The sequence below is a fragment of the Pseudomonas sp. NS1(2017) genome, assembly GCF_002269425.1.
Taxonomy (GTDB): domain Bacteria; phylum Pseudomonadota; class Gammaproteobacteria; order Pseudomonadales; family Pseudomonadaceae; genus Aquipseudomonas; species Aquipseudomonas reactans.
Window position 1 is genome coordinate 1,386,549 of sequence record NZ_CP022960.1, and the last position, 48,454, is coordinate 1,435,002.

Annotated in this window: 46 protein-coding genes and 1 pseudogene (1 of these 47 running past the window's edge); 32 read left to right on the forward strand and 15 right to left on the reverse strand. The window is 60.3% G+C overall.

The features are described from left to right. The 3 genes from prlC to CI807_RS06700 form a co-directional block, all read left to right on the forward strand. Positions 1-519 carry the 3' end of an oligopeptidase A gene (gene prlC / locus CI807_RS06690; protein WP_177409564.1) on the forward strand. It extends 1,581 nt beyond the left edge of the window, so only the last 519 of its 2,100 coding nucleotides appear in the window; the start codon falls outside the window, past its left edge; the stop codon is at positions 517-519. After that, positions 516-788, forward strand: coding sequence for a YheV family putative zinc ribbon protein (locus tag CI807_RS06695; RefSeq protein WP_095014119.1), 273 nt, complete (start codon positions 516-518; stop codon positions 786-788). The genes prlC and CI807_RS06695 overlap by 4 nt, the downstream gene beginning before the upstream one ends. Before the next feature lie 125 nt (positions 789-913). Further along, a complete protein-coding gene (locus tag CI807_RS06700) occupies positions 914-2,917 on the forward strand; it encodes a M3 family metallopeptidase (RefSeq protein WP_157741997.1) in 2,004 nt (667 codons plus the stop codon). Here the strand turns inward: CI807_RS06700 and CI807_RS06705 are convergent. Then, positions 2,851-3,567, reverse strand: coding sequence for a tyrosine-protein phosphatase (locus CI807_RS06705; protein ID WP_095017513.1), 717 nt, complete (start codon positions 3,565-3,567; stop codon positions 2,851-2,853). The two genes, CI807_RS06700 and CI807_RS06705, sit on opposite strands and share 67 nt — an antisense overlap. A gap of 233 nt (positions 3,568-3,800) precedes the next feature. Between CI807_RS06705 and CI807_RS06710 the strand changes: the two genes are divergently transcribed. The 6 genes from CI807_RS06710 to CI807_RS06735 all read left to right on the forward strand — a co-directional run bounded on the left by CI807_RS06710 (position 3,801) and on the right by CI807_RS06735 (position 11,378). After that, positions 3,801-4,553 carry a gluconate 2-dehydrogenase subunit 3 family protein gene (locus tag CI807_RS06710; protein ID WP_095014121.1) on the forward strand — a complete coding sequence of 251 codons (753 nt, stop codon included), beginning with the start codon at positions 3,801-3,803 and terminating at the stop codon, positions 4,551-4,553. A gap of 2 nt (positions 4,554-4,555) precedes the next feature. Then, a complete protein-coding gene (locus CI807_RS06715) occupies positions 4,556-6,340 on the forward strand; it encodes a GMC family oxidoreductase (protein ID WP_095014122.1) in 1,785 nt (594 codons plus the stop codon). A 12-nt stretch (positions 6,341-6,352) separates the two neighbouring features. Beyond that, positions 6,353-7,651, forward strand: coding sequence for a cytochrome c (locus CI807_RS06720; RefSeq protein WP_095014123.1), 1,299 nt, complete (start codon positions 6,353-6,355; stop codon positions 7,649-7,651). Positions 7,652-7,732: 81 nt separating this feature from the next. Next, positions 7,733-8,791 (forward strand): PA0069 family radical SAM protein, encoded by a 1,059-nt coding sequence (locus CI807_RS06725; protein ID WP_095014124.1) that lies wholly within the window; start codon positions 7,733-7,735, stop codon positions 8,789-8,791. Between the two features lie 228 nt (positions 8,792-9,019). Next, positions 9,020-9,751: a carbonic anhydrase gene (locus CI807_RS06730; protein ID WP_095014125.1), complete on the forward strand. Its 732-nt coding sequence runs from the start codon at positions 9,020-9,022 to the stop codon at positions 9,749-9,751. Positions 9,752-9,836: 85 nt separating this feature from the next. Then, positions 9,837-11,378: a SulP family inorganic anion transporter gene (locus tag CI807_RS06735; RefSeq protein ID WP_095014126.1), complete on the forward strand. Its 1,542-nt coding sequence runs from the start codon at positions 9,837-9,839 to the stop codon at positions 11,376-11,378. A gap of 68 nt (positions 11,379-11,446) precedes the next feature. Here CI807_RS06735 and CI807_RS06740 read toward each other — a convergent pair whose 3' ends face one another. After that, positions 11,447-12,094 (reverse strand): hypothetical protein, encoded by a 648-nt coding sequence (locus tag CI807_RS06740; protein WP_095014127.1) that lies wholly within the window; start codon positions 12,092-12,094, stop codon positions 11,447-11,449. A 367-nt stretch (positions 12,095-12,461) separates the two neighbouring features. Between CI807_RS06740 and coxB the strand changes: the two genes are divergently transcribed. From coxB to CI807_RS06760, 4 genes are read left to right on the forward strand one after another with little or no spacing between them, the layout of a single operon-like run. After that, positions 12,462-13,589: a cytochrome c oxidase subunit II gene (gene coxB, locus CI807_RS06745; protein ID WP_028618633.1), complete on the forward strand. Its 1,128-nt coding sequence runs from the start codon at positions 12,462-12,464 to the stop codon at positions 13,587-13,589. Positions 13,590-13,647: 58 nt separating this feature from the next. Continuing rightward, a complete protein-coding gene (ctaD, locus tag CI807_RS06750) occupies positions 13,648-15,234 on the forward strand; it encodes a cytochrome c oxidase subunit I (protein ID WP_095014128.1) in 1,587 nt (528 codons plus the stop codon). 21 nt (positions 15,235-15,255) lie between these two features. Then, on the forward strand, positions 15,256-15,807 hold the full coding sequence (locus CI807_RS06755) for a cytochrome c oxidase assembly protein (protein WP_033899210.1): 552 nt from the start codon (positions 15,256-15,258) through the stop codon (positions 15,805-15,807). A 35-nt stretch (positions 15,808-15,842) separates the two neighbouring features. Next, positions 15,843-16,730 carry a cytochrome c oxidase subunit 3 gene (locus tag CI807_RS06760; RefSeq protein WP_095014129.1) on the forward strand — a complete coding sequence of 296 codons (888 nt, stop codon included), beginning with the start codon at positions 15,843-15,845 and terminating at the stop codon, positions 16,728-16,730. Positions 16,731-16,736: 6 nt separating this feature from the next. Here the strand turns inward: CI807_RS06760 and CI807_RS06765 are convergent, their stop codons facing one another. Further along, the gene (locus tag CI807_RS06765) at positions 16,737-16,940 is read right to left on the reverse strand and encodes a twin transmembrane helix small protein (RefSeq protein WP_016978774.1); all 204 of its coding nucleotides are present in this window, start codon (positions 16,938-16,940) and stop codon (positions 16,737-16,739) included. 28 nt (positions 16,941-16,968) lie between these two features. On the opposite strand from CI807_RS06765, the gene CI807_RS06770 reads away from it, so the two are divergent. Genes CI807_RS06770 through CI807_RS06790 form a run of 5 tightly spaced genes read left to right on the forward strand, consistent with a single transcriptional unit; the run spans position 16,969 to position 20,892 of the window. Further along, positions 16,969-17,733: an SURF1 family protein gene (locus tag CI807_RS06770; RefSeq protein WP_095014130.1), complete on the forward strand. Its 765-nt coding sequence runs from the start codon at positions 16,969-16,971 to the stop codon at positions 17,731-17,733. After that, positions 17,699-18,283, forward strand: coding sequence for a hypothetical protein (locus CI807_RS06775; RefSeq protein WP_095014131.1), 585 nt, complete (start codon positions 17,699-17,701; stop codon positions 18,281-18,283). Before CI807_RS06770 ends, CI807_RS06775 begins: the two co-directional genes overlap by 35 nt. Before the next feature lie 10 nt (positions 18,284-18,293). Continuing rightward, a complete protein-coding gene (locus CI807_RS06780) occupies positions 18,294-19,373 on the forward strand; it encodes a heme A synthase (RefSeq protein WP_095014132.1) in 1,080 nt (359 codons plus the stop codon). Next, positions 19,361-20,260: a heme o synthase gene (cyoE, locus tag CI807_RS06785; protein WP_095014133.1), complete on the forward strand. Its 900-nt coding sequence runs from the start codon at positions 19,361-19,363 to the stop codon at positions 20,258-20,260. The genes CI807_RS06780 and cyoE overlap by 13 nt, the downstream gene beginning before the upstream one ends. Beyond that, entirely contained in the window at positions 20,257-20,892 is a 636-nt protein-coding gene (locus CI807_RS06790) for an SCO family protein (RefSeq protein WP_095014134.1), read from the forward strand. The genes cyoE and CI807_RS06790 overlap by 4 nt, the downstream gene beginning before the upstream one ends. A 76-nt stretch (positions 20,893-20,968) precedes the next feature. Here CI807_RS06790 and CI807_RS06795 read toward each other — a convergent pair whose 3' ends face one another. From CI807_RS06795 to CI807_RS06805, 3 genes are read right to left on the reverse strand one after another with little or no spacing between them, the layout of a single operon-like run. Next, a complete protein-coding gene (locus CI807_RS06795) occupies positions 20,969-21,739 on the reverse strand; it encodes a MetQ/NlpA family ABC transporter substrate-binding protein (protein ID WP_028618642.1) in 771 nt (256 codons plus the stop codon). Positions 21,740-21,790: 51 nt separating this feature from the next. Next, the gene (locus tag CI807_RS06800; RefSeq protein WP_095014135.1) at positions 21,791-22,465 is read right to left on the reverse strand and encodes a methionine ABC transporter permease; all 675 of its coding nucleotides are present in this window, start codon (positions 22,463-22,465) and stop codon (positions 21,791-21,793) included. After that, positions 22,465-23,472, reverse strand: coding sequence for a methionine ABC transporter ATP-binding protein (locus CI807_RS06805; protein ID WP_095014136.1), 1,008 nt, complete (start codon positions 23,470-23,472; stop codon positions 22,465-22,467). The genes CI807_RS06800 and CI807_RS06805 overlap by 1 nt, the downstream gene beginning before the upstream one ends. A gap of 228 nt (positions 23,473-23,700) precedes the next feature. Between CI807_RS06805 and katE the strand changes: the two genes are divergently transcribed. Next, positions 23,701-25,830: a catalase HPII gene (gene katE / locus CI807_RS06810; RefSeq protein WP_095014137.1), complete on the forward strand. Its 2,130-nt coding sequence runs from the start codon at positions 23,701-23,703 to the stop codon at positions 25,828-25,830. A 45-nt stretch (positions 25,831-25,875) separates the two neighbouring features. Here the strand turns inward: katE and CI807_RS06815 are convergent, their stop codons facing one another. Genes CI807_RS06815 through CI807_RS06830 form a run of 4 tightly spaced genes read right to left on the reverse strand, consistent with a single transcriptional unit; the run spans position 25,876 to position 28,681 of the window. Next, positions 25,876-26,595: a PA5502 family lipoprotein gene (locus tag CI807_RS06815; RefSeq protein ID WP_095014138.1), complete on the reverse strand. Its 720-nt coding sequence runs from the start codon at positions 26,593-26,595 to the stop codon at positions 25,876-25,878. Positions 26,596-26,632: 37 nt separating this feature from the next. Continuing rightward, positions 26,633-27,421: a zinc ABC transporter permease subunit ZnuB gene (gene znuB, locus CI807_RS06820; protein WP_016969536.1), complete on the reverse strand. Its 789-nt coding sequence runs from the start codon at positions 27,419-27,421 to the stop codon at positions 26,633-26,635. After that, complete coding sequence (gene znuC / locus CI807_RS06825; protein WP_095014139.1) at positions 27,414-28,199, reverse strand: zinc ABC transporter ATP-binding protein ZnuC; 786 nt, start codon at positions 28,197-28,199, stop codon at positions 27,414-27,416. The genes znuB and znuC overlap by 8 nt, the downstream gene beginning before the upstream one ends. Beyond that, the gene (locus tag CI807_RS06830; RefSeq protein WP_016978785.1) at positions 28,199-28,681 is read right to left on the reverse strand and encodes a Fur family transcriptional regulator; all 483 of its coding nucleotides are present in this window, start codon (positions 28,679-28,681) and stop codon (positions 28,199-28,201) included. The genes znuC and CI807_RS06830 overlap by 1 nt, the downstream gene beginning before the upstream one ends. 58 nt (positions 28,682-28,739) lie before the next feature. Here CI807_RS06830 and CI807_RS06835 point away from each other — a divergent pair, with 58 nt between their 5' ends. After that, complete coding sequence (locus tag CI807_RS06835) at positions 28,740-29,669, forward strand: zinc ABC transporter substrate-binding protein ZnuA (protein ID WP_095014140.1); 930 nt, start codon at positions 28,740-28,742, stop codon at positions 29,667-29,669. 118 nt (positions 29,670-29,787) lie between these two features. On the opposite strand, the gene CI807_RS06840 is transcribed toward CI807_RS06835, so the two are convergent. Continuing rightward, positions 29,788-30,741, reverse strand: coding sequence for a homoserine kinase (locus CI807_RS06840; RefSeq protein WP_095014141.1), 954 nt, complete (start codon positions 30,739-30,741; stop codon positions 29,788-29,790). 56 nt (positions 30,742-30,797) lie between these two features. Beyond that, complete coding sequence (locus CI807_RS06845; RefSeq protein WP_016978788.1) at positions 30,798-31,088, reverse strand: DUF2782 domain-containing protein; 291 nt, start codon at positions 31,086-31,088, stop codon at positions 30,798-30,800. Between the two features lie 74 nt (positions 31,089-31,162). On the opposite strand from CI807_RS06845, the gene polA reads away from it, so the two are divergent. Further along, positions 31,163-33,940, forward strand: coding sequence for a DNA polymerase I (gene polA, locus CI807_RS06850; protein ID WP_095014142.1), 2,778 nt, complete (start codon positions 31,163-31,165; stop codon positions 33,938-33,940). A gap of 269 nt (positions 33,941-34,209) precedes the next feature. Here the strand turns inward: polA and yihA are convergent, their stop codons facing one another. Further along, positions 34,210-34,851, reverse strand: coding sequence for a ribosome biogenesis GTP-binding protein YihA/YsxC (gene yihA / locus CI807_RS06855; protein WP_016978790.1), 642 nt, complete (start codon positions 34,849-34,851; stop codon positions 34,210-34,212). 192 nt (positions 34,852-35,043) lie between these two features. Here yihA and CI807_RS06860 point away from each other — a divergent pair. From CI807_RS06860 to CI807_RS06885, 6 genes and pseudogenes are all read left to right on the forward strand, one after another. Continuing rightward, a pseudogene (locus tag CI807_RS06860) lies at positions 35,044-35,264 on the forward strand (cytochrome c5 family protein). Between the two features lie 34 nt (positions 35,265-35,298). Then, positions 35,299-35,910 (forward strand): cytochrome c4, encoded by a 612-nt coding sequence (locus tag CI807_RS06865; protein WP_095014143.1) that lies wholly within the window; start codon positions 35,299-35,301, stop codon positions 35,908-35,910. 168 nt (positions 35,911-36,078) lie between these two features. After that, positions 36,079-36,714 carry a thiol:disulfide interchange protein DsbA/DsbL gene (locus CI807_RS06870; protein WP_095014144.1) on the forward strand — a complete coding sequence of 212 codons (636 nt, stop codon included), beginning with the start codon at positions 36,079-36,081 and terminating at the stop codon, positions 36,712-36,714. Positions 36,715-36,724: 10 nt separating this feature from the next. Further along, positions 36,725-37,603, forward strand: a complete 879-nt coding sequence (locus tag CI807_RS06875) for an endonuclease/exonuclease/phosphatase family protein (RefSeq protein ID WP_095014145.1) — start codon at positions 36,725-36,727, stop codon at positions 37,601-37,603. Then, positions 37,600-39,648 carry a GGDEF domain-containing protein gene (locus tag CI807_RS06880; protein ID WP_095014146.1) on the forward strand — a complete coding sequence of 683 codons (2,049 nt, stop codon included), beginning with the start codon at positions 37,600-37,602 and terminating at the stop codon, positions 39,646-39,648. Before CI807_RS06875 ends, CI807_RS06880 begins: the two co-directional genes overlap by 4 nt. 88 nt (positions 39,649-39,736) lie before the next feature. Next, positions 39,737-40,513 (forward strand): N-acetylmuramoyl-L-alanine amidase, encoded by a 777-nt coding sequence (locus tag CI807_RS06885; RefSeq protein WP_095014147.1) that lies wholly within the window; start codon positions 39,737-39,739, stop codon positions 40,511-40,513. On the opposite strand, the gene CI807_RS06890 is transcribed toward CI807_RS06885, so the two are convergent. Then, positions 40,510-42,297, reverse strand: a complete 1,788-nt coding sequence (locus tag CI807_RS06890; protein WP_095014148.1) for a KinB sensor domain-containing domain — start codon at positions 42,295-42,297, stop codon at positions 40,510-40,512. The two genes, CI807_RS06885 and CI807_RS06890, sit on opposite strands and share 4 nt — an antisense overlap. Before the next feature lie 10 nt (positions 42,298-42,307). Next, positions 42,308-43,654, reverse strand: coding sequence for a sigma-54-dependent response regulator transcription factor AlgB (algB, locus tag CI807_RS06895; RefSeq protein ID WP_016978797.1), 1,347 nt, complete (start codon positions 43,652-43,654; stop codon positions 42,308-42,310). Between the two features lie 378 nt (positions 43,655-44,032). On the opposite strand from algB, the gene CI807_RS06900 reads away from it, so the two are divergent. The 5 genes from CI807_RS06900 to CI807_RS06920 all read left to right on the forward strand — a co-directional run bounded on the left by CI807_RS06900 (position 44,033) and on the right by CI807_RS06920 (position 48,408). After that, positions 44,033-44,317 (forward strand): hypothetical protein, encoded by a 285-nt coding sequence (locus tag CI807_RS06900; protein ID WP_095017514.1) that lies wholly within the window; start codon positions 44,033-44,035, stop codon positions 44,315-44,317. A gap of 77 nt (positions 44,318-44,394) precedes the next feature. Beyond that, complete coding sequence (locus tag CI807_RS06905) at positions 44,395-44,559, forward strand: DUF1328 domain-containing protein (protein WP_003170804.1); 165 nt, start codon at positions 44,395-44,397, stop codon at positions 44,557-44,559. Positions 44,560-44,561: 2 nt separating this feature from the next. Then, positions 44,562-45,029 (forward strand): inhibitor of vertebrate lysozyme family protein, encoded by a 468-nt coding sequence (locus CI807_RS06910; RefSeq protein ID WP_095014149.1) that lies wholly within the window; start codon positions 44,562-44,564, stop codon positions 45,027-45,029. A gap of 719 nt (positions 45,030-45,748) precedes the next feature. Continuing rightward, positions 45,749-47,080: a glutamate/aspartate:proton symporter GltP gene (gene gltP / locus CI807_RS06915; protein ID WP_028618660.1), complete on the forward strand. Its 1,332-nt coding sequence runs from the start codon at positions 45,749-45,751 to the stop codon at positions 47,078-47,080. 98 nt (positions 47,081-47,178) lie between these two features. Continuing rightward, on the forward strand, positions 47,179-48,408 hold the full coding sequence (locus CI807_RS06920) for a nucleoside recognition domain-containing protein (RefSeq protein ID WP_016978801.1): 1,230 nt from the start codon (positions 47,179-47,181) through the stop codon (positions 48,406-48,408). The last annotated feature ends 46 nt before the right edge of the window (positions 48,409-48,454 follow it).

Consider the following 48,454-nt stretch of genomic DNA (forward strand, 5'->3'; position numbering starts at 1 on the left):
GAGCCGGAAGGCCTGGCACTGATCTCCGGTCACTACGAAACCGGCGAAGCGCTGCCTCAGGACCTGCTGGAAAAAATGCTCGCGGCCAAGAACTTCCAGTCCGGCCTGATGATGGTGCGCCAGTTGGAATTCTCGCTGTTCGACTTCGAACTGCACGCCACCCACGGTGACGGCCGCAGCGTGGCCCAGGTGCTCGAAGGCGTACGCGATGAGGTGTCGGTGATGCGTCCGCCGGCCTACAACCGTTTCCCCAATAGCTTCGCGCACATTTTCGCTGGCGGATACGCGGCGGGTTACTACAGCTACAAGTGGGCTGAAGTGCTGTCGGCGGATGCCTTCTCCAAGTTTGAAGAAGAGGGTGTGCTCAACGCTGAGACCGGCCGCGCCTTCCGCGAAGCGATCCTGGCGCGTGGCGGTTCCCAGGAACCGATGGTGCTGTTCGTCGACTTCCGCGGACGAGCGCCGTCGATTGACGCACTCTTGCGCCACAGCGGCCTGAGTGAGGACGCGGCAGCATGAGTGAAGGGCCTGTGATCACCAAAAAGCAATTTATCGCCGGGGCGGTCTGCCCGGCGTGCAGCGAGCCGGACAAGTTGAAGATGTGGACCGAGGACAACGTGCCCCATCGCGCTTGCGTGGCCTGCGGTTATACCGACACGCTGAATGACCAGGGGTTGTCGGTGCCCAAGGAATTGGGCACGCGGGTGAATACGTCTGCGTTGAAAGCTCCGGCGGACCCCAAGGTGCAGGCGGTGCAGTTCTTTCCTAATCCGAAGCTGAAAAAATGACCCATTTGATGTTTCTCGCCCTGAAACCAAGGTTTTGGGGCGAGGAGCGTTAAGCATCTACACCCTTCTCTCCTGCGGTGTATTCCAGGATGACAACTCCCACTTGTTGTCTTCAAGGATGCCCGATGCAAGACCCCAATCCCCTGTTGCAGGACTATCACCTGCCGCCTTTCTCGGCCATTCGCGCCGAACATCTTGTACCTGCCGTTGATGCGATCGTGCTGCGCGCTCGCACCGAGGTGGGCCGCATCATTGCCAGCCAGCGACACAGCCCGAACTGGGACGATCTGGTGCTGGCCATAGAGGCGGTGACGTCGCGGATCGACGAGGTGTTAACGGTGATTTACATACTCGACAGCGTAAACACTGAACAAAAATGGAAGCGAGCCACCGCGCAAGCCACTTTCCGGGCCATAGAGTTCGTGCGCGATCTAACCAGTAACCGCGCGCTCTTTGACTGCTACAAAGCGTTGGCGGCCAGTTCAGCGGCAGGACTGTTCGATGCGTCCCGTCAGAGTTTGCTGAGGCGTACGCTGAAAAAGTTTGAACAGGCCGGTATCGAATTGGAATCGGTCTCGCAGCAGAGGCTGGTGACGCTTAACCTTGAAATTGCCGGGCTTCAGCAGTTGTTCATTAGCCGGTTGGAACAGGCAAACAACGCTTGGCGCAAACACGTCACCGACGAATCACACCTGCTGGGGCTTACGCCGACATTCAAGGCGCGTAGGGCGCAAAAGGCCCGTGCCGCCAACCTGGAAGGTTGGCTGATTACCCTGAATGAAGAAACCTACCGAGACCTCATGGCGTACGCGCAAAATCGCGCTTTGCGAGAGGAGGTTTTCATCGCCTATAACACGCGTGCGTCCGATATCGGCCCGCATGCCGGGCAGTTCGACAATGGCCCGCTGCTGCAAATGCTAATGGTCAGCCGTCATCAAAAAGCCCAGCTTTTGGGCCACGCCAACTTCGTTCGATTGGCGCTTGAACTCCAGGTATTGGATACCGAAGATCAGGTGCTGACGTTTATTCGTGATCAAATTGCGTCGCAACGTATGGCCTTCGAGCATGACAAACGACTGCTCACCACGCTGGGCCGTGAACTTGGGTTGGCCGATCTGCAGCCCTGGGATTACGCCTATCTGGCGCAGATCATCCGGCAACAGGCCAGCGGCGTTGCTCAAGAGACGTTGCGCGCTTATTTCCCGCTGGATACCACCCTGATCCGCCTGTTTGCTTTGATAAAGCGCCTGTTCGACATCGAAATCAGTGAGCTCGATGGCTTCGACTCCTGGGCTCCCGGGGTTCGACTCTTGCAAGTGCACGCCTATGGCGAAGTATTGGGGCAGATATATTTCGTACCGTTTTTGCAAAACAGCGATGATTTTCCCAGGGCGTTTTCGTTGAAAAACCGCTGGACTACAGCTGAAGGGCAAAGAGTGCAACCGGTGGTTGTGCTCTGCAGCCAGTTTGAAGTGACCCCTGACGAGCCCTGCTTGCTTGCGCACCAGCAGCTCAAGATCCTGTTCCATGAGTTCGGCCATTGCTTGCAGCAGGTGCTGATGGGCGTGGGTTATCGCACTAAAATGGGCATTGATGACCTGGGCATCGACAGTGCGGAGTTCTGCGGCCAGTTCTTCGAGCGCTGGTGTGATTCCCCTGAATGTCTTGTCTGGCTGTCAGGCCATGTCGAAACCGGCGCGCAGTTGCCTGAGGCCATGGCCCGACAGCAAGTGGTGTATGCCAACACTCAAACGTCTTGGGAGCGCGCAGAGTCGCTGACCCTGGCGCTGTTTGATATTGAAGTGCATCGCACCCACGGCGACGGACGCGCAATTGAGCAGGTATTTGCAAGCGCCAACCGTGAGGTCGGGCACCTGCCAGCGCTGGACGCTGTTCGTTACGTCAATGGCTTCAGCCATATGGTGTCGGGTTACGAGGGCGGGTTTTATGCTTACCAATGGTCTGAAGTGCTGGCACGTGCAGCCTTCAAAAGGTTTGAGCAAGAAGGTGTGTTCAACCCGCAGACGGGTCGTGCGTTTCGCGAGCTAGTGCTTGCTCCCGGTCACTCTAGATCGTTGGTTGATTCGGTGCGTTTATTTTTAGACGTTACACCCGGCAACGCAGTTTGAATCCAGGAGCCAGTGTTGGCAGTGTTCATCCAACTCTTCACCGAACACAGGGCAAAGGCACTGGTACTGCATTCTCCATTGAGTAATGCCTTGCGTAACTTGTCGACATCGGCCCTCATCATGTAGCGAACGCCGTCCTTGAAGCCATTGCTGGTGCCAAAACCACCCAGGGTCATTTCGTTCAGTGCATCCTCCTTGCTCCACCCCTGAATCACCACCCGATACATCGCCGCCATCAGGCCGGTACGGTCAGAGCCGTGCTTGCAATGCATCAGCACCGGGCCGTTGGTTTCGGCTTCCTGGATGGCTCTCAACGCCGCCAGTACGTCGGAATCATCCACATGGTTGGTGCGATAAGTCAGCTGTACCTGGCGGATATCAGGCGATTTGAGCCAGTCAGCATCGGATTCCGGCAGGAAATTGATCACGGTGCCGATCTTGAGCTTTTCCAGCAGCGGCGCTGCGTTACTGTCGGGTAACCCGCTGCGATAGAGCGTGGGCGTCATCTGATGGAGGTTGTATTGACTGCCCACCGGTTGTGCCCACTCGGGGGAACGGATGGAGATGGGCTCGTCGGCTTGAGCGAAAGCGCTGGAGAACAGCGCGATGAACGCGAGGCCGAAGGCCGGCAGCCATTGATTCTTGAGCATGGATGACATGACCGAGCAGGAAAAAGGTGAATGCCGCTCAGGTTGGTCCAAGGGGGGTCAATGAGGCGTGAGGGGGGCGTCAAAGAATCGTGAATCATCAGTCTTTAGTCGCTGAAACGCTTCTCTCGATGCATAGCCTGCTATCATTTGTAACTATTGTTTACCGAAAAAAAAGCCAAGCCGCTCACCAGAAGCCGGCTGATAAACCCGTGACCACATGATGAGGTGCCACCATGTCTGATCAAGATCAAGACAACCCCCGGCGTGACTTTCTGCGCAAATCCTTGACCTTGATCCCGGTGGTCACGGTTGCCAGCACCGGCCTTGGCGGTTCGATGCTGATGGCCACGCCTGAGCCGGCCCAAGCCGCGCCGGCCAAGCCTGCGGCCAGCGAAAAGGCCTATGAGCCGACTTATTTCACTGCCGAGGAATGGGCGTTCATCAACGCCGCGGTCGCGCAGTTAATCCCTGCTGATGCCCAAGGCCCAGGTGCTCTGGAAGCCGGTGCGCCGGAATATATCGACCGCCAGATGAACACGCCGTACGCCAGCGGCGCCCTGTGGTTTATGCAAGGCCCGTTCAACGCGGATGCGCCGCCGGAGATGGGCTGGCAGTCCAAACTGGTGCCCAAAGAGATCTATCGCCTGGGCATTGCCGCGACGGATACTTGGTCGAAGGCGTTCAACGGCAAAGTTTTTGCCGCGCAAGACAGCGCTACCCGAGACGATATGTTACGGCGTCTGGAGGCGGGCGGTAGTGAGGTGACGGCGCATTTTGATGCGGTGCCGCCAAAGATCTTCTTCAACTTGTTGCTGCAAAACACCAAGGAAGGCTTCTTCTGCGACCCGATCCACGGCGGCAACAAAGGCATGGTCGGCTGGACCATGATCGGCTTCCCCGGCGCGCGCGCCGACTTCATGGACTGGGTTGAACGCAACGAGCAATACCCCTTCCCGGCAGTTTCCATCCGCGGCGAGAGGGCATAAACGTGGCGACCATCATGAAGAAAGTGGATGCAGTAATCGTAGGCTTCGGCTGGACCGGCGCGATCATGGCTAAGGAGCTGACGGAGGCGGGCCTCAACGTGGTAGCGCTGGAGCGCGGCCCGATGCAGGACACTTACCCGGACGGCAACTATCCCCAGGTCATCGACGAATTGACCTACAGCGTGCGTAAGAAACTCTTCCAGGATATCTCCAAGGAGACAGTGACCATTCGCCATAGCGTGAATGACGTTGCCCTGCCCAACCGTCAGTTGGGTGCGTTCCTGCCGGGTAATGGCGTGGGCGGCGCTGGCCTGCATTGGTCCGGCGTGCATTTTCGAGTCGACCCGATCGAGTTGCGCATGCGCAGCCATTATGAAGAGCGCTACGGCAAGCACTTCATTCCCAAGGACATGACCATCCAGGACTTCGGCGTGAGCTATGAAGAGCTGGAGCCGTTTTTCGACTACGCGGAAAAAGTCTTCGGCACCTCTGGGCAAGCCTGGACCGTGAAAGGCCAACTGGTCGGCGAAGGCCGTGGCGGTAACCCGTATGCGCCGGACCGCTCTAACCCGTTCCCGTTGGAATCGCAGAAAAACACCGTCTCCGCACAGCTGTTTCAGAAAGCGGCTGCCAGCGTCGGTTACAAACCCTACAACCTGCCGTCTGCCAACACCTCGGGGCCATACACCAACCCCTATGGCGCGCAGATGGGACCGTGCAACTTCTGCGGTTTTTGCAGCGGCTACGTGTGCTACATGTACTCCAAGGCATCGCCGAATGTGAACATTCTGCCGGCGTTACGTCAGGTGCCGAACTTTGAACTGCGGCCCAATGCCCACGTGCTCAAGGTCAACCTCGACAGCACCAAGAGCAAGGCCACTGGCGTGACTTACATCGACGCCCAGGGCCGTGAATGCGAGCAACCGGCGGACTTGGTGATCCTCGGTGCGTTCCAGTTTCACAACGTGCGCTTGATGCTGCTCTCCGGTATCGGCAAGCCGTACGATCCAATCACCAACGAGGGCGTGGTGGGCAGAAACTTCGCCTACCAGAACATGGCGACCATCAAGGCGTTCTTCGACAAAGACACTCACACCAACAACTTCATCGGTGCGGGTGGCAACGGCGTGGCCATTGATGACTTCAACGCCGACAACTTCGACCACGGGCCCCATGGCTTTGTGGGCGGTTCGCCGATGTGGGTCAACCAGGCTGGCAGCCGACCGATTGCCGGTACGTCCAACCCGCCGGGCACTCCGGCCTGGGGCAGTGCCTGGAAGCGCGCCACCGCCGATTACTACACCCACCAGGTGTCGATGGATGCCCACGGTGCCCATCAGTCCTACCGGGGTAACTACCTGGATCTGGACCCGGTGTACCGCGATGCCTACGGCCAGCCCTTGCTGCGGATGACGTTTGATTGGCAGGAAAACGACATCAAGATGAACCGCTTCATGGTCGAGAAAATGGGCAAGGTCGCTGAGGCGATGAACCCCAAGGCCATTGCTGTGCTCGGCAAAAAAGTCGGCGAGCACTTCAACACGGCGTCGTACCAGACCACCCACTTGAACGGTGGCGCGATCATGGGCACCGATCCGAAAACCAGTGCGTTGAATCGCTACCTGCAGTGCTGGGATGTACACAACGTGTTTGTCCCAGGCGCATCCGCTTTCCCACAAGGTTTGGGCTACAACCCTACAGGCTTGGTGGCGGCGTTGACCTACTGGTCGGCGCGGGCAATCCGTGAGCAGTATCTGAAAAACCCCGGCCCACTGGTTCAGGCATAAGGAGCGATGACCATGAAAGCACTTGTTATCGCGACCTTCGCGCTCTTCAGCAGCTGCTCTGTCAGCGCCGCTGAAACGGACTTGATCAAGCAAGGTGAATACCTGGCCCGCGCGGGTGACTGCGTGGCTTGCCACACGGCCAAAGGTGGTAAACCCTTTGCCGGCGGCCTGCCGATGGAAACCCCGATTGGCGTGATCTATTCCACCAACATCACCCCGGACAAGACCGGCCTGGGCGACTACAGCTTCGAAGACTTCGACAAGGCCGTGCGCCATGGCGTCGCCAAGGGCGGCATTACGCTTTACCCGGCGATGCCCTACCCGTCTTACGCACGCGTCAGCGACAGCGATATGCAGGCGCTATATGCGTACTTCATGAAAGGTGTCGAGCCCGTAGCCCAGGAGAACAAGGACAGCGACATTCCGTGGCCTTTGAGCATGCGCTGGCCGTTGGCGGCATGGCGCTGGATGTTTGCGCCTTCAGTCGAGGAGCATCAGGCCCAAGCCGCGGCCGACCCGGTGATCAGCCGGGGCGCCTACCTGGTGGAAGGCCTTGGCCATTGCGGTGCGTGCCACACGCCACGGGCGCTGACCATGCAGGAAAAAGCCCTGAGTGCCACTGACGGAAACGCCTTCCTGTCCGGCAGCGCGCCGCTGGAAGGTTGGATCGCCAAGAGCCTGCGCGGTGACCACAAGGATGGCCTCGGCAGCTGGAGCGAGGAACAACTGGTGCAGTTCCTCAAGACCGGCCGCAGTGACCGCAGCGCGGTGTTTGGTGGCATGAGCGACGTGGTCGTCCACAGCATGCAGTACATGTCGGAAAATGACCTGACCGCTATCGCCCGTTACCTCAAGAGCCTGCCGGCGGTGGATCCCGAGGATCAGCCGCATCAGTACGACAAGCAAGCGGCCGAGGCGTTGTGGAAAGGCGATGACAGCCAGCGCGGCGCCTCGGTGTATATCGACAACTGCGCGGCTTGCCACCGTACCGACGGCCATGGCTACACGCGGGTGTTTCCGGCGCTGGCGGGCAACCCAGTGTTGCAAACGGCGGATGCCACGTCGTTGATCAACATCGTGTTGAACGGCGGCACTTTGCCGGCGACCCACGCGGCACCGTCGACCTTCACCATGCCGGCGTTCGCCTGGCGTCTGTCGGACCAGGAAGTGGCGGATGTGGTCAGTTTCATCCGAGGCAGTTGGGGCAATCAGGGCGCGCCGGTGAAGGCCAGCGATGTGAGGGACCTGCGCCACAACGATATGCGCACCACCTCCGGCGATGACTTGGGGCAAGTGACGCAGAAGCACTGAGGCTTGCCTGACCGCCAAACGGCACTGGTCAGAACCCTCATGCCTCGATACTGTATATAAAAACAGTATCGAGGCGCTTTCATGTCTACTCCGCTGCCGCCCCGTGGCCGGGGCACGGCCACCAACCTGCATAACCGCTTTGCGCCTACGGTGAGCGTCGCCGAGGATGATGGCTGGTTTCAGGAAGTGCCACCGACCCAGGGCACCGAAGTGCGTATCGAGACGGCCAAGAGCATCATCACCCGTAACAACTCGCCGGACTTGCCGTTCGATCGCTCCATCAACCCTTATCGTGGCTGCGAGCATGGCTGTATCTACTGCTACGCACGGCCCAGCCATGCCTATTGGGACATGTCGCCGGGGTTGGATTTCGAAACCAAACTGATCGCCAAGACCAACGCCGCGCACGTGTTGGAGCAGCAGCTTTCGAAGCCAGGTTACGTGTGCGCGCCGATCAACCTGGGCTCCAATACCGACCCGTACCAGCCGATCGAGCGCGAGTACAGGATTACCCGGCAAACCCTCGAGGTGCTGCTGCGCTATCGACACCCGGTGACCATCATCACCAAGGGCTCGCTGATTCTGCGAGACCTGGACCTGCTCACCGAGTTGGCGCGCCAGCGATTGGTGGCGGTGATGATCAGCCTCACCAGCCTGGACGATGAACTCAAGCGCATCCTGGAACCACGCACGGCAGCACCCAAGGCGCGGTTGCGGGCGATTCGGGTGATGCGTGAGGCGGGGATTCCGGTGGGCGTGCTGTGTTCGCCGATGATCCCGATGATCAACGACAGCGAATTGGAGAGCCTGCTGACCGAGGCCCATGCTGCGGGCGCGCAAAGCGCGGCGTACATGATGCTGCGCTTGCCGCTGGAGGTGGCACCGCTGTTCGAGGAGTGGCTGGCGGCGCACTACCCGCAGCGCGCGGCCCATGTGATGAGTTTGGTGCGCCAGGTGCGTGGCGGTGAGGTGTATGACAGTCGCTTCGGCGTACGCATGCGCGGTGAAGGACCGTTTGCCGATTTGCTGGCCCAGCGCTTCAGCAAAGCGATCAAGCGCCTGGGGCTCGATCGACGGGAAGGTTTCAATCTGGATTGCACGGCCTTTTGCCCGCCGGGCAGACAGATGGCTTTGTTGTAGACTGAAGAGGTGAAGCGCGAATCTCTTGTAGGAATGGTCGCGTTTTGACATCACCGAAACCCCCGATCTAGAGCGGTTCATTCAGTTTGAGTTAAGTTTCGACGGTTACCTTGTTCAGCGAGTGACTGATGAGTCGATGGCTCGGTTTTGAGGTGTTTGCAACTGTTCTCCTGGCCCGGCGTCGAACTGACCTGAACACTCCCCCTGCATTAATCAAGAGGATGAATCATGAGTGACAAGGATAAACAGCCGTTGGCTGCGTCGGCTTCTGCCTCTCCGGTGGCTGAAACCGCCGATGCAGCGCTGCAGCATATTGTTGACGGTTTTTTGCATTTCCATCACGACGTCTTCCCCCAGCAGGAAGAACTCTTCAAGAAACTCGCCACGGCCCAAAGCCCGCGTGCGATGTTCATCACGTGCGCCGACTCGCGCATCGTGCCCGAGCTGATCACCCAGAGTTCGCCTGGCGACCTGTTCGTGACGCGTAATGTCGGTAACGTGGTGCCGCCTTACGGCCAGATGAACGGCGGTGTGTCCACGGCTATCGAGTACGCGGTACTGGCCCTGGGCGTGCAGCACATCATTGTCTGCGGACACTCCGATTGCGGCGCCATGCGTGCGGTACTCAACCCCGCCAGCCTGGAGAAGATGCCAACAGTCAGGGCCTGGCTGCGGCACGCCGAGGTCGCAAGGTCCATGGTCGAGGACAACTGCGACTGTGCCAATGAAGGCGAGAGCATGAAGGTGCTGACTGAAGAAAACGTCATCGCCCAGTTGCAACACTTGCGCACCCACCCTTCCGTGGCTTCGCGCATGGCCAATGGTCAGCTGTTTATCCATGGCTGGATCTACAACATCGAGACCAGTGAAATCCGGGCCTACGATGCGGACCAGTCAGCGTTCCGCTCGTTGAGCGGCGACGGGCCGATTCCTTCCGCGACGCCTAAAGCGCGCTTCTAAAACACTTCCCTGCCGGGTAAAGCGGTGGCTGCCATGGACGCAGCCAGGCTTTGCCGCGCCCGGCGAATGCCTCGGGAGAGTCATCATGCGTGCTGCTCAATTGAAAGCTGTACTGCCACGGGAGCTGCTGGCTTCCGTGGTTGTGTTTCTGGTCGCCCTGCCCCTGTGCATGGGGATCGCGATTGCCTCTGGCATGCCGCCGGCAAAAGGTCTGATCACCGGGATCATCGGTGGCCTGGTGGTGGGTTGGCTGGCGGGCTCGCCGCTGCAGGTCAGTGGTCCGGCGGCGGGCTTGGCGGTGCTGGTGTTCGAGCTGGTGCGCCAGCACGGCATGCTGATGCTGGGGCCGATCCTGTTGCTGGCGGGCTTCCTGCAACTGGTGGCCGGGCGGTTGCGCCTGGGCTGCTGGTTCCGCGTCACGGCGCCGGCGGTGGTGTACGGCATGCTGGCGGGGATTGGCGTGTTGATTGTGCTATCCCAGATTCACGTGATGCTCGACGGCGCGCCCAAGCCTTCCGGGCTGGATAACCTGGCGGGGTTCCCGGCGGCGTTGGCCGAGGCGATCCCAACCCTGGGCGGTGGCCTGGGCTGGCAGGCGGGATTGCTCGGCTTGTCGACGATGCTGGTGATGTACGCCTGGGACAAATTACGCCCGCAACGCCTGCGCTTTGTGCCGGGGGCCTTGTTGGGTGTGGGCCTGACTACCGTGGTCAGCCTGGTGCTGGCGCTGCAGGTCAAGCGCGTGGAAGTCCCGGAAAATCTCGCAGATGCCATTGACTGGCTGCGCCCCAGCGACCTGCTCAACCTCGCCGACCCTCAACTGCTGATCGCCGCCTTTGCCGTGGCGTTTATTGCGAGCGCCGAAACCCTGCTTTCCGCTGCTGCGGTCGACCGCATGCACAGTGGTCAGCGTTCTGATTTCGATAAGGAATTGTCCGCCCAAGGTGTAGGCAACATGCTCTGTGGTTTGGTCGGCGCCTTGCCGATGACCGGTGTGATCGTGCGCAGCTCGGCCAATGTGCAGGCCGGTGCGACCACCCGTCTGTCGGCGATGTTCCACGGCCTGTGGCTGCTGGCGTTCGTGCTGTTGCTGTCGAGTGTGCTGCAAAGCATTCCGGTGGCGAGCCTGGCGGGTGTGCTGGTGTACACCGGGATCAAGCTGGTGGATATCAAGGCGTTCAAGGCACTGGGGCGTTATGGGCGGATGCCGATGTTTACCTACGCGGCCACGGCGTTGGCGATCATCTTTACCGACCTGCTGACCGGCGTGCTGGTGGGCTTCGGATTGACGCTGGTCAAGCTGGCGTTCAAGGCGTCCCGGCTCAAGGTCAGCCTGATCGACTTGCCCCAGGAGGGCGAAATGGAGCTGCGTCTGACGGGTGCGGCGACTTTCCTGAAAGTGCCGGCGCTGACCCAGGTGCTGTCGGCGGTGCCGGCGGGGACGACCTTGCATGTGCCGTTGAGCAACCTGAGTTACATCGACCATTCCTGCCTGGAGCTGCTGGAGGAATGGGGGCGAGCCAATGCGGCCAAGGGCTCGACGCTGGTGATCGAGGCGCGTGGGTTGAAGCGAAGGCTGGAAGGTCGGGTCAGGATGACGACGGGGATAGGTTCCGCGCCAGCCTAACCAGCAAGCAACCCTGTGGGAGCCGGGCAATCCCGGCTCCCACATTTGATCGTTTGCGACCCAGGAAATTAAGCCGGCTGATCCAACGCCAACTCAACCCCCAACTGCCGCGACAGGCACGGCCAGCGCTTCCACGCCGCTTCCGTATTCGGGCTCTTGAGTGTCTCGCGATAAGCCTCCACCGACTCCAGCGCAAAGCTGTCTTCGTTGAGCATTTCATCCACCGCGTGATGCACTGCTTCATCCAGTTGGTTGGCGAAGGTCTCGCCGATCAGCTGGTGGGCGATGACATTGGCCACGGTAGTGTCGGCCGGAATCAACGGCTGGCCAAAGTGCTTGATGTACAGATCATTCACCTCTTCAACCAACCGATGAGCCAGGTAAGCCTCGTCCAGCAGGCCGTCGAGCCCTTCGTGGCCGGCCAGGATCGCGGGTGGTTGCAGGAAGAAATGCTCGGCAATCTTCAGCACCGGCTTGATCTGGCTCTCGATACCGGCCTCGCGGGCCACGTCATTGGCGGCGTCCAGCAAATCCGGGACGAGGTCGATGTAGGCGCTGACAAAGCGGGTCATGACAATGTTGCGATCACCGTCAGCCAGGGAAATGGCCGAATGCAGGTGCGGCAATTGTTTTTCCAGTTGCTGGGCAAGCTGGCCCGTGCTGGCTTCGTGTTGATGGGCACGGGAAATCTGCTCGCGCAATGCGGCGGTGTTCATGAAAGCTCCAGTGATGCAGGCGTAGGAAAAGGGAGAGGATAAGGTAGCTCGTTTATACGAGCGCCTAAGACGCATTTGTCATAATTATTTCATGGTTATGCGCGCGCGTTATATCGAATTGCCATCGTTCGTCGGATAAACGATTCCGCCCCCGGTTTTATTAGTCCCGACCGGCCATTTCTACTCATTTGCCCCTACACATTGCGGGGTTGCAGAGCCTGTCTATACTCGGATTTGTACGCGATTAGCTGATGACGCCAGACTGCATAAGCAGGCAAGGCCAGGCGGTTGTAAGCAGTATGGAAGCCGCTCCCTTCGACGCAGGTGCAAACCGGCGGGATAACAAGAACGATAAGGGGAACCCGCAATGATGCGACATCCACACGTTTGGATGGGCCTCCTGTTGTGGTCAGTATTCGGCCAGGCACATGCCGCCTGGACAACGAATATGGCGCCAGGGGCGACAGAAGTCAGTCACGCTGTGTTCGACCTGCACATGACCATTTTCTGGATCTGTGTGGTGATCGGCATCATCGTGTTTGGCGCGATGTTCTGGTCGATGATCGTTCATCGCCGGTCCACGGGTCAGGTCGCGGCCAAGTTCCACGAGAGCACCACCGTGGAAATCCTCTGGACGGTCGTGCCCTTGCTGATCCTGATCGCGATGGCCATTCCAGCCACCAAGACCCTGATCAATATCTACGACAGCAGTGAGTCGGATATCGATATCCAGGTCACCGGCTACCAGTGGAAGTGGCATTACAAATACCTGGGCCAGGACGTGGAGTTCTTCAGCAACCTGGCCACGCCCGCCGAGCAGATCCATAACCAGGCCACCAAGGGCGAACATTATCTGCTGGAAGTCGACCAGCCGCTGGTGCTGCCGGTGGGCGCCAAGGTGCGTTTTCTGGTGACGGCCGCCGACGTGATCCACTCCTGGTGGGTGCCGGCCTTTGCGGTCAAGCGCGACGCCATTCCCGGCTTCGTCAACGAGGCCTGGACCCGCGTTGAGAAACCCGGCATCTATCGTGGCCAGTGCGCCGAACTGTGCGGCAAGGACCACGGCTTCATGCCCATTGTGGTCGAGGTCAAGTCCAAGGCCGACTACGAGACCTGGCTCGGCGAGCGCAAGGCAGAGGCCGCCAAGCTCAAGGAGCTGACCTCCAAAGAGTGGACGCTGGAAGAGCTGGTGGCGCGTGGCGACAAGGTCTACCACACCACCTGCGTGGCCTGTCACCAGGCCGAAGGCCAGGGCTTGCCGCCGATGTTCCCGGCGCTCAAGGGTTCGAAGATCGCCACCGGCCCTGCGGCAGACCACCTGAGTATTGTCTACCACGGCAAGCCCGGCACCGCGATGGCGGCCTTCGGCAAGCAGCTCTCCGAAGTGGATATCGCCGCCGTGGTGACCTACGAGCGCAATGCCTGGGGCAACAACAAAGGCGACATGGTCACGCCTAAAGACGTGCTGGCCATCAAGCAGGCGGAAAGCAAATGACCTCTCTCAAGGCGTTTACCTCGACCCGCCCCGCCCACCCGCTTGCAGGAGAACGGCCATGAGCGCTGTGATCGATGACCATGGTCACGCCGACCATGCCCACGGCCCCGCCAAGGGGTTGATGCGCTGGGTGCTGACCACCAACCACAAAGACATCGGCACCATGTACCTGTGGTTCGCCTTTGCCATGTTCCTGCTCGGCGGCTCGTTCGCCATGGTGATCCGCGCCGAGTTGTTCCAGCCCGGTCTGCAGATTGTGCAGCCGGCCTTCTTCAACCAGATGACCACCATGCACGGGTTGATCATGGTGTTCGGCGCGGTGATGCCGGCGTTCGTCGGCCTGGCCAACTGGATGATCCCGCTGATGATCGGCGCGCCCGACATGGCCCTGCCGCGCATGAACAACTTCAGCTTCTGGCTGTTGCCGGCAGCGTTCCTGCTGCTGGTCTCGACGCTGTTCACGCCCGGTGGCGGGCCGAACTTCGGCTGGACCTTCTACGCGCCGCTCTCCACCACCTACGCGCCGGAAAGCGTGACGTTCTTTATTTTCGCGATCCACTTGATGGGCATCAGTTCGATCATGGGCGCGATCAACGTGGTCGCCACCATTCTCAACCTGCGTGCGCCCGGCATGACCTTGATGAAAATGCCGTTGTTCGTGTGGACGTGGCTGATCACCGCGTTCCTGCTGATCGCGGTGATGCCGGTGCTGGCGGGTTGCGTGACCATGATGCTGATGGACATCCACTTCGGCACCAGCTTCTTCAGTGCAGCCGGCGGCGGTGACCCGGTATTGTTCCAGCACGTGTTCTGGTTCTTCGGTCACCCTGAGGTGTACATCATGATCCTGCCGGCCTTCGGCGCCGTCAGCTCGATCATCCCTACCTTCTCGCGCAAGCCGCTGTTCGGCTACACCTCGATGGTCTACGCCACGGCGAGCATCGCGTTTTTGTCGTTCATCGTGTGGGCGCACCACATGTTCGTGGTGGGCATTCCGCTGGTGGGCGAGTTGTTCTTCATGTACGCGACGCTGCTGATCGCCGTGCCCACGGGGGTGAAGGTGTTCAACTGGGTCAGCACCATGTGGCAAGGCTCGCTGACCTTCGAGACGCCGATGCTGTTTGCCGTGGCCTTTGTGATCTTGTTCACCATCGGCGGCTTTTCCGGGCTGATGCTGGCGATTGCACCGGCGGATTTCCAGTACCACGACACCTATTTCGTGGTGGCGCATTTCCATTACGTACTGGTGCCTGGCGCGATCTTCGGCATCTTTGCCTCGGCCTACTACTGGCTGCCGAAATGGACCGGCCACATGTACGACGAAACCCTGGGCAAGCTGCACTTCTGGCTGTCCTTCGTGGGCATGAACATGGCGTTTTTCCCGATGCACTTCGTCGGGCTGGCGGGGATGCCGAGGCGGGTGCCGGACTACAACTTGCAGTTCGCCGATTTCAACATGGTCTCGTCGATTGGCGCGTTCATGTTCGGCGCCACGCAGATCTTCTTCCTGTTCATTGTGATCAAGTGCATCCGTGGCGGTACACCCGCACCGGCCAAGCCTTGGGACGGCGCTGAAGGCCTGGAATGGAGCGTCCCTTCGCCGGCGCCGTACCACACCTTCACCACGCCGCCGGAGGTCAAATGAACAGGATGACGGGAGGCTGCCATGGCTGAGTCCGTGCCCACCAAGCGCCTGGTCACCCGCCTGCTGATCCTGGTGGTGGCGATGTTCGCCTTCGGCTTTGCGCTGGTGCCGATCTACGACGTGATGTGCAAGGCGTTCGGCATCAACGGCAAGACAGCCGGGCAATACGAGGGCGAGCAGATCGTCGACCCCACGCGCCAGGTTCGTGTGCAGTTTTTGTCCACCAACGCCATCGACATGGTCTGGGATTTTTACGCCAAGGCTGACGAAGTGGTGGTCAATCCGGGGGCGGTGACCGAGATGCTGTTCGTGGCCCACAACCCCACCGACAAGCCGATGACGGCCCAGGCCGTGCCCAGTATTTCCCCCGCCGAAGCGGCGATGTACTTCCACAAGACCGAGTGCTTTTGCTTCACCCAGCAAGTGCTGCAACCGGGCCAGCGCATCGAGATGCCGGTGCGTTTCATTGTCGACCGCGACATGCCCAAGGATGTGAAGCATCTGACCCTGGCGTACACGCTGTTTGATATCACTGCGCGCCAACCGCCGGTGGCTGCCCACAGCGGCGGCTAGCTACTGTTTGCCCCCTCAATCAGGAGAGCGAATACATGTCGTCTCATGATACGTACTACGTACCAGCGCAAAGCAAATGGCCAATAATTGCCACGTTTGGCCTGTTGATCACGGTGTACGGACTGGGTCTGTGGTTCAACGACCTCAAGGCCGCGCGGGCGGAATCCCACGGCCCGTGGATCTTTTTCGTCGGCGGGCTGTTATTGGCCTACATGCTGTTCGGCTGGTTCGGCGCGGTGATCAAGGAAAGCCGCGCCGGTTTGTACAGTTCGCAGATGGACCGCTCGTTCCGCTGGGGCATGACCTGGTTCATCTTTTCCGAGGTGATGTTCTTTATCGCCTTCTTCGGTGCGCTGTTTTACGTGCGGCATATGTCGGCGCCCTGGCTGGCGGGTGAAGGTTCAAAGGGCGTAGCGCACATGTTATGGCCGAACTTCGAGTTTGCCTGGCCGTTGCTGAACAACCCTGACCCGAAAATGTACCCGGCACCGGAAGGCACCATCAGCCCGTGGGGCCTGCCGCTGGTGAACACCATTCTGCTGGTGAGTTCCAGCGTGACCATCACCATCGCCCACCACGCGCTGCGTAAAGGCCATCGTGGCGCGCTAAAAATCTGGCTGGCGATCACTGTGCTGTTGGGCCTGGCGTTCCTGGGGTTTCAGGCCGAGGAATACATCCACGCCTATAAAGAGCTGGGCCTGACCTTGGGTTCCGGCGTATACGGCGCGACGTTCTTCATGCTCACCGGGTTCCACGGCGCTCACGTCACCATCGGCACCATCATTCTGTTCGTGATGCTGATGCGCATCCTCAAGGGGCATTTCAATGCCGAGCACCAGTTCGGTTTCGAGGCGGCCAGTTGGTATTGGCACTTTGTGGATGTGGTGTGGATCGGCCTGTATTTCTTCGTCTATGTGCTGTGAAGCGCTTTACCACGGCGCATGAGACACCAGTTGGCCGCTGAAAAAGCCCCAGGCGATCAGCGCCACGGTGATCACGGCCAGTACGACACGCACGGTCAAGGCAGTGACGAGGCGATTGGAGTTGCCCTCGTCCTTGACCAGGAAGAACAAGCCACTGAACAGGCTCACAACGGTCGCGATCAGCATCAGGGCAATAGCGGCTTTGAGCATGGTCGGGCTCCAACGGGATGGGCGGGCAATGAAAACAAGTATAGCCAGCGCCATAAAATGCTTTCGGCCGGGAATCGCACCGACATTGGTGGTGTTGGTGCTGCTGCCGTTGATGGTCGGCCTGGGGTTCTGGCAGTTGTCTCGCGGCCATGAAAAACAGTTGCTGGTGGACAGCTACGCCGAGCGGCGCGCGGCTGATCCGATCAGCAGCGCGCAACTTAGCGACATGGCGGACCCGGCCTTCCGCCGCGTTCGTCTGCGCGGCCAATTCGACGCCGAACACAGCGTATTCCTCGACAATCGCATGCGCGACGGCAAGGCCGGCGTAGAGCTGCTGCAACCCTTCCACGACCAGGCCAGTGGCCTGTGGCTGTTGCTCAATCGCGGTTGGCTGCCCTGGCCGGATCGGCGCACGCCACCCGCCTTCACCACGCCGGATCAGCCGGTGAATCTCGATGCCTGGGTGTACGTCGCTCCCGGCGAAACTTTCCAGTTGCACCCGGACCCCACGACCGCGCAATGGCCACGCCTGCTCACGGCCTTGCACCCTGCCGCGCTCTGGGCCGAGTTGGGTCGCAACGGTTTCGCCTATGAGTTGCGGGCCGAAGCCGGCCCCGGCACCTACGAAACCACCTGGCCGATCGTCGCCATGGGCCCGGAAAAACACCTGGCGTATGCCGTGCAGTGGTTCGCCATGTCGCTGGCGTTGCTGGCGCTTTACCTCTACCTCGGATGGCACAACAAAAAGGAGAAGCCCCATGGGAGCGGCCACGAATCCACTCAACATGTCTGAAGCACCGGACCGGCGCAAAGGCCGCTGGCAGTTGATCCTGATCCTGATGATGGTGATCGGCCCGATGGCGCTGGCCACCTTTATGTACAAGCTGCAGTTCTGGGTACCGGAAAGCCGCAGCTACCACGGCGAGATGATCGGCAATGGCCAGACCCGCGCCGATATTGGCGTACAGGCCGACGAGCAGCGCTGGCAACTGCTGGTGACCGCGCCCACTGCCTGCGCGGCGGATTGCCAGCAACTGGTGTACCTCTCACGCCAACTGCAAATCAGCCTGGGCCGTGATGCCTCCCGCGCCAGCCATGCCTTGGCCAGCGCGCAGCCGGTGAGCGCGGAGTATGAAACCAAGCTGAAAGTTGAATACCCGCAACTGCAACGCTACCCGCTGGACCTGTCGACCTTCAGCAAAGACGCCGCAGCGCCGGGTGACGCGCAACTGTGGATCGTCGATCCCCACGGCAACCTGGTGTTGCGTTACGACGCCAAGGTCAAGGGCAAGGATTTGCTCAACGACCTGCGCCACCTGCTGAAACTGTCGAACATCGGATAAGGGCACCGTCATGGCCAAACCTGGATTTCGCCTCGCGTTGTTTGCCACCTTGTTGGCTTTGATCGTCGTGGTGCTCGGCGCCTATACGCGCCTGACCCACGCGGGCCTGGGTTGCCCGGATTGGCCGGGCTGCTACGGCTTCATCAGCGTGCCCAAGACCGAAGCCCAGTTGGCCCATGCCGAGCTGCATTTTCCCGATACGCCGGTGGAGGCCGACAAGGGCTGGGCCGAGATGACTCACCGCTACTTCGCTGGCACCCTGGGCTTGCTGATTGTGTTGCTGGCCGCGCGTTCCTGGAGTCATCGGCGTGATCCGGGCCAGCCGGTGAAGCTGCCGCTGTTCCTGCTGGCGGTGGTGTTTGCCCAGGCGGCGTTTGGCATGTGGACGGTGACATTGAAGTTATGGCCTCAAGTGGTGACGGGCCATTTATTGGGCGGCTTTGCGACCTTGAGCCTGCTGTTTCTGCTGACCCTGCGTTTGTCCGGCGTATTGCCCGCGTTGATCGTGCCCAAGCGCCTGCAATATTGGGCGACGGCGGGCCTGGTGCTGGTGATCGGCCAGATCGCGCTGGGGGGCTGGGTCAGTTCCAACTACGCGGCGGTGGCTTGTGTTGATTTGCCGACGTGCCATGGTGAATGGTGGCCGGCGGCGGATTTCGCCAACGGATTTCATCTCACCCAGCACATCGGGCCCAACTACCTGGGCGGGCAGTTGGACAGTGAAGCGCGCACCGCCATCCACCTGACCCATCGTATCGGCGCCGTCATCGTCAGCCTGGTGTTGCTGGGCCTGGCGTGGCAATTGCGCGCGGTGGGCATGACGCGTTTGGCGGGCTTATTGCTGGTCGCCCTGGCCGCGCAAATCTGCCTGGGCCTGAGCAATGTGGCTTTCGGGCTGCCGCTGGCAGTGGCTGTAAGCCATAACGCCGGGGGCGCCGCGTTGTTGCTCAGTCTGGTGCTGGTCAATTACCACGCCCGCACCAGCTTGGTCCGGGTGCGCAACCAACTGCCGTTCGGCTGGCGTTTTATCCCACGCAAACACGTATCGGGCCTCATCACCCTTAAAGGAGAGATGCCATGGCGACCTTGATCGGCGCGCGTCACGGCCTGGCAATCTGGCGTGACTACCTGGAGCTGACCAAGCCGAAAGTGGTGGTGTTGATGCTCATCACCTCATTGGTGGGCATGTTCCTGGCGACCCGTGCGGGTGTGCCGTGGACGGTGTTGGTGTTCGGCAACCTGGGGATTGGCCTGTGTGCGGGCGGCGCGGCGGCGGTGAACCATGTGGTGGATCGGCGGATCGACGCGGTGATGGCGCGCACCCACAAGCGGCCGCTGGCGGAAGGGCGTGTGTCGCCGCTGGCGGCGCTGGCTTTTGCATTGTTTCTGGCTATTGCAGGATTGGCGCTGCTGCTGGCGTTTACCAACCCATTGGCGGCTTGGCTAACCTTGGCTTCGCTGCTCGGCTACGCCGTGATCTATACCGGTTTTCTCAAGCGGGCGACGCCGCAGAATATTGTCATCGGCGGCCTGGCTGGTGCTGCGCCGCCCTTGCTGGGCTGGGTCGCGGTCACCGGGCATATCAGCGCCGAGCCCCTGCTGCTGGTGCTGATCATCTTCGCTTGGACTCCGCCGCACTTCTGGGCGCTGGCCATTCACCGCAAGGAGGAATACGCCAAGGCCGATATTCCGATGTTGCCGGTCACTCACGGTGAGCATTACACCAAGGTGCATATCCTGCTCTACACCTTCGCCCTGCTGGCAGTGAGCCTGATGCCCTATGTGATCCACATGAGCGGCCTGCTTTACCTGGCGTGTGCACTGGTATTGGGCGGGCGCTTTCTGCAATGGGCCTGGGTGTTGTACCGTGGCGGTCGGCCGCACGCGGCGATCAACACCTTCAAGTACTCTATCTGGTACTTGCTGCTGCTGTTTATCGCGCTGCTCCTCGACCACTACCTACTGTTGAACCTATGACTCGAACTCAAAAAACTGTCTTCATCCTGGTGGCCCTGGTGGCATTGATCATGGGCCTGACCGTTAACAAAGTGCTCTCGGGCAAGGGCCAGGGCGACCCGACTGCCTTGATCGACGCCGGCATCATCCTGTTGCCGCAAAGCCGTCAGTTGCCACCGGTGACCATGACCAACCAGGAAGGCCAGCCGGTGGTGGTCAACGAATTGAAAGGCAAGTGGAGCCTATTGTTCTTCGGCTACACCTTCTGCCCGGACATCTGCCCGACCACCCTCGCCCAACTGCGCCAGATCAAGAGCGAGCTGCCCAAGGACGTTGTGGATAAGTTGCAGGTGATTTTGGTCAGCGTCGATCCGCATCGGGATACGCCGACTCAGCTGAAGCAGTACCTGGGTTACTTTGATCCGCAGTTTGTCGGGTTGACCGGTGCGAATGTGGAGGAGGTGCAGAAGGTCTCGAATGCGGTGAGCATTCCGTTCATTCCGGCGGATACCAGCAAGCCCAACTACACCGTCGACCATAGCGGCAACCTGGCGCTGATCGGGCCGGATGGGACGCAGCGTGGGTTTATTCGTGCGCCGTTGAACAACCAGAAGTTGGTGGCGCAGTTGCCGGTGTTGTTGAAGCGACCGTAAGCCTTGCGCTTATACTGCTAACAACACCGTCCCTTGTAGGAGCCGGCTTGCCAGCTCCTACAGTGGGTACGGGGCGTTAGAACGCCGGCTTGATCGCGCCTTTGTACTTCTCTTCGATGAACTTCTTCACTTCAGGCGTGTGCAGGGCTGCAACCAGCTTCTTCACGGCGTCCGAGTCTTTGTTGTCTTCGCGGGTCACCAGGATGTTCACGTAAGGCGAGTCGCTGCCTTCGATGACCAGTGCGTCCTTGGACGGGTCCAGCTTGGCTTCCAGCGCGTAGTTGGTGTTGATCAGCGCCAGGTCGACCTGGGTCAGCACGCGCGGCAGGGTCGCGGCTTCCAGTTCACGGAATTTCAGGTTTTTGCTGTTACCGGTGATGTCCTTGATGGTCGACAGGATGTTGGTCGGGTCCTTCAGGGTGATCAGGCCGTTCTTGGCCAGCAGCAACAGCGCGCGGCCGCCGTTGGTGGCGTCGTTCGGGATCACGACATTAGCGCCGCTTGGCAGCTCATCCAGCTTCTTGTACTTGCTGGAGTAGGCGCCCAGGGGTTCCAGGTGCACGGCGCCAACGCTCACCAGGTGAGTGCCCTTGGCCTTGTTGAACTCATCCAGGTACGGCTGGTGCTGGAAGAAGTTGGCGTCCAAGCGCTTTTCAGCGACTTGTACGTTCGGCTGCACGTAGTCGGTGAAGACTTTGACCTGCAGGTCTACGCCTTCTTTGGCGAGGGCAGGTTTCACGAATTCCAGGATTTCCGCATGAGGCACCGGCGACGCAGCGACCGTGATGGTCTCGGCGTGGGCGGAAAACGCGGCAACGGCGGCGAAAGCAACCAGTAGTTTTTTCATCCAACAAGCTCCTTGTTCGGGCATGTACCGGCGTGCGGCCGGCAATGGCCGTTATTTTCGAGAAAAGTGCACCACCAGCTTGTCGCCGACGGTTTGCAGAATTTGCACCAGGATCAGCAGCATCACCACGGTGACCACCATCACATCGGTCTGGAAACGCTGGTAACCGAAACGGATTGCCAGGTCACCCAAGCCACCGGCACCGACCACACCGGCCATCGCCGTGTAGGACACCAGTGTAATCGCCGTCACCGTAATCGCTGCGAAAATGCCAGGACGGGCTTCGGGCAGCAAGGCGTTGGTGATGATCTGGCGCGTGCTGGCGCCCATGGACTGGGTGGCTTCGATGATGCCGCGGTCCACTTCACGCAGCGCGGTCTCCACCAGGCGCGCAAAGAATGGCGTTGCGCCCACGACCAGCGGCGGAATCGCACCCGCCACGCCCAGCGAAGTGCCGGTGATCAGGACGGTGAACGGAATCATCACGATCAACAGGATGATGAACGGCAGCGAACGCAGTATGTTCACGATCAGCGACAGCAGCGCGTACAGGCCTTTCTGTTCGAACAGTTGACGCGGGCTGGTCAGGAACAACAGCACGCCTAGCGGCAGGCCGAGCACCACGGTGAAGAACAGCGAACCGAACAGCATGGTCATGGTGTCGCCGGTGGCGAGCCAGATTTCAGACCAGTCGATATTGGCGAAGAAACTCAACAGGATCTCCATTAGCGCAGGACCTCCATGTGGACGTCAGCGGCGGTGAAGCGCGCGAATGCGGCTTCCATGTCACCACCGGTGACGGCGAGGGTCAATTGCCCGTAAGGGATGTCTTTGATGCGGTCGATACGGCCAGCGAGGATGCTGTAGTCCACACCCGTTTCGCGGGCGACGGTGCCCAGCAGCGGCGCGTAGGTCGCTTCGCCCTGGAACGTCAGGCGCACAATACGGCCCGGGACGTGGGCGAAATCATCGCGTTGCTCGTTTTCGTCGACCTGCTCGGACTCTTGCACGAAGCGCTTGGTCGTCGGGTGCTTGGGGTGCAGGAATACGTCGGCCACCGAGCCTTGTTCGACGATCACGCCAGCGTCCATCACTGCCACCTGGTCGCAAACGCGGCGGATCACGTCCATTTCATGGGTGATCAGCACGATGGTCAGCTTCAACTCGCGGTTGATCTCGGCGAGCAGTTGCAGCACCGAGGCGGTGGTCTGCGGGTCGAGGGCGCTGGTGGCTTCGTCGCACAGCAGGATCTTGGGCTTGGTCGCCAGGGCGCGGGCGATGCCGACACGTTGCTTCTGGCCACCGGACAACTGCGCCGGGTATTTCTTGGCGTGGTCCGACAAGCCCACGCGCGCGAGCAATTCAGCGACACGCAGGTCAATGTCCTTGCGCGACAGTTCGCCGGCCAGGGTCAGTGGCAGTGCCACGTTGTCGGCGACGGTCTTGGACGCCAGCAGGTTGAAGTGCTGAAAGATCATCCCGACCTGCTGGCGGAAACGGCGCAGGCCGTTGGCGTCCAGGGCAGTGACTTCTTCGCCATCCACCGTGATCTTGCCGCCGCTCGGTTCTTCGAGGCGGTTGATCAGGCGCAGCAGTGTACTTTTGCCCGCGCCGGAATGACCGATCAGACCAAACACCTGGCCGTTCTCGACGGTCAGGCTGGTGGGGTGCAGCGCGGGAATGTCCCTACCGGCGACGCGGTAGGTTTTATGGACGTTTTGAAACTCGATCACGTAGCGAACCTTGTGGGGCGCATGGAAAAGGGATCAGCGGTTAGCCGGGCGCGCATTTTAGCCTGTCCGTATAGCGTTTCTTAGCATTTATTTCGCATTCATCCAGCGATTTGGCAATAACGCGATCAAAGGTCATAAAAAAGGAACGGCCCAAAACCTCGTCAGTCACTACTTAAGCAATGCGATTCCCGGGTGCCGTGCCTGGGTCTGAATAAGGAGTTTTGACTGATGAGTACGAAAAAGCCAAAGAGCGAACTCGCCGGAACCGACACCCTGGACCGTAAGAACACCAACGCCAAGCTGGAAGCCTTGGAAGAATTTCGCTCCGACGCTACCGGCCAGGCCCTGCGTACCAACCAGGGCGTGAAGATCGCCGACAACCAGAACAGCTTGAAGGTCGGCGCGCGCGGGCCTTCGCTGCTCGAAGATTTCATCATGCGTGAAAAGATCACGCATTTTGACCATGAGCGCATCCCGGAGCGCATCGTGCATGCTCGCGGCACCGGCGCCCATGGTTACTTCCAGACCTATGAGAACCATTCGGCGCTGACCAAGGCCGGTTTCCTGCGTGATCCTGGGCATAAAACCCCGGTGTTCCTGCGCTTTTCCACCGTGCAAGGCCCGCGTGGCTCGGGTGATACGGTGCGCGACGTGCGCGGTTTCGCCGTGAAGTTTTTCACCGACGAAGGCAACTTCGACCTGGTCGGTAACAACATGCCGGTGTTTTTCATCCAGGACGCGATCAAGTTTCCTGACTTTGTCCATGCGGTAAAACCCGAGCCCCACAACGAGATTCCTACAGGCGGTTCGGCCCACGATACCTTTTGGGACTTCGTGTCGCTGCAGCCGGAATCGGCGCATATGGTGATTTGGGCAATGTCCGACCGGGCGATTCCTAAAAGCCTACGGGCCATGCAGGGCTTTGGCGTGCACACCTTTCGTTTCATCAACGCTGAAGGGACATCCAACTTCGTTAAATTCCACTGGCGTCCTACGGCCGGCACCTGCTCACTGGTGTGGGACGAAGCGCAAAAGCTCGCCGGTAAAGATACCGACTACCACCGCCGCGACCTCTGGGAAGCGATTGAAATGGGTGATTACCCCGAGTGGGAGCTGGGCGTGCAGGTGATTCCCGAGGAGAAGGAGCATGCGTTCGACTTCGACATTCTCGACCCGACTAAGCTGATCCCTGAAGAATTGGTGCCAATCACCCCGCTGGGCAAGATGGTGCTGAACCGCAACCCGGATAACTTCTTTGCTGAAGTCGAGCAAGTCGCTTTCTGCCCAGGTCATATCGTGCCGGGCATCGATTTCTCCAATGACCCGTTGTTGCAGGGCCGTCTGTTTTCCTACACCGATACGCAGATCAGCCGACTCGGTGGTCCGAACTTTCATGAGTTGCCTATCAACCGTCCGGTGGCGCCGTTCCATAACGGCCAGCGCGATGCCATGCACCGCACCACCATCGACAAAGGGCGTGCGGCGTACGAACCCAACTCCATCGATGGCGGCTGGCCCAAGGAAACCCCGCCTGCGGCGCAGGACGGCGGCTTCGAGTCGTACCATGAGCGCATCGATGCCCATAAGGTGCGTGAGCGCAGCGAGTCGTTCGGCGATCACTTCTCCCAGGCGCGACTGTTTTTCCACAGCATGAGCAAGCATGAACAGGAGCACATCATTGCGGCCTACAGCTTTGAGCTGGGCAAGGTGGAGCGTGAGTTCATTCGCGCGCGCCAGGTGAATGAGATCCTGGCGAATATCGACCTTGAACTGGCCAAGCGTGTGGCGCAGAACCTCGGGTTGCCGGTGCCGAAGAAAGGCACGGTGACGGAGCGCAAGACGTCGCTGTCGCGCTCACCGGCCTTGAGCCAGGCGAACCTGCTGTCGGGCGACATCAAGACGCGCAAGGTGGCAATCCTCGCGGCGAATGGCGTGGATGGTGCGGCGATCGAGGCGTTGAAGAAAGTGCTGAAGGCCGAAGGCGCCCACGCCAAATTGCTCGGGCCGACCTCGGCGCCGGTCACCACGGCGGACGGCAAGAGTTTGCCGGTGGATGCGTCCATGGAGGGCTTGCCGTCCGTGGCGTTCGACGCGGTGTTTGTACCCGGCGGCGCCAAATCGGTGAAGGCGTTGAGCGAGGACGGCGTGGCGTTGCACTACCTGCTGGAGGCGTACAAGCATTTGAAAGCGATTGCGGTGGTGGGAGAAGCCAAGCAGTTGCTGGACCTGTTGAAGCTGGAGGTTGATGCGGGGTTGATCGTCGGCGGGGATGCCAAGGCATTGAAGGCGTTTGTGGCCGCGATTGCCCAGCATCGGGTCTGGGATCGGGAGCCTAAGGCTAAGGCGATTCCGGCTTAAGCGTTAAAAGGATCGCTCCCACTGGGTGGGAGCGATCATCTTTTCTTACTCCGCCTTGCGCGGAATCAACACAACCTGCGCCGGAATCTTCTTCAAGATCTGCCGGTGAATCTTCAGGTCATACCCCGAATCAATTCGCTTCACCCGTTTGGTCAGCAGCGTGGCCAACCACGGGTAATCCTGGGTGCGCGGCGCCTGGATGGTCACATCGCACTGGTAATTCACCACGTCGGTGGCGATGGCATCCAACTGATGGCGCAGTTCTTCGATATCGGTGAGGTTCAACGCCACGGTGGTGCTTTCGGCCGCCGGGTCGATGACCTTGGCCGCAGGCTTGGCTTCGGCGGCCTTCAGGGCGGCTTCGGCTTTATCCAGCTCGGCCTTGCGGGCGTGGGTGATGGCGCTGTTGACGCCGCCGGTCAGTGCGGGCGCCTTGGGCATCAGGGCGCGGGCGCGGCTCAGGGCGGTTGCAGCTGCGTTGACGTCACCCTTTTGCAGCACGATCTGGCTGCGTTGCAGGTAGGCTTCCGCCAACTGACGCTGATAGTTTTCCAGCGCCGGGTCGTTGGGCGACTGCGCTTGCAGTGCCGCCAACTGGTCTTCGGCAGTGGCCAACTCGCTGCTGGCCAGGTTTTGTTCCAGCTGCGCGATGGCCGCAGCGCGTGCGTCCGGGGCCTCGGGGGCGGCGGGCGGTGTGCTTTGACAGGCGCCCAGCAGCAGGGAAAATGCGGCAAGGAGCAGATAACGGGAGGTGAACGGCTTCATTCCTGCGACTCTCTATTTGCGCAAAAAGCGAGCAAGTCTACACCCCTCGACGGGGCAGGACAAAACTCAGCAGAAACAGGGCGGCGGCCGTGACCACAATCGATGGCCCGGCCGGCGTGTCCTTGAACCAGGACAGCGCCAGGCCCCCGCACACTGCAAGCATCCCCAGCAAACTAGCACCGATGGCCATCTGCTCCGGAGAACGGGCATGGCGCTGGGCAGCAGCTGCGGGAATGATCAGCAGCGATGTGATCAACAATACGCCGACAATCTTCATCGCGACAGCAATCACCACGGCGATCAACAACATCAGGGCCATGCGCAGGGTCGGCACGGGCAGACCTTCCACCGTGGCCAGCTCTTCATGCACGGTGATTGCCAGCAGCGGCCGCCACAGGGCCACCAGCAGCACCAGCACGGCTGCGCTGCCGCCGAGGATCCATGCAAGGTCGGTGGTGCTGATTGCCAGCAGGTCGCCGAACAGGTAGGCCATCAGGTCGATGCGCACTTCATGCATGAAGCTCAGCACCACCAGGCCCAGGGACAGCGTGCTGGGCGCCAGGATGCCCAATAAGGTGTCGGAGGCCAGCGGCTGGCGCTGTTGCAGGGTCACCAGCAGCACTGCCAGTAGCAGGCAGCCCACGGTCACGGCGATGGTCGGGCTGACATCCAGCAAGAAGCCCATGGCGACGCCCAAGAGCGCGGCATGTGACAACGTGTCGCCAAAATAGGCCATGCGTCGCCACACCACGAACGAGCCCAATGGGCCCGCCACCAACGCCAAAGCCAAGCCTGCCAGCAGGGCGTAGAGCAGAAAATCAGCCATGCTTGCAGCTATCTCCATGAACGTGGGTATGAGGTGTGGTGGGATCGTCGACCACGGCGCCATGCAGGTCATGGGCGTGGTCGTGATGGTGGTGGTAGATCGCCAGGCTCTGGGCGTTCTTGCCGAACAGCTCGACGAAGGCCGGGTCGCCGCTGACTTGTTCCGGATGGCCGGAGCAGCACACGTGACGGTTGAGGCACACGACCTGGTCGGTGGTACTCATCACCAGGTGCAAATCATGGGACACCATCAACACGCCGCAGCCATGGCGGTCGCGCAGGCGGGTGATCAGGCTATACAGCTCGGCCTGGCCGGCGACGTCGACGCCTTGCACGGGTTCATCCAGCACCAGCAGTTCCGGCTCGCGCAACAGGGCGCGGGCCAGCAGTACGCGCTGCATTTCGCCGCCAGAGATGCTTTGCACCGGGCTGTCGATCACCTGCTCGGCGCCGACTTCCTTGAGCGCCGCTTGCGCACGGGCACGGTCCACACCCGGCACCAGGCGCAGGAAGCGCAACACGGACAACGGCAGGGTTGGATCCACGTGCAGCTTTTGCGGCATGTAGCCGACACGCAGCCTGGGCTTGCGCCACACACTGCCGGTGTCGGGCTTGAGCAGGCCGAGCACGGCGCGCACCAGGGTAGTCTTGCCGGCGCCGTTGGGGCCGATCAGGGTGACGATCTGCCCAGGCTCCACGCTCAGTGCGATGTTATCCAGCACGGCTTGCCCGGCGAACGTGACCCCGACCTGTTCCAGGCGGATTAACGCGTTGCTCATCAAGCCCCCTGGCAGCCCGAGCACAGGCCGACCACTTCGACCGTTTGCCCTTCGACCCGGAAGCCGACCTCGGCAGAGCTCTTGACGATGGCGTCGCTGATGCTTTTTTGTTCAAGCTCGATGGCGGCGTGGCACTCGCGGCAGATCAGGAACTGGCCCTGGTGCGCGTGTTCCGGGTGGCTGCAACCGACAAAGGCGTTCAACGAGGCAATGCGGTGCACCAGGCCGTTTTCCAGCAGGAAATCCAGCGCGCGGTACACGGTCGGCGGCGCGGCGCGGCGGCCATCCTGCTCACTGAGCACGCCCAGGATGTCGTAGGCGCCCAGCGGCTTATGGCTCTGCCACACCAGTTCCAGCACGCGGCGACGCAAGGCGGTCAGGCGCAGACCCTTCTGTGTGCACAGGGTATCGGCCTCTGACAGCGCGGTATGCACGCAATGAGAGTGGTCGTGGGGACGGCTGGCAAGCGGTGTTTTAGGCATGAGCGGCGACAGACATTTGATAGAGACGTTATTATGTTACCCGTTCCTACGCCATTGAGTGGTCATCGTGTCCCGACTTTTTCCCGTTTTTGTCGTATTTGTCACCAGTTTGTTCGTCGCGAGCGCCGCTCAGGCCGAGGTCAAGGTGCTGACCAGCATCAAACCGTTGCAACTGATTGCCGCGGCTGTGCAGGACGGGGTGGCGGTTCCTGAGGTTTTATTGCCGCCGGGTGCATCGCCGCATAACTATGCGCTGCGCCCATCCGACGTACGGCGTGTGCAGTCGGTGGACCTGCTGTACTGGATCGGCCCGGATATGGAGAGTTTCCTGCCGCGTGTGCTGAAAGGTCGTACGGCCGCGACAGTGGCAGTGCAGGACCTGCCAGGCATGAAGCTGCGTCGTTTTGCCGAAGATAGCCACTCACACGCCGATGAAGCCGACGAACATGACCACGATCACCGTCCAGGCAGCCTGGACGCGCACTTGTGGCTGTCGACGGTGAACGCTCGGGTGATTGCAGCGCGCATGGCGACTGACCTGGCTGCCGCCGATCCGGCCAATGCTGCGCGTTACCAGAGCAACGTAAAGGCGTTCGATGAGCGCCTCGATGCCCTGGATGCTCGCCTGAAGGTCCGCTTGGCGCCGATTGATGGCAAACCTTACTTCGTGTTCCACGAAGCCTTCGATTACTTCGAAGACACTTACGGCCTCAAGCACACCGGCGTGTTCAGCGTGGCTGCTGAGGTACAACCCGGCGCCCAGCATGTGGCGGCGATGCGTACGCGTTTGCAGGAAGTGGGCAAGACTTGCGTGTTCAGCGAGCCGCCGCTGCGTCCACGGCTGGCGGAAACGCTCGTCTCCGGTTTGCCGGTGAAGCTGGCGGAGTTGGATGCGTTGGGTGGTTATACCCCGGCTACCGCTCAGGGGTATGAGCAGGTGCTGGAGAAGCTGGGTAATGATTTGGCTGGGTGTCTGGAGTCGCTGTAACGCCACACTGTAGGAGCGAGCTTGCTCGCGAAAAACGTTAACGATGACGCGTTTACCCTGGATAAACGCGGCGTTCTCGGGTTTTTCGCGAGCAGGCTCGCTCCTACAGGTAGAGGTGTTACATCGCAAATGGGAGTTGGACAGTCACTTGCTGACGCTGCACCAAGCGATGCTCGAACTCCGCCGGATCATGAATCAACACATCCTGCCCGGCGAACGACTCGGCCGCGATCAGGCGTGACAGCCAGAACCGCACACACGCCACGCGCAGCATCGTCGGCCACAACTCGGCTTCCTTGGCGGTGAACGGGCGCAGCCCTGCGTAGGCGCCTAGCAATGTCCGGGCGCGCTGCCCATCTATTACGCCGTCCGCGTCCGAGCACCAGTCATTCAGTGCGATTGCCACGTCGTACAGCATCGGGCCGGAGCAGGCGTTGTAGAAGTCGATCAAGCCTGTAAGGTGCGTGCCTTCGAACATCGCGTTATCGCGGAACAGGTCGGCATGAACGTTGGCGCGCGGCAGGGCGAGGATCTGGGCCTTGTGGGCTTCGATCTCACTCAGCGCATCCTGCAGCAGGCGCTGTTGCGCGTCGTTCAAGTGCGAAATCAACTGCGCGCCTTCACTGAGCATCCAGTCCAGGCCGCGATCGGTTTTGCGCTCCAGCACCTTCTCGCCCTGTGTTGCCAGGTGCAGATGACCCAGCAGATCACCGACCTGGGCGCAGTGCTGGGCGTTGGCGTCCTTGATGTGCTTGCCGGCCAGGCGCGGTTGCAGCAGCGCCGGTTTGCCTTTCAGCTCGCGCAGGGCCACACCGTCGGTGGTGCGCAGGGCGTAGGGCACGGGCAGGTCGGCGTCGTGGAGCACGTCGAGCAGTTCGATGAAGAACGGCATTTCCGCGACCGGACCGCGTTCAACCAGGGTCAGGACGAACTCGCCCTGCTCCAGGCTGATAAAGAAATTGGTGTTTTCACTACCGGCGGCAATCCCCTGGAAGTCGATCAGGCGGCCGAGGCCGTAAGGGGCGAGAAAGGTTTCCAGCTCGGGCCGAGCCAGGGGGGTGAACACAGACATGGTTAAAACTGCCAGTACGGGCGCCGCAGGGCGCGGCGCCAATTTAAGTTAAGAAATCATTTCCATTCGAAAATCTTCCATGACGGGATCAGCATATCCGGCTGGTCAGAGCGGATGAAGTTCGCGTCGGTTCCGTCCGCGCGCACCAGGAAATACGGAGGCGCGCCCTTAGGCGTTACCTTGATTGCGTACAGGAAACCGTTCTGGCGGTACTCCTGGATGGTCTTGTCGCCTTCCGTGCGAATGGTAACTTCCGGATCGCCCCCAGGGGCACTGTCTGCCGCCATGGCAGCCATCGGAGCGAGTGCAATCAAGCCGGTCAACAGCAGGCGATTGAATGTACGCATGATAACCTTGTCCCTTTGTCGTCATTGGTCCGGCTATTCTAGCGCCTGACCCGCCGAAAAGGTTGATTCTGCTCATGAGCCAAGCACCCCTCGTCCTGGTGGACGGTTCTTCTTATTTGTACCGCGCCTTCCACGCGTTGCCACCGCTGACCACCTCCAAAGGCCTGCCCACCGGTGCGGTCAAGGGCGTGTTGAACATGCTCAAGAGCCTGCGCAAGCAGTATCCGGGCAGCCCGTTCGCGGTGGTGTTCGACGCGAAGGGTGGGACCTTTCGCGATGACATGTACGCCGAATACAAGGCCAACCGCCCGAGCATGCCCGATGACATGCGCCTGCAGATCGAGCCCCTGCACCAGAGCGTGATCGCCCTGGGATTCCCGTTGCTCTGCGTCGAAGGCGTCGAAGCTGATGACGTGATCGGCACCCTGGCTCGCAGCAGCGCGGCTGCCAACCGCCCGGTGGTGATCTCGACCGGTGACAAGGACATGGCGCAGCTGGTTGACGGGCACATTACCTTGGTCAACACCATGACCGGTAGCGCGATGGATATCGACGGCGTAAAGGAGAAATTCGGCGTCGCACCGGAGCAGATCATCGACTATCTGGCGTTGATGGGCGATTCGTCCGACAACATTCCAGGCGTTCCGGGTATTGGTCCCAAGACGGCTTCCGGCCTGCTCGTCGGTGTGAACGGCGGTATCAAAGAGCTTTATGAGCAGTTGGATATCGTGCCGACCCTGCCTATCCGTGGCGCCAAGACGCTGCCGGCCAAGCTGGAAGAGCATCGCGAGAGTGCATTTCTTTCTTACCAATTGGCGACAATCAAGTGCGACGTACCGCTGGATGTCGGCCTGGATGACCTGCACCTGATCGAGCCGGATCGCGAGAAGCTGCTGGAGCTGTACTCGCTGTTGGAATTCAAGAGCTGGATTGACGAAATCCAGCGCGATGTGAAGCGTGTGGAGCTCAAGGCTGCGCCTGTTGTTGAGGACGTCGTTGAAGCCGTCGCGCCGACAGAGGCGAGCTACACCACCATTCTCGACCAGGCGACCTTCGACATCTGGTTGAAGAAGCTCAACGACGCGAAGTTGATCGCCTTCGACACCGAAACCACCGGTATCGACGCCCAACAGGCGCAGTTGGTCGGCGTGTCCTTCGCCGTCCAGCCCCATGAAGCGGCCTACATCCCGCTGACCCACTCCTACATCGGCGCGCCGGAGCAGTTGGATCGTGACACCGTGCTGCTGGCCCTCAAGCCGCTGCTGGAAGACCCGGCCAAGCTCAAGGTCGGCCAGCATGCCAAGTTCGACATGAACATCCTGGCCAACTGCGCCATCGGTGGCGACCCGGCGCACGGCATTACCGTACGCGGCATCGCCTTCGACACCATGCTTGAGTCCTACGTGCTCAATTCCACGGCAACCCGTCACGACATGGACAGCCTGGCCAAAAAGTACCTGGACTACGACACCGTCGCTTTCCAGGACATCGCCGGCAAAGGCGCCAAACAGCTGACATTCGACCAGATCGCGCTGGAGCAGGCTGGCCCGTATGCGGCAGAAGACGCCGATATCACCTTGCGCCTGCACCAGGCGCTGTTTGCGCAACTGTCGGCCATCCCGAGCCTGGCGAGTGTGCTCACGGATATCGAAATCCCATTGGTGCCGGTGTTGGCGCGTATCGAGCGCCAAGGCGCGCTGGTTGACAAGGATCTGCTGGGCATCCAGAGCATCGAGCTGGGCAACAAGATGGTCGAGCTGGAGCGCCAGGCGTTCGAGATCGCTGGCGAGGCGTTCAACCTGGGCTCGCCCAAACAGCTCGGCGCGATCCTTTACGAGAAACTCGGCCTGCCGGTATTGAAAAAAACCGGCAAGGGCCAGGCCTCCACGGCTGAAGAAGTGCTGGCCAAACTGGCCGAAGATGACTACCCGCTGCCCAAGGTGCTGATGCAGTACCGCAGCATGAGCAAGCTGAAAAGCACCTATACCGACCGCCTGCCGGAGCAGATCAACCCGCGCACCGGGCGCATCCACACGTCCTATCACCAGGCGGTGGCGGCCACCGGGCGCTTGTCGTCCAGTGATCCGAACCTGCAGAACATCCCGGTGCGTACCGCTGAAGGGCGGCGGATCCGCCAGGCGTTCGTCGCGCCCAAGGGCTACAAAATGTTGGCGGCGGACTACTCGCAGATCGAACTGCGGATCATGGCGCACCTGTCCAAGGACGAAGGCCTGATGAACGCCTTCCGCGACAACCTGGACGTGCACACCGCTACGGCGGCAGAAGTGTTCAAGGTTGAGCTGGACGAGGTCACCTCGGATCAGCGTCGCAGCGCCAAGGCAATCAACTTCGGCCTGATCTACGGTATGGGCGCGCAGAAGCTGGGCAAGGACATTGGCGTCGATACCAAGACGGCCAAGGCGTATATCGATGTGTATTTCGCCCGTTATCCCGGGGTTCGCGAGTACATGGAGCGCACCCGCGCCCAGGCGGCTGATCAGGGTTATGTCGAGACGTTCTTCGGCCGCCGCCTGTACTTGCCGGACATCAACTCCAATAAGCCCCAAGAGCGCGCAGCGGCAGAACGTACCGCGATCAATGCGCCGATGCAGGGCACAGCGGCGGACATTATCAAGAAAGCCATGGTGCGGGTGGACAATTGGCTGACCGACTCAGGCTTGGATGCCAAGGTGATCCTGCAGGTGCACGATGAACTGGTGCTGGAGGTGCGTGAGGACCTGGTAGCGCAAGTCAGCGAGAAGATTCGCGAGCACATGAGCGCTGCCGCGCAGTTGGATGTGCCGCTGCTGGTGGAGGTGGGCGTGGGCAACAACTGGGACGAAGCGCACTGATTTCGGGACTCTGCCATCACCTTGCGTGATGGCAGAGTGCTTTAGTGCGGAAATCGCCATCGGTTATTTCAAATAGTTTTTCGAACCTGCCGGAACTTAACCCGTGAACTGCTACTCAGAGTTACTGAATGGGTGGTGAAGCCCTTCAATGCTCCTATGTTGTGTTAAGTGTTGGCAGATATCTGGACCCCGCCCTAGCGGTCCGGAACTTGAACCCCGAACTTCCCCTCCCCATAAGAAGTCCGGGGTTTTTTTTGCCTGCAGAAAAGTTACTCGGCCAGTTCCGCGCCCTTGTCGGCCAATTCCATCCAGCCTGCCAGCACCGTGTAGGCTTCTTCCAGGCCCATGCGTTTTGGCGCCGAGAACAGCTGGATGGTGATCGCATCACCCCAACCTTTACGGATTTCGGACTGCACTTTGAGCAGGGTGTTCTTGGCTGCGCCGTAGGTCAGCTTGTCGGCCTTGGTCAGCAGGATGTGCATCGGCATGCCGCTGGCGACGGCCCAGTCGAGCATCAACAGGTCGAAGTCGGTCATCGGATGGCGGATGTCCATCATCAGAATCAAACCCTTCAAACTCTCGCGGCCACCCAGGTAAGCCTCCAGGTGACGCTGCCAGTGCAGCTTCAGCGGGATAGGTACTTTCGCGTAACCGTAACCCGGCAGGTCGACCAGACGCCGATCTTCGTCTAGCTTGAAGAAATTGAGAAGTTGCGTGCGGCCCGGGGTTTTCGACGTGCGTGCCAGGCTGGCGTGGGTCAGGGTGTTCAGCGCGCTGGACTTACCGGCGTTGGAACGACCGGCAAAGGCGACTTCAAAGCCCTCGTCATCGGGGCATTGGTCAACTTTGGCGGCGCTGAGCATGAACGTGGACTGTTGGCACAGACCGAGGATGGGATTCTTGAGTTGCATGAGATTTCCGATGTGGGCGGTGCCGAAAAAGGGTGCGGCAAGCGGTGTCGTTTCCGTTTCAGTAGCGCCAGTATATAATGCCGCAGATTTTGTGTGTGCTTTGTCCCAGCGAAGGATGAGGTTCACGGGAGCGATAGACCTTTATTGCGCATTAGAACGCAAAACGCTCTCAAACCCTGAAATGGTCGACGTATGACCAAGTGGTTGCTCGCTATCGGTGTCCTGGTCCCGCTTTACGGCGCTCAGGCTACACAGGATCCGGAAGCGGTGTACAACCGAGTGTGCGTGGACACGCTGGTCAACACGTGACCCAGGGTTTCAAGGCAATGCCGCCGCGTGGTTTGTGCATGGACTGCAGTACTGAGGATTACCAGGCCATCATTCAGGTGATGGTGAGTAAACCCGGTAGATAACTCTTAAACCCCTTAGCCGTAGTTGGATTAGCTGATGAACAAACTGATCGTGAGTCTGCTGTTGACCTTGGGCATCACCGGTGTTGCCCATGCTGCAGGCGACGCTACAGCGGGCCAGGCGAAAGCCGCCGTGTGTGGTGCTTGCCATGGACCGGATGGTAACAGCCCGGCGCCGAACTTCCCCAAACTGGCCGGCCAGGGTGAACGTTACCTGACCAAGCAGATGCAGGATATCAAGTCCGGCAAGCGCACGGTCCTGGAAATGACCGGCTTGTTGACCAACCTCAGCGATCAGGACCTGGCAGACCTCGCGGCGTATTTTGCCAGCCAGAAAGGCAGTGTGGGAGCTGCTGATCCGAAACTAGTGGCGCGTGGCGAGAAACTGTTCCGCGGCGGCGACCTGGAAAAAGGCCTGCCTGCCTGCACCGGTTGCCACTCGCCCAATGGCGCGGGCATCGCCGCCGCCGGCTTCCCGCACCTGAGCGGCCAGCACGCCACTTATATCGCCAAGCAACTGACCGATTTCCGCAAGGAAGAAGCCGGGCGAGCCAACGATGGCGACGCCGCAATCATGCGCACCATCGCCCGCAAGCTGAGTGATGAAGACATCGCGGCGGTCTCCAGCTACATCCAGGGCCTGCACTAAGGTGCACGCAACGTTAACACTCGATTAATCCCGCGATGCAAGCATAAAAAGGGTGGCCCAGGCTGCCCTTTTTTGTGGCCGCTACCGTTACACTAACGAACTCATGCCCGCGTAGACCTGTCACAACAAAGGTCGCGTGAGGCGACTTTATTTGTCCAGGAGTAAAGCATGCGTAATCTGATCCTCAGCGCCGCTCTCGTCACTGCCAGCCTCTTCGGCATGACCGCACAAGCTGCCGACGTGCCGCTTGAAGCCGGTAAAACCTACGTTGAATTGGCTAATCCGGTTCCGGTTTCGGAGCCAGGGAAGATCGAAGTGGTGGAGCTGTTCTGGTACGGCTGCCCGCATTGCTACGCCTTTGAGCCGACCATCAACCCATGGGTTGAGAAACTGCCTTCCGACGTGAACTTCAAACGCATCCCTGCACTGTTCGGTGGCCCGTGGGACGCCCACGGTCAGCTCTTCATTACGCTGGACACCATGGGCGTAGAGCACAAAGTCCACAACGCTGTGTTCAATGCTATCCAGAAAGAAGGGAAGCGTCTGACCAAGCCAGAAGATATGGCTGACTTCGTGGCCACTCAAGGTGTCGACAAAGCCAAGTTCCTTGAGACCTTCAACTCCTTTGCGGTCAAGGGCAAGATGGCTCAATACAAAGAGCTGGCGCAGAAGTACGGTGTGCAAGGTGTTCCTACCATGATCGTCAACGGCAAATACCGTTTCGACCTGGGCACCTCCGGTGGTCCTGAGCAGACCCTCAATGTTGCCGACCAGCTGATCGCCAAAGAGCGCGCAGCCAAGTAAGGGGCCCGTCATGCGCCGCTGGGGTACCGAACGTGGGGTTGGCCTGCATGACCCGCAGGTCAACGAACATCACCTGGAATCCACGGGCCTGCCGGCAGACAGCCGTCTGCGCCTGCTGAGCTTCAATATCCAGGTGGGTATCAGTACCGAGAAGTACCGGCATTACCTCACCCGTGGCTGGCAGCACCTGCTGCCCCACAATGGGCGTGCCGGCAACCTGCAGAAGATCGGCAACCTGCTGAGCGACTTCGATCTGGTTGCCCTGCAGGAAGCCGACGGCGGCAGCATGCGCTCCGGTTACATCAACCAGGTCGAGCATCTGGCCCAGCTCGGTGCCTTCCCCTATTGGTATCAGCAACTCAATCGCAACCTCGGGCGCCTGGCGCAGCACAGCAATGGCGTGCTCAGCCGCTTGAAACCCTCCGCCATCGAAGATCACCCGCTGCCAGGCCCCAAGGGCCGGGGCGCGATTCTCGTGCGGTTTGGCGAAGGCCCGGAAGCCTTGGTGGTGGTGATGATGCACCTGGCGCTGGGTGCCCGTACCCGCACCATGCAACTGGCCTACATCCGAGAGCTGATCGGCAATTACAAACACCAGGTGCTGATGGGGGACATGAACACCCACGCCAGCGATCTGTTGCAGAATTCTCCGTTGCGCGACCTCGGGCTACTGGCGCCACAAGCCGAAGCCACGTTCCCCAGCTGGCGCCCGCAACGCTGTCTTGACCATATCCTGCTCAGTCCTACCCTCACACTTGAAAGTGTGCAGGTGCTGGCGCAGCCCATTTCCGATCACCTGCCGGTCGCGGTAGAGATTCGTCTGCCGGGTTCGCTCACGGCTGATGCATTACCCGCGTTGAGCCCTGCCCCTCGCGGACCCCTTGCATGAGCGACGACGCCCAGCGCTGGAAAGAAAAATACCTTAAAAGCATCGAGCAACAAGAAAAGCTCGAACGCCGTTGGGCCGCCCGTCTCGACCTGCTGCGCCGTGGGCTGGTGCGCAGCACCCTGGCCGCTGAAGGCACTGACCGCGCGGTTGACCAATGCATGAAGGAAATGCGCGACGTTGTCCGTACCGATGATATGGACGCCGCCCTTGCCGCCTTGCTGCCGCGCCTGGAAAAGGCCGTGCTGGATTCGGAACAGCGCCGTGAAACCCGGGTGGACCAGATCAGCACGGCGCTGACGTCCCTGGTCACGCAACTGCAAAAGCTGCCGCTACCGCGTGAAGTGGCCCGTCCGCTGAAGACGTTCGCCAAGCAGCTAGACGGCCGAGTCAGCCAGGCGCGCGAGATTCCCTTGCTGCTCAGCGAATTGAGTGGCCTGCAAGGCCAGGCGTTGAACAACCTGGAGCCGGACGGCGAAACCCCGCGTCCGGGGCCAGGGCTTTTGCAGCGCTTGTTCGGCTCCAAAGAAGTCGTGAACGAGGCGGTGGAAAATGAACCGACGCCCCGACCGGCCCCGCAGCCTGCGGTAGCCAAGCAGGCGGCTGCCGAGCCACAGCCGCCCGAGCAATCCGAAGAGCTGACGCAAGCGTTGCGCGCCTTTGCGCCGCAGCCTCAAGAAACGCTCGCCCCCGTCATTGAGCCTGTAGCACCCGTTAAGGTGGCCCAGCCCTCCAGCGAAACCTTCGTCTATGAAGCCCCGCCTCAAGCCGCACCCATTGAAGCGCCAGTAGCGCGGGTCGAGCCCGAGCCTCAAGTCGAAGAGCCTGCGCCGGAAAGCGCGCTCGCCGCCTTCATCGAAACGCCTGAGGTTCAGGTCGAAGCGCCGGATGAGACCGTCATCGGCAGCCTGTCGCTTCCTCCGGTGTTGGAGGTCGAAGAGCCAGATCCCGACGAGCTGCAAGCGGATGGCACCTATGCCTTGCCCGACTCGCCGGAACCGTCCTACAGTTCTGTGGCCAAGCACATCGAGGACACCCTGCTCGGCCTGCTGGAGGAACTCTCGCTGCCCGAGCGCCACCGACCCCAGGCCGAAGCCATGCGCGAGCGCCTGGCCCACGGCCTGAACTGGTACGAACTGCTGCCGATCCTCGACGACCTGGCCGTATTGATGCTGGCGATCACCGACAGCGGTCAGCATGAGTTCGAGGCATATCTCAAGCAGCTCAACGAGCGTCTTGAAGCCTTCCAGGGGCACTTGCAGGTCGCCAGTGACGGCCATGCCGATAGCCGTTCCGCCGCCCGCGAGCTGGACACGCAGATCCGCGAGCAGGTCGATGGCTTGCAAAGCAGCGTGCAGGAAGCTGCCGACCTGGACAGCCTCAAGCACGTGCTGGAAAGCCACCTTGAAGGCCTGCTGGGCACAATGGACGAGCACCAGCAACAGCGTGACCAGCGCGAGCAGGAAACGGCAGCGCGTCTGAAAGGCTTGGCCGAGCGTGTTGCCAATATGGAGCAGGAAGCCCAGGGCTACCGCGAGCACCTGGAGGTGCAGCGCCAGAAGGCCCTGATCGATCCGCTCACCGGGCTGCCCAACCGCGCGGCCTGGAGCGAACGCCTGGATCAGGAGGTCAACACTTGGCACCAGCGCGGCAACAACCTGTCGCTGGCGATGCTGGACCTGGATCATTTCAAACGCATCAACGATGGTTACGGCCATTTGGCCGGCGATAAGGTACTGAAGATCATCGCCAACGTGCTGCGCAAGCGCCTGCGTCCGAGCGACTTTATCGCGCGTTTTGGCGGGGAAGAGTTTGTGTTGCTGATGCCAAACTCTTCTCTGTCGGATGCGCTGGCGGCGGGCGAAGTGTTGCGCGCAGCGATTGAAGCGTGCCCGTTTCACTTCAAGGGCGAACCGGTGACCATCACCGTTTCAATGGGGGTGGCGCAGTTCCAGCCGGGAGAGCGCAGTGACCTGGCGCTCAAACGTGCCGATGAAGCGCTGTACCGAGCCAAGGCGGCGGGACGGAACCAGGTGCAGGCCGCCTAAAAGATGTTCCATTTTGTAATTTGACGGTTGGGTCACAACGGGTACGTTACACTGTTGCATTATCGTCTTCAGTGTAATGTCTTCCGCCATGAAATCCTTGTACTTCGCCTTTGTATTTCTTCTGCTCGCAGGTTGCGCCAGCGGCCCGCGCCTGGACACCAGCCATCCTTCGGTGAACCACGACAACCGCGTGCAGTTCGTGATTGTCCACTACACCTCCACCAACCTTGAACGCTCCCTGGCATTGCTTACCCACGGCCAGGTCAGCAGCCATTACCTGATCGGCGACGACGCCTCCGGCACCATCTACAAGCTGGTGGATGAAAGCCAGCGCGCCTGGCATGCCGGCGAAAGCGAATGGATGGGCCGCACCTGGCTCAACTCCAGCTCCATCGGTATCGAGATCGTGAACCCTGGCTACAAGGACACCCCGACCGGTCGCTTGTGGTACCCGTACTCCGAAGCGCAGGTTAAATCCCTGGTGGTGTTGCTCAAGGACATCAGCAAGCGCAACGGCATCGACCCCAAGAACATCATTGGCCACAGTGACATTGCACCGCTGCGCAAGCTGGACCCGGGCCCATTGTTCCCTTGGAAACGCCTGGCCGATGAAGGGTTGGGCGTGTGGCCGAATGCCCAGGCTGTTGCGCGGTTCCAGATGCAATACGCGGCGGAGCTACCGAGCATCACCTGGTTCCAGGAAGAATTGGCCCGCCTGGGTTACCAGACGCCTCAGACCGGGGAGCTGGATGTCGCCACGCGCCATGTCATTGCGGCGTTCCAGATGCATTTCCGGCCGACGCTGTTTGACGGCACGCCGGATGCGGAGAGTGCCGCAATCCTGCGCGCGTTGAATCGAACTTAAAGCGGCAACGCCATATAGAACTGAGTGCCCTGCCCCGGCCGCGAATACACGCCCATGCGGCCGCCGTGCAGTTGCACGATTTCCTTGCACAGCGCCAGGCCCAGGCCGGCGCCGCCTTTCTTGCGGCCCACTTGGACAAAGGGTTCGAAGATCCGTCCCTGCTGCCCATAGGCGATGCCTTCGCCGTTGTCCTCGACGCTGACAATCACTCGCTCACCATGACGGCGCGCCTGCAGGCGAATCTGCCCACCCGCCGTCGTGTGGCGCAAGGCGTTGCCCAGCAGGTTGTCCAACACCCGCTCAAGCTGTGCCTGGTCTGCATACAACCGAGGCAGGTCGGATTGAGCTTCTACCAGCAATTCGATGTTCTGAGCATTGGCTGGCTCTACGAAGCGTGCACGGGCGTGCTCCAGCAGGTCAGTCACATCGCACGGCCCCAGCGTCAGCTTCTGCAGACCGTTCTGGTAGCGCGAGAAATTCAGCAGGTCATTGATCAACTGCATCAGGCGCTGCATTTCTTCATTGACCGTATCCAGCAAGTCCGCTTCACGGGACTCCGCCGGAAACTTCGCACGCTCGCGAAACAGCCCGAATGCCATGTGCATGCCGGTCACCGGCGTACGCAGCTCATGGGAGGCGCGTAGTACGAACTCGCTGCGTACCCGTTCGAAGGCGCGTTGTTCGGTGACGTCGTGCAGCACCATCACTGCGCCGAGGATATGCCCCTGGGTATGGCTCACCGGGGTCAGGCTGTACGTCAGCAGGCGCAGTTCGCCTTCCACTTCCACTTCCAAATCGTCCGGCGCCCGCTCCAGATTACCGCCGCGCAGTACCAGTTGCAGTTGCTCATCCAGCTCGGGGCGTGCCAGTGCCTCGCCAAGACCTTGACCGAGGCGTTCCTCGTCCCAGCCCAATTGACGCTGGGCAACGGGGTTGAGGTGTTCCAGACGGCCTTGGCGATCAATCATCAGCAGGCCATCGTCGATGCTGTCGAGTACAGCTTGCAGACGTTGTTGGCCGGCCAGCAACTCATCGACGTTGGTTGCCTGATGCTGGCGCAACGCTTCGGCCATGATGCCGAAGCGGCGTGTCAGCTGATTCATTTCCGCTGCGGACGAGATCGGCAGTGTGACCTCGAAATCGCCCTGGCCGATCTTGTCGGCGGCTTTGGCCAGCGCTTCGATCGGCCCGCCGAAGCGCCGGGCAATGCCATGGGCGGTCACAAACCCGATGATCAGCACTGCAAGCCCTACCAAGCCCAGCAAGCCGGCGATCAGCAACGCGCGCTCACGTGATTTGTGCTCGCTGTTGCTGATGTTCTCCAACGCCTGCTTGTGTTCGTTGATCAGGCCGTTGCGCAACGTATTGAAGGTTTCGGTGAGCTTTTCCTTGGAGCCTGGAGGAGGCGTCGGTTGCTGGGATTCGTCAAAGGCGTCCAGCAGATCCTGATACTGGCCTCGGGCCTCACTGAACCCCGTCCCGCGATCGTCGCGCTGCTCATGGGCGATGCCCTGGTCCAGCAGGTCGAAGTAGCGTTGCTTGGAGGCTTGCAGTGCCTCAGGGTCGGGGCGTTCCTCCAGCATCATGATCAGTTGATCGCCCAAGCTCTGGCGCAGCTTCAGCCCCAAGTCCAGCGTGATGAAGTTGCTGCGAATCAGGGATTCCTGGGTCTTGGCCATTTGCATGACGCTGACCAGGCCCAGGATCAAACCCAGCAGGGCGACGGTGATCAACGCTGAGATACTCAGGAACAGCCGAGTGCGCAGCTTCATCGCTAACTTCATAAGGTGCAGCTCACAGGTTGTACTGTTTGCGTTTGCGGTACAGGGTCGACGCGTCGATGCCCAAGGTACGGGCGGCCTGGTCCAGGGTGTCGCTGGTGGCGAGCACGGCACCGATATGGGCTTTTTCCAACTGATCCAGGCTCAGCGCCGCGCCGATGCGTGGGGCGTTGTTGCCAGGCTGTTCGGCCATGCCCAGGTGGGTGATCTCCACCTTCTCTTGCGGGCAAATGATACTGGCGCGCTCCACTACGTTGCGCAGTTCGCGGATATTGCCCGGCCAGCGGTAGTTGAGCAGTGCTTCGCGCGCTTCATCGCTGAAGCCACGCGCCGGTCGAGCGTATTCCTTGACGAAGCGCGCCAGGAAGCGGTCGGCCAGGGTCAGGATGTCCTCACTGCGCTCGCGCAGCGGCGGCAAGTGCAAGGTGATGACATTGAGGCGGTACAGCAAGTCTTCGCGGAAGCGCCCGTCGCGGACCATGTCTTCCAGATTCAGGTTGGTGGCGGCCAGGATACGCACATCGGCACGGCGAGTGACCGGATCGCCGACGCGCTCGTATTCCTTATCCTGAATAAAGCGCAGCAACTTGGGTTGCAATGTGAGGGGAAAATCGCCGATTTCATCGAGAAACAGCGTGCCGCCGTCTGCCTGGTTGACGCGGCCCAAAGTGCTTTCACTGGCACCAGTAAACGCACCGCGGCTATGACCAAACAACTCGCTTTCCATCAGCTCGGCCGTCAGCGATGGGCAGTTGATGGTGACGCAGGACTTTTTCGAACGCTTGCTCCAACCGTGGATGGCGCGGGCGAGTTCGCCTTTACCGGTGCCGGATTCACCCAGGATGAGAATGTTGGCGTCGGTGCCGGCCACTTGGCGTGCGGTTTCCAGCACCACCATCATTGCCGGGCTGTGGGAATCGAGGCCGTCTTTGGGCTGGCGTACTTCGCCTTCTAGGGCTTCAAGGCGCGCGGAGAGTTGGCGTACTTCCAACTGCTTGGCGGTGGCGAGGCGCAGTTGATCAGGGCTGCAAGGCTTGACCAGGTAATCGGCAGCGCCGGCCTGGATAGCATCAACGGCGGTATCAACAGCCGAGTGCGCGGTCACAATCACCACACGCATCCAAGGCGCCTGAATGCGCATCTGGGCCAGCACATCCAGGCCATTGTCTTCGCCCAGGCGCAGGTCGAGGAAGCATAGGTCGAACACCTGGCGCTGCATCAAGGCATCGGCCTGAGCGGCGCTGTTCGCGGTGGCTACGGTGTAGCCTTCATCTTCCAGGCAATAACGGAAGGTGCGGAGGATCGCGGATTCGTCATCCACTAAAAGAATGCGGCCTTGAAGTTCCTTGGCTGATTCCATCTGTCCCGCGCTCCTTAAACTATGAATGATGGTGTTTAGTCCCGGAATAATCGGGCAAGTTGCATGGTTTATTCTGATCGATAAAAGGCAGCGTCGTGCAGCTATCTGCATCGTTACCTACAAAGCCCCGGCTGATGGCGTTTTCATGCCGTCTTGCCACTTCGGCAACAATCATTTCGTTTTCTATCCATTGATCCGACCGCTGGCCATCGTGCATTTCGCACGGCGCTCAGAGAGGCATCGTGCAGGATGCTGGGGGTCAACCCAATCGATAATATTCAACTCATTGATTTTATTGAGTTTTATTTTGTAAAAAAGCTGGCATGCACTCTGCAATATCTCTCCCAACGAATAATCAAAATGCGGGAGAACAGCAGCATGACTCGCCAAAGCCTCAGCCAATTGCGTGTATCGCCACTGCGCTTGCAACAAGGTCTGTTTGCCAGCCTGGCCCTGATGGTCACGCTGATTGGCGGCCAGCAACTGCAACATTGGCAGCAGAGTCAGCAGCAGATCCCCCAGTTTGAACGTCCGGCCATGACCCAAACCCACTTCCGTTCCGTTGGCAGTGCTGCTGCCGATGCAACAGCCCCGCAATTGCGGATGGTTGACCAGGAGTCTGCCCTGAGTGAACTGCCATCCCAAGAGCGTTGGGTGTTCTAGGCAACAACAGCCGTTCGTATTGAGCGGCTGCACGGCACTACCGCTGTTACCCCTATAAAAGCGTAAGGAGAATCACCATGTTGAGTTGGGCAATCACATTTCTGATCATCGCCATTGTGGCTGCAGTCCTGGGCTTCGGTGGTATCGCGGGCACCGCCACGGGTATCGCAAAAATTCTGTTTGTGGTCTTCCTGGTGATGTTCATCGCTTCCTTCTTCTTTGGTCGTCGCGGCCGAGGCTGAACATGACCACTCTGTCCCTTAAAGCTATTGCTGCCGCCCTGCTCTTGGGCGGCAGCGGCTTGGCGATGGCCGCCAATGACGGCCAATCCCGGGCCAACGAATTGCTCAGCGCGGACCCGCAATACCGCGAAACCTGGCAAGGCGTGGTGAAGAAAGAAGAACGTTTGCCGGAATGGGTGATGAACCTGTCGGGTACCGCTGAACAGATGAACGCCGTGGAAGAAGATGGCGACAAGTATTTGGTCGGGCCGCTCTGCGAATCCGCTGACACGTGCCTGAACAAACGCCTGATCGTTGCCTTCAGCCTCGACAAAGAAGATGCCTACGCCATGTTGGTGGAAGTCCCGGCCGGTCTGCCGGCGGACAAATCCCCGACGCGGCACGCCGATTACCGTTTTATCGGTAAGCCGGATGAAGGCATGAAGAAGTTGCTCATGGAGCAGCTTAAGAAAGATCCGAATTGGTATTAGGTTCCGTCTGACGCGTCTGTCGTCTGCGGAGCCTGCGTCCATAGAAAGAAGCCCCTCGCTTCTTTCTGTTTGCATCGCTCGCCAAGGGCGGTGCATGACCAAGGGGTCGGGTTGCTCTGATCAATCGCGATCGGCGTGACCTACGGGTACAGGGAGTGCCTGCGCAAGGGCCGGGTCAGGCGAAAAGCTGCGACGCAGGTTCACAAGCTCATGGCTTGCTGAACTTGCGGCGGGCTTATTTCTCTTTTGTTATGCCCTCCATAGTCGAATATTCCCCTTCTGCTTGTTCAGAACCATTTCTTGGTATGTCCGCTCGACCATCTATCGATAAAATTTGATGGGGCCTATAGGACGTTTCCGACACTAAGCAGCGGAATTCCCAGGCATTTCTGCCAGCGCTTCAAGGATGTCCTGATTCTCTGAGCGAGCCGGGTTTGGCCGGTTCACGGCATATTTGTCGGACAAAATGTCACATTTGAACTGACCGTTCGGACAGTTATTATAGAAAAAGGCCATGCCGATTCGGCATAGGGTAGGCGTTTACGGCATTAGACGTCGCTCCCTTGCATGGGAATAGTTGCGCCTTTTTTCGCCTGCCAGTAAGCCATTTCGGCCACGCTGCGGTGACCTTCCATGGAGGCAGATGCACACACTTTTTCGCTCTCGAGCGTTGCAGATGGCGCATTTGCCTTAAGTTCACTTGAAGTAAGGGTAATGACATGAAGAAGGCAAAGCTAAGCCTCGCCTGGCAGATCCTCATCGGTTTGGTGCTGGGGATCGCAATCGGTGCAGTGCTCAACCATTTCAGTGCTGAAAAGGCCTGGTGGATCAGCAATGTGTTGCAGCCAGCGGGCGATATCTTTATCCGCCTGATCAAGATGATCGTGATCCCGATTGTGATCTCCTCGCTGATCGTCGGCATTGCCGGTGTCGGTGACGCGAAGAAGCTCGGGCGTATCGGCGTCAAAACCATCCTTTACTTCGAAATCGTCACCACCATCGCCATCGTGGTCGGCTTGCTTCTGGCCAACCTGTTCCACCCCGGCGCCGGCATCGATATGAGTACCCTGGGTACCGTCGACATCTCCAAGTACACCGCCACCGCCGCCGAAGTGCAGCATGAGCATGCGTTCATCGAGACCATCCTCAACTTGATCCCGTCGAACATCTTCGCGGCCGTCGCCCGCGGCGAAATGCTGCCGATCATCTTCTTCTCGGTGCTGTTCGGCCTGGGCTTGTCGAGCCTCAAGCCTGAGCTGCGTGAGCCACTGGTGACCATGTTCCAGGGCGTGTCCGAGAGCATGTTCAAAGTCACCCACATGATCATGAAGTACGCCCCGATCGGCGTATTCGCACTGATCGCCGTGACCGTCGCCAACTTCGGCTTCGCCTCCTTGCTGCCGCTGGCCAAGCTGGTGATCCTGGTTTACGTCGCCATCCTGTTCTTTGCCTTTGCAGTACTGGGCCTGATCGCTCGCCTGTTTGGTTTCTCGATCCTCAAGCTGATCCGCATCTTCAAGGATGAGCTGGTCCTGGCCTACTCCACCGCCAGCTCCGAAACCGTGCTGCCGCGCGTGATCGAGAAGATGGAAGCCTACGGCGCGCCGAAAGCCATCTGCAGCTTCGTGGTGCCGACCGGTTACTCGTTCAACCTCGACGGTTCGACCCTGTACCAGAGCATCGCGGCCATCTTTATTGCCCAGCTGTATGGCATCGACCTGTCGGTTGGCCAGCAGTTGATGCTGGTCCTGACCCTGATGGTCACCTCCAAAGGTATCGCCGGCGTGCCGGGCGTGTCCTTCGTGGTGCTGCTGGCCACACTGGGCAGCGTGGGCATTCCGCTGGAAGGCCTGGCGTTCATCGCCGGTGTCGACCGCATCATGGACATGGCGCGTACGGCCTTGAACGTGATCGGCAACGCCCTGGCCGTATTGGTCATCTCCCGTTGGGAAGGCATGTACGACGACGCCAAGGGCGAGCGCTACTGGAACTCGCTGCCGCACTGGCGCAGCAAGGAAGCCGCGCCGGCCGCCCAAGCGACCCGCAGCTGATAGCACAACAGCTCTAAGACAAACCCCGGATCATTCCGGGGTTTGTCGTTTCTGCCAGCCCCGCTATCATTCGCTCCATTCTTCGGGGGATTCAACTGATGCTCAATGGCCTGTGGCTTGGCTTCTTTGTCGTGGCAATGGTGTCGGCACTGGCGCAATGGCTGGTCGGCGGTAACGCCGGAATTTTCGCGGCAATGGTCGAAAGCATTTTCGCCATGGCCAAACTGTCGGTGGAAGTCATGGTGCTGCTGTTCGGCACCCTGACCCTGTGGCTGGGTTTCTTGCGCATCGCCGAGAAGGCCGGAATCGTCGATTGGCTGGCCAAGGCCCTTGGCCCGCTGTTCCGCCGCCTGATGCCGGAGGTGCCCGCCGGCCACCCTGCCATCGGCTTGATCACCCTCAACTTCGCGGCCAACGGCCTGGGCCTGGATAACGCGGCGACGCCTATCGGCTTGAAAGCGATGAAGGCGCTGCAGGAACTCAACCCGATACCTAATACCGCGAGTAACGCACAGATCCTGTTCCTGGTGCTCAATGCGTCGTCGCTGACGCTGCTGCCGGTGACCATCTTCATGTACCGCGCCCAGCAAGGCGCAGCGGACCCGACGCTGGTGTTCCTGCCGATCCTGTTGGCGACCAGCGCCTCAACCCTGGTCGGCCTGCTCTCGGTGGCGATCATGCAGCGCCTGCGGCTGTGGGACCCGGTGGTGCTGGCCTATCTGATTCCGGGTGCGCTGGTATTGGGCGGCTTCATGGCATTGCTGGCGACCCTTTCCGCGACGGCGCTGGCTGGCTTGTCGTCGATCCTCGGCAACCTCACGCTGTTCGGCTTGATCATGCTGTTCCTGGTGATCGGCGCGTTACGCAAGGTCAAGGTGTACGAGGCATTTGTCGAAGGCGCCAAGGAAGGCTTCGACGTGGCCAAGAACCTGCTGCCCTACCTGGTGGCGATGCTGTGTGCCGTGGGTGTGTTGCGCGCTTCGGGCGCCCTGGATTTCGGCCTGGAAGGCATTCGCCATGTGGTCGCCTGGACCGGTATGGACACACGCTTTGTCGATGCCTTGCCGACTGCGATGGTCAAGCCATTTTCCGGCAGCGCTGCGCGGGCGATGTTGATCGAGACCATGCAGACTCAAGGTGTGGACAGCTTCCCGGCACTGGTGGCGGCGACGATCCAGGGCAGTACCGAGACCACCTTCTATGTGTTGGCGGTGTACTTTGGGTCGGTAGGGATCCAGCGCGCCCGGCATGCCGTGGGGTGTGCGTTGCTGGCGGAGTTGGCGGGTGTCGTGGCGGCGATTGCGGTGTGCTACTGGTTCTTTGGCTGAGGCTTACACCCAAACCTGTAGGAGCGAGCTTGCTCGCGAAGAACGT

What these genes read in the sequence shown, in the direction of transcription:
- CI807_RS06725 (WP_095014124.1), top strand. Translation starts at nt 7,733, where the DNA reads ATGTCTACTCCGCTGCCGCCCCGTGGCCGGGGCACGGCCACCAACCTG.
- CI807_RS06880 (WP_095014146.1), top strand. Translation starts at nt 37,600, where the DNA reads ATGAGCGACGACGCCCAGCGCTGGAAAGAAAAATACCTTAAAAGCATC.
- CI807_RS06845 (WP_016978788.1), bottom strand. Translation starts at nt 31,088, where the DNA reads ATGCGTACATTCAATCGCCTGCTGTTGACCGGCTTGATTGCACTCGCT.
- CI807_RS06905 (WP_003170804.1), top strand. Translation starts at nt 44,395, where the DNA reads ATGTTGAGTTGGGCAATCACATTTCTGATCATCGCCATTGTGGCTGCA.
- CI807_RS06765 (WP_016978774.1), bottom strand. Translation starts at nt 16,940, where the DNA reads ATGCTCAAAGCCGCTATTGCCCTGATGCTGATCGCGACCGTTGTGAGC.
- CI807_RS06700 (WP_157741997.1), top strand. Translation starts at nt 914, where the DNA reads ATGCAAGACCCCAATCCCCTGTTGCAGGACTATCACCTGCCGCCTTTC.
- CI807_RS06735 (WP_095014126.1), top strand. Translation starts at nt 9,837, where the DNA reads ATGCGTGCTGCTCAATTGAAAGCTGTACTGCCACGGGAGCTGCTGGCT.
- gltP (WP_028618660.1), top strand. Translation starts at nt 45,749, where the DNA reads ATGAAGAAGGCAAAGCTAAGCCTCGCCTGGCAGATCCTCATCGGTTTG.
- CI807_RS06875 (WP_095014145.1), top strand. Translation starts at nt 36,725, where the DNA reads ATGCGCCGCTGGGGTACCGAACGTGGGGTTGGCCTGCATGACCCGCAG.
- CI807_RS06800 (WP_095014135.1), bottom strand. Translation starts at nt 22,465, where the DNA reads ATGGAGATCCTGTTGAGTTTCTTCGCCAATATCGACTGGTCTGAAATC.
- znuC (WP_095014139.1), bottom strand. Translation starts at nt 28,199, where the DNA reads ATGAGCAACGCGTTAATCCGCCTGGAACAGGTCGGGGTCACGTTCGCC.
- coxB (WP_028618633.1), top strand. Translation starts at nt 12,462, where the DNA reads ATGATGCGACATCCACACGTTTGGATGGGCCTCCTGTTGTGGTCAGTA.
- CI807_RS06830 (WP_016978785.1), bottom strand. Translation starts at nt 28,681, where the DNA reads ATGCCTAAAACACCGCTTGCCAGCCGTCCCCACGACCACTCTCATTGC.
- CI807_RS06795 (WP_028618642.1), bottom strand. Translation starts at nt 21,739, where the DNA reads ATGAAAAAACTACTGGTTGCTTTCGCCGCCGTTGCCGCGTTTTCCGCC.
- CI807_RS06840 (WP_095014141.1), bottom strand. Translation starts at nt 30,741, where the DNA reads ATGTCTGTGTTCACCCCCCTGGCTCGGCCCGAGCTGGAAACCTTTCTC.
- cyoE (WP_095014133.1), top strand. Translation starts at nt 19,361, where the DNA reads ATGGCGACCTTGATCGGCGCGCGTCACGGCCTGGCAATCTGGCGTGAC.
- znuB (WP_016969536.1), bottom strand. Translation starts at nt 27,421, where the DNA reads ATGGCTGATTTTCTGCTCTACGCCCTGCTGGCAGGCTTGGCTTTGGCG.
- CI807_RS06720 (WP_095014123.1), top strand. Translation starts at nt 6,353, where the DNA reads ATGAAAGCACTTGTTATCGCGACCTTCGCGCTCTTCAGCAGCTGCTCT.
- CI807_RS06770 (WP_095014130.1), top strand. Translation starts at nt 16,969, where the DNA reads ATGAAAACAAGTATAGCCAGCGCCATAAAATGCTTTCGGCCGGGAATC.
- algB (WP_016978797.1), bottom strand. Translation starts at nt 43,654, where the DNA reads ATGGAATCAGCCAAGGAACTTCAAGGCCGCATTCTTTTAGTGGATGAC.
- polA (WP_095014142.1), top strand. Translation starts at nt 31,163, where the DNA reads ATGAGCCAAGCACCCCTCGTCCTGGTGGACGGTTCTTCTTATTTGTAC.
- CI807_RS06705 (WP_095017513.1), bottom strand. Translation starts at nt 3,567, where the DNA reads ATGCTCAAGAATCAATGGCTGCCGGCCTTCGGCCTCGCGTTCATCGCG.
- CI807_RS06870 (WP_095014144.1), top strand. Translation starts at nt 36,079, where the DNA reads ATGCGTAATCTGATCCTCAGCGCCGCTCTCGTCACTGCCAGCCTCTTC.
- CI807_RS06910 (WP_095014149.1), top strand. Translation starts at nt 44,562, where the DNA reads ATGACCACTCTGTCCCTTAAAGCTATTGCTGCCGCCCTGCTCTTGGGC.
- CI807_RS06890 (WP_095014148.1), bottom strand. Translation starts at nt 42,297, where the DNA reads ATGAAGTTAGCGATGAAGCTGCGCACTCGGCTGTTCCTGAGTATCTCA.
- CI807_RS06815 (WP_095014138.1), bottom strand. Translation starts at nt 26,595, where the DNA reads ATGAAGCCGTTCACCTCCCGTTATCTGCTCCTTGCCGCATTTTCCCTG.
- CI807_RS06885 (WP_095014147.1), top strand. Translation starts at nt 39,737, where the DNA reads ATGAAATCCTTGTACTTCGCCTTTGTATTTCTTCTGCTCGCAGGTTGC.
- CI807_RS06760 (WP_095014129.1), top strand. Translation starts at nt 15,843, where the DNA reads ATGTCGTCTCATGATACGTACTACGTACCAGCGCAAAGCAAATGGCCA.
- CI807_RS06900 (WP_095017514.1), top strand. Translation starts at nt 44,033, where the DNA reads ATGACTCGCCAAAGCCTCAGCCAATTGCGTGTATCGCCACTGCGCTTG.
- CI807_RS06780 (WP_095014132.1), top strand. Translation starts at nt 18,294, where the DNA reads ATGGCCAAACCTGGATTTCGCCTCGCGTTGTTTGCCACCTTGTTGGCT.
- ctaD (WP_095014128.1), top strand. Translation starts at nt 13,648, where the DNA reads ATGAGCGCTGTGATCGATGACCATGGTCACGCCGACCATGCCCACGGC.
- CI807_RS06790 (WP_095014134.1), top strand. Translation starts at nt 20,257, where the DNA reads ATGACTCGAACTCAAAAAACTGTCTTCATCCTGGTGGCCCTGGTGGCA.
- CI807_RS06920 (WP_016978801.1), top strand. Translation starts at nt 47,179, where the DNA reads ATGCTCAATGGCCTGTGGCTTGGCTTCTTTGTCGTGGCAATGGTGTCG.
- yihA (WP_016978790.1), bottom strand. Translation starts at nt 34,851, where the DNA reads ATGCAACTCAAGAATCCCATCCTCGGTCTGTGCCAACAGTCCACGTTC.
- CI807_RS06740 (WP_095014127.1), bottom strand. Translation starts at nt 12,094, where the DNA reads ATGAACACCGCCGCATTGCGCGAGCAGATTTCCCGTGCCCATCAACAC.
- CI807_RS06695 (WP_095014119.1), top strand. Translation starts at nt 516, where the DNA reads ATGAGTGAAGGGCCTGTGATCACCAAAAAGCAATTTATCGCCGGGGCG.
- CI807_RS06865 (WP_095014143.1), top strand. Translation starts at nt 35,299, where the DNA reads ATGAACAAACTGATCGTGAGTCTGCTGTTGACCTTGGGCATCACCGGT.
- CI807_RS06755 (WP_033899210.1), top strand. Translation starts at nt 15,256, where the DNA reads ATGGCTGAGTCCGTGCCCACCAAGCGCCTGGTCACCCGCCTGCTGATC.
- CI807_RS06775 (WP_095014131.1), top strand. Translation starts at nt 17,699, where the DNA reads ATGGGAGCGGCCACGAATCCACTCAACATGTCTGAAGCACCGGACCGG.
- CI807_RS06730 (WP_095014125.1), top strand. Translation starts at nt 9,020, where the DNA reads ATGAGTGACAAGGATAAACAGCCGTTGGCTGCGTCGGCTTCTGCCTCT.
- katE (WP_095014137.1), top strand. Translation starts at nt 23,701, where the DNA reads ATGAGTACGAAAAAGCCAAAGAGCGAACTCGCCGGAACCGACACCCTG.
- CI807_RS06710 (WP_095014121.1), top strand. Translation starts at nt 3,801, where the DNA reads ATGTCTGATCAAGATCAAGACAACCCCCGGCGTGACTTTCTGCGCAAA.